Annotated in this window: 45 protein-coding genes (2 of these 45 running past the window's edge); 16 read left to right on the top strand and 29 right to left on the bottom strand. The window is 63.3% G+C overall.

Annotation, left to right across the window (positions count from 1 at the left end):
• The 3 genes from hpnD to IVB05_RS15825 all read right to left on the bottom strand — a co-directional run.
• Positions 1–611 carry the 5' portion of a presqualene diphosphate synthase HpnD gene (hpnD, locus tag IVB05_RS15835; protein WP_247785274.1) on the bottom strand. 229 nt of this gene lie to the left of the window's left edge, so 611 of the gene's 840 nt are visible here — the first part of the coding sequence; it begins with the start codon at positions 609–611; its stop codon lies beyond the left edge, outside the window.
• On the bottom strand, positions 608–1,486 hold the full coding sequence (gene hpnC / locus IVB05_RS15830) for a squalene synthase HpnC (protein WP_247785273.1): 879 nt from the start codon (positions 1,484–1,486) through the stop codon (positions 608–610). The genes hpnD and hpnC overlap by 4 nt, the downstream gene beginning before the upstream one ends.
• Positions 1,487–1,679: 193 nt before the next feature.
• On the bottom strand, positions 1,680–1,919 hold the full coding sequence (locus IVB05_RS15825) for a cysteine rich repeat-containing protein (protein ID WP_247785272.1): 240 nt from the start codon (positions 1,917–1,919) through the stop codon (positions 1,680–1,682).
• A 428-nt stretch (positions 1,920–2,347) separates the two neighbouring features.
• Here IVB05_RS15825 and IVB05_RS15820 point away from each other — a divergent pair, with 428 nt between their 5' ends.
• A complete protein-coding gene (locus tag IVB05_RS15820; protein WP_247785271.1) occupies positions 2,348–2,851 on the top strand; it encodes a hypothetical protein in 504 nt (167 codons plus the stop codon).
• Between the two features lie 74 nt (positions 2,852–2,925).
• Here IVB05_RS15820 and IVB05_RS15815 read toward each other — a convergent pair whose 3' ends face one another.
• The 7 genes from IVB05_RS15815 to IVB05_RS15785 all read right to left on the bottom strand — a co-directional run bounded on the left by IVB05_RS15815 (position 2,926) and on the right by IVB05_RS15785 (position 13,529).
• Positions 2,926–3,984: a hypothetical protein gene (locus IVB05_RS15815; RefSeq protein ID WP_247785270.1), complete on the bottom strand. Its 1,059-nt coding sequence runs from the start codon at positions 3,982–3,984 to the stop codon at positions 2,926–2,928.
• Between the two features lie 58 nt (positions 3,985–4,042).
• The gene (locus IVB05_RS15810) at positions 4,043–6,418 is read right to left on the bottom strand and encodes an MMPL family transporter (RefSeq protein WP_247785269.1); all 2,376 of its coding nucleotides are present in this window, start codon (positions 6,416–6,418) and stop codon (positions 4,043–4,045) included.
• A 360-nt stretch (positions 6,419–6,778) separates the two neighbouring features.
• The gene (locus IVB05_RS15805; protein ID WP_247785268.1) at positions 6,779–8,797 is read right to left on the bottom strand and encodes an acyltransferase family protein; all 2,019 of its coding nucleotides are present in this window, start codon (positions 8,795–8,797) and stop codon (positions 6,779–6,781) included.
• Positions 8,798–8,886: 89 nt separating this feature from the next.
• The gene (eutC, locus tag IVB05_RS15800; RefSeq protein ID WP_247785267.1) at positions 8,887–9,660 is read right to left on the bottom strand and encodes an ethanolamine ammonia-lyase subunit EutC; all 774 of its coding nucleotides are present in this window, start codon (positions 9,658–9,660) and stop codon (positions 8,887–8,889) included.
• 5 nt (positions 9,661–9,665) lie between these two features.
• On the bottom strand, positions 9,666–11,252 hold the full coding sequence (locus tag IVB05_RS15795; protein WP_247785266.1) for a B12-binding domain-containing radical SAM protein: 1,587 nt from the start codon (positions 11,250–11,252) through the stop codon (positions 9,666–9,668).
• 161 nt (positions 11,253–11,413) lie between these two features.
• The gene (locus IVB05_RS15790; RefSeq protein ID WP_247785265.1) at positions 11,414–12,796 is read right to left on the bottom strand and encodes an ethanolamine ammonia-lyase subunit EutB; all 1,383 of its coding nucleotides are present in this window, start codon (positions 12,794–12,796) and stop codon (positions 11,414–11,416) included.
• A gap of 109 nt (positions 12,797–12,905) precedes the next feature.
• Positions 12,906–13,529 carry a hypothetical protein gene (locus IVB05_RS15785; RefSeq protein ID WP_247785264.1) on the bottom strand — a complete coding sequence of 208 codons (624 nt, stop codon included), beginning with the start codon at positions 13,527–13,529 and terminating at the stop codon, positions 12,906–12,908.
• 500 nt (positions 13,530–14,029) lie between these two features.
• Here IVB05_RS15785 and IVB05_RS15780 point away from each other — a divergent pair, with 500 nt between their 5' ends.
• Together IVB05_RS15780 and IVB05_RS15775 are read left to right on the top strand one after the other, a co-directional pair.
• A complete protein-coding gene (locus tag IVB05_RS15780) occupies positions 14,030–15,736 on the top strand; it encodes a HAMP domain-containing methyl-accepting chemotaxis protein (protein WP_247785263.1) in 1,707 nt (568 codons plus the stop codon).
• Positions 15,737–16,032: 296 nt separating this feature from the next.
• Positions 16,033–16,503, top strand: coding sequence for a cupin domain-containing protein (locus tag IVB05_RS15775; RefSeq protein WP_247785262.1), 471 nt, complete (start codon positions 16,033–16,035; stop codon positions 16,501–16,503).
• A gap of 160 nt (positions 16,504–16,663) precedes the next feature.
• Here IVB05_RS15775 and IVB05_RS15770 read toward each other — a convergent pair whose 3' ends face one another.
• From IVB05_RS15770 to hpaR, 9 genes are all read right to left on the bottom strand, one after another.
• Complete coding sequence (locus IVB05_RS15770) at positions 16,664–17,542, bottom strand: transglutaminase family protein (RefSeq protein ID WP_247785261.1); 879 nt, start codon at positions 17,540–17,542, stop codon at positions 16,664–16,666.
• Positions 17,539–20,049: a circularly permuted type 2 ATP-grasp protein gene (locus tag IVB05_RS15765; protein ID WP_247785260.1), complete on the bottom strand. Its 2,511-nt coding sequence runs from the start codon at positions 20,047–20,049 to the stop codon at positions 17,539–17,541. The genes IVB05_RS15770 and IVB05_RS15765 overlap by 4 nt, the downstream gene beginning before the upstream one ends.
• Before the next feature lie 28 nt (positions 20,050–20,077).
• The gene (locus IVB05_RS15760; RefSeq protein WP_247785259.1) at positions 20,078–23,365 is read right to left on the bottom strand and encodes a transglutaminase family protein; all 3,288 of its coding nucleotides are present in this window, start codon (positions 23,363–23,365) and stop codon (positions 20,078–20,080) included.
• Between the two features lie 143 nt (positions 23,366–23,508).
• On the bottom strand, positions 23,509–24,846 hold the full coding sequence (locus IVB05_RS15755) for an IS701 family transposase (protein ID WP_247781157.1): 1,338 nt from the start codon (positions 24,844–24,846) through the stop codon (positions 23,509–23,511).
• Between the two features lie 97 nt (positions 24,847–24,943).
• A complete protein-coding gene (locus IVB05_RS15750) occupies positions 24,944–26,236 on the bottom strand; it encodes an IS4 family transposase (RefSeq protein ID WP_247782941.1) in 1,293 nt (430 codons plus the stop codon).
• Positions 26,237–26,557: 321 nt separating this feature from the next.
• Entirely contained in the window at positions 26,558–28,081 is a 1,524-nt protein-coding gene (locus IVB05_RS15745; RefSeq protein ID WP_247785258.1) for an altronate dehydratase family protein, read from the bottom strand.
• An 85-nt stretch (positions 28,082–28,166) separates the two neighbouring features.
• Positions 28,167–28,946: an aldolase/citrate lyase family protein gene (locus tag IVB05_RS15740; protein ID WP_247785257.1), complete on the bottom strand. Its 780-nt coding sequence runs from the start codon at positions 28,944–28,946 to the stop codon at positions 28,167–28,169.
• Between the two features lie 51 nt (positions 28,947–28,997).
• Positions 28,998–30,083: a malate/lactate/ureidoglycolate dehydrogenase gene (locus IVB05_RS15735; protein ID WP_247785256.1), complete on the bottom strand. Its 1,086-nt coding sequence runs from the start codon at positions 30,081–30,083 to the stop codon at positions 28,998–29,000.
• A 212-nt stretch (positions 30,084–30,295) separates the two neighbouring features.
• Entirely contained in the window at positions 30,296–30,832 is a 537-nt protein-coding gene (gene hpaR / locus IVB05_RS15730; RefSeq protein WP_247785255.1) for a homoprotocatechuate degradation operon regulator HpaR, read from the bottom strand.
• Positions 30,833–30,977: 145 nt separating this feature from the next.
• Between hpaR and hpaH the strand changes: the two genes are divergently transcribed.
• From hpaH to IVB05_RS15700, 6 genes are all read left to right on the top strand, one after another.
• On the top strand, positions 30,978–31,784 hold the full coding sequence (gene hpaH / locus IVB05_RS15725) for a 2-oxo-hept-4-ene-1,7-dioate hydratase (protein WP_247785254.1): 807 nt from the start codon (positions 30,978–30,980) through the stop codon (positions 31,782–31,784).
• Positions 31,785–31,813: 29 nt separating this feature from the next.
• On the top strand, positions 31,814–32,212 hold the full coding sequence (locus IVB05_RS15720; RefSeq protein ID WP_247785253.1) for a 5-carboxymethyl-2-hydroxymuconate Delta-isomerase: 399 nt from the start codon (positions 31,814–31,816) through the stop codon (positions 32,210–32,212).
• Entirely contained in the window at positions 32,205–33,740 is a 1,536-nt protein-coding gene (hpaE, locus tag IVB05_RS15715) for a 5-carboxymethyl-2-hydroxymuconate semialdehyde dehydrogenase (protein ID WP_247785252.1), read from the top strand. Before IVB05_RS15720 ends, hpaE begins: the two co-directional genes overlap by 8 nt.
• A 124-nt stretch (positions 33,741–33,864) precedes the next feature.
• A complete protein-coding gene (hpaD, locus tag IVB05_RS15710) occupies positions 33,865–34,848 on the top strand; it encodes a 3,4-dihydroxyphenylacetate 2,3-dioxygenase (protein ID WP_247785251.1) in 984 nt (327 codons plus the stop codon).
• Positions 34,849–34,859: 11 nt separating this feature from the next.
• Positions 34,860–35,729, top strand: coding sequence for a fumarylacetoacetate hydrolase family protein (locus tag IVB05_RS15705; protein ID WP_247785250.1), 870 nt, complete (start codon positions 34,860–34,862; stop codon positions 35,727–35,729).
• A gap of 29 nt (positions 35,730–35,758) precedes the next feature.
• Positions 35,759–37,387, top strand: a complete 1,629-nt coding sequence (locus IVB05_RS15700) for a thiamine pyrophosphate-dependent enzyme (protein ID WP_247785249.1) — start codon at positions 35,759–35,761, stop codon at positions 37,385–37,387.
• Here the strand turns inward: IVB05_RS15700 and IVB05_RS15695 are convergent.
• From IVB05_RS15695 to IVB05_RS15675, 5 genes are all read right to left on the bottom strand, one after another.
• On the bottom strand, positions 37,384–38,622 hold the full coding sequence (locus IVB05_RS15695; protein ID WP_247785248.1) for an MFS transporter: 1,239 nt from the start codon (positions 38,620–38,622) through the stop codon (positions 37,384–37,386). The two genes, IVB05_RS15700 and IVB05_RS15695, sit on opposite strands and share 4 nt — an antisense overlap.
• Positions 38,623–38,809: 187 nt before the next feature.
• Positions 38,810–39,463 carry a DNA oxidative demethylase AlkB gene (alkB, locus tag IVB05_RS15690; RefSeq protein ID WP_247785247.1) on the bottom strand — a complete coding sequence of 218 codons (654 nt, stop codon included), beginning with the start codon at positions 39,461–39,463 and terminating at the stop codon, positions 38,810–38,812.
• A gap of 12 nt (positions 39,464–39,475) precedes the next feature.
• On the bottom strand, positions 39,476–40,216 hold the full coding sequence (locus tag IVB05_RS15685) for a 2OG-Fe(II) oxygenase (protein ID WP_247785246.1): 741 nt from the start codon (positions 40,214–40,216) through the stop codon (positions 39,476–39,478).
• A gap of 184 nt (positions 40,217–40,400) precedes the next feature.
• On the bottom strand, positions 40,401–41,087 hold the full coding sequence (locus tag IVB05_RS15680) for a DUF2848 domain-containing protein (protein WP_247785245.1): 687 nt from the start codon (positions 41,085–41,087) through the stop codon (positions 40,401–40,403).
• Positions 41,080–42,429 (bottom strand): amidase, encoded by a 1,350-nt coding sequence (locus tag IVB05_RS15675; RefSeq protein WP_247785244.1) that lies wholly within the window; start codon positions 42,427–42,429, stop codon positions 41,080–41,082. The genes IVB05_RS15680 and IVB05_RS15675 overlap by 8 nt, the downstream gene beginning before the upstream one ends.
• 200 nt (positions 42,430–42,629) lie before the next feature.
• Here IVB05_RS15675 and IVB05_RS15670 point away from each other — a divergent pair, with 200 nt between their 5' ends.
• The 4 genes from IVB05_RS15670 (at position 42,630) to IVB05_RS15655 (ending at position 46,563) form a co-directional block, all read left to right on the top strand.
• Positions 42,630–43,043: a Zn-ribbon domain-containing OB-fold protein gene (locus tag IVB05_RS15670; protein WP_247786706.1), complete on the top strand. Its 414-nt coding sequence runs from the start codon at positions 42,630–42,632 to the stop codon at positions 43,041–43,043.
• Positions 43,044–43,048: 5 nt separating this feature from the next.
• The gene (locus tag IVB05_RS15665) at positions 43,049–44,188 is read left to right on the top strand and encodes a thiolase (RefSeq protein WP_247785243.1); all 1,140 of its coding nucleotides are present in this window, start codon (positions 43,049–43,051) and stop codon (positions 44,186–44,188) included.
• 100 nt (positions 44,189–44,288) lie between these two features.
• Positions 44,289–45,203: an SDR family oxidoreductase gene (locus tag IVB05_RS15660; protein WP_247785242.1), complete on the top strand. Its 915-nt coding sequence runs from the start codon at positions 44,289–44,291 to the stop codon at positions 45,201–45,203.
• A gap of 193 nt (positions 45,204–45,396) precedes the next feature.
• Entirely contained in the window at positions 45,397–46,563 is a 1,167-nt protein-coding gene (locus tag IVB05_RS15655; protein ID WP_247785241.1) for an SMP-30/gluconolactonase/LRE family protein, read from the top strand.
• A 187-nt stretch (positions 46,564–46,750) separates the two neighbouring features.
• On the opposite strand, the gene ppc is transcribed toward IVB05_RS15655, so the two are convergent.
• The 3 genes from ppc to IVB05_RS15640 all read right to left on the bottom strand — a co-directional run bounded on the left by ppc (position 46,751) and on the right by IVB05_RS15640 (position 52,279).
• A complete protein-coding gene (gene ppc / locus IVB05_RS15650) occupies positions 46,751–49,543 on the bottom strand; it encodes a phosphoenolpyruvate carboxylase (protein WP_247785240.1) in 2,793 nt (930 codons plus the stop codon).
• Between the two features lie 221 nt (positions 49,544–49,764).
• Positions 49,765–51,309, bottom strand: a complete 1,545-nt coding sequence (locus IVB05_RS15645; protein WP_247785239.1) for an acyl-CoA synthetase — start codon at positions 51,307–51,309, stop codon at positions 49,765–49,767.
• Positions 51,310–51,466: 157 nt separating this feature from the next.
• Positions 51,467–52,279 carry a crotonase/enoyl-CoA hydratase family protein gene (locus tag IVB05_RS15640; RefSeq protein WP_247785238.1) on the bottom strand — a complete coding sequence of 271 codons (813 nt, stop codon included), beginning with the start codon at positions 52,277–52,279 and terminating at the stop codon, positions 51,467–51,469.
• A gap of 103 nt (positions 52,280–52,382) precedes the next feature.
• Here IVB05_RS15640 and IVB05_RS15635 point away from each other — a divergent pair, with 103 nt between their 5' ends.
• Both IVB05_RS15635 and IVB05_RS15630 read left to right on the top strand, forming a co-directional pair.
• Positions 52,383–53,255 (top strand): SDR family oxidoreductase, encoded by an 873-nt coding sequence (locus IVB05_RS15635; RefSeq protein ID WP_247785237.1) that lies wholly within the window; start codon positions 52,383–52,385, stop codon positions 53,253–53,255.
• Positions 53,256–53,477: 222 nt separating this feature from the next.
• Positions 53,478–55,058: a fatty acid--CoA ligase gene (locus IVB05_RS15630; protein WP_247785236.1), complete on the top strand. Its 1,581-nt coding sequence runs from the start codon at positions 53,478–53,480 to the stop codon at positions 55,056–55,058.
• A gap of 114 nt (positions 55,059–55,172) precedes the next feature.
• Here the strand turns inward: IVB05_RS15630 and IVB05_RS15625 are convergent, their stop codons facing one another.
• A complete protein-coding gene (locus IVB05_RS15625; RefSeq protein WP_247785235.1) occupies positions 55,173–56,447 on the bottom strand; it encodes an acyl-CoA dehydrogenase family protein in 1,275 nt (424 codons plus the stop codon).
• A gap of 224 nt (positions 56,448–56,671) precedes the next feature.
• Here IVB05_RS15625 and IVB05_RS15620 point away from each other — a divergent pair, with 224 nt between their 5' ends.
• The gene (locus IVB05_RS15620; protein ID WP_247785234.1) at positions 56,672–57,451 is read left to right on the top strand and encodes an enoyl-CoA hydratase-related protein; all 780 of its coding nucleotides are present in this window, start codon (positions 56,672–56,674) and stop codon (positions 57,449–57,451) included.
• Between the two features lie 88 nt (positions 57,452–57,539).
• Here IVB05_RS15620 and IVB05_RS15615 read toward each other — a convergent pair whose 3' ends face one another.
• Positions 57,540–57,671: the end of a DUF6285 domain-containing protein gene (locus IVB05_RS15615; protein WP_247785233.1), read on the bottom strand. The gene runs 243 nt beyond the window's last position; only the last 132 of its 375 coding nucleotides appear in the window; its start codon lies off the right edge, out of view; its stop codon occupies positions 57,540–57,542.

Below are 57,671 nucleotides of genomic sequence, written 5' to 3'. Positions count from 1 at the left end.
GGAAGTGCGCGATCGGCAGTCACCTTCTGCGGATTGTCGCTGGTGATGCCGGCGAGCAGCAGGCCTTCGCGCGGCAGATAGAGGCGGCCGAGGCCGGCGTCTTCGTCGATGTCGCGCAGGATGTTGGTCAATTGCAGCGCGCGGCCGAGATGGTGGGCGAGCAGGATGCCATCTTCCTCGGGCATGCCGAACACCCTGACCGACAGGCGCCCGACGGCGCTGGCAACGCGATCGCAATAGAGATCGAGCGTGGCAAGATCCGGCGCACGAATGTCCTGTGGCACGTCCATCTCCATGCCGTCGACCACAGCGAGAAAATCCTCGCGCTTGAGGCCGAAGGTTTTCACCGAGGCGGCGTAATCTTGCAGGCGCGGCGGCGGATGACTGTGATATAGCGCATCGATGTCGTCGCGCCATTGCTGCAGCGCGGCCAGCCGCTCGGGTCGCGGCCCATGGGAATCGGCGATGTCGTCAACCTGCCGGCAGAAGCTGTAGATCTGGAACATTGCCTCGCGCTGTCTGCGCGGCAGGATGCGCATCGCGGCATAGAACGAGCTGCCGGACGCGGCGGTGCCGTAATCTGCGTTGGCCGCCGCCGTCTGCACCGTCATGCGCCTGCCGCCGGTTTTGTCTGGGGACGGCGTCCCGCGGCACGCCTGATCATTTCGTTGACCATGCCTCCGATGCTCTGCACGAGCAATTCGGGCTTGTTCAGGTGCACGCGCTCGCTGAGCGGATCGCGCACCTTCAGCATGCCGACGATCTTGTCGGCAAAGGCCTGGATCACGGCAACCTCGAGCCCGAGCCGGAAATCCTTCACCTCGGCGCTGAGCGACTTGCTTTCATTGAGCAGGGTTTCGGTCCGCACCGCGAGCGCCTGCAGGCATTGCAGCAGCGCCGGCGGCGACTTCGCCTCGCCCAGCATCTCGACGGTGGCGCCGCTGGCGGCCAGCGCATCGCGCGGCAGGTAGACGCGGTTGAGGTTTTTGTAGTCCTTGGCGCAATCCTGCAGGTGGTTGTTGATCTGCAGCCCCGCGCACAGCGCGTCCGATGCGGCCCAGGTCGAGGTGCTCTCGCCATGGACGTCGAGCATGAAGCGGCCGACCGGCAGGGCCGAATAGCGGCAATAATGAATGACGTCGTCCCAGTTCTCGTAGCGCAGCTTGGTGACGTCCATCCGGAACGCGACCAGCACGTCGAGCGCGTGGCGCGGCGCCATCGCGCGCTCGGCAAAAGCGCGGCGCAGGCTGACCGCCTCCGGTTGCGTGTCGCCCTTGCCCAGTAATTCCGCCTCGAGCAGGTCGAGATAGCGCAGCTTCTCGTCTGCGCTCAGCGTCGCGTGATCGGCGATGTCGTCGGCCGTCCTGACGAAATTATAGAAGCTCAGGATCAGCGCCCGGTGACGCGGATGAATGATCCACGACGCGACCGGAAAATTCTCGTCGCGGTGGGTCTTTCCGGATCGCAGGTCGCTCGCGCTGGTCATCAGGAACTGGCTACATTCACTCGGAATTGGCGGCGTTGCGCCGATGCTCGGCGCACGCGAGAAGATCGCGTGCCCCATATAGGGGAATACGCCGCCAAAACCAATGCTATATGGGCTGCTTAGCCCCGCCCGTGACGCGCCTCATATAGCCGAAAATGGCTTTTCCGCGAGGGTTAACGGGCGCGAACGCGGCCTATTGGCCGTTGCTCTTGAGGACCTGGTCGCAGGCGGCGCTGATCTTGGAACGATGCTCCTTGAGACACGCCAGGATGGTGAAATCGCCCTGGTCGATCACCGGACGGCAGAACTTCTGCACGTCGCGGGTGCAGGCCTTCTGTTCCTCCGCCGTTCCGCTGCGTTGCTGCTGCTGGGCGAAGGCTCCGGACGAGGCCGAGAGCGAGAACAGGGTGAGTGCGAGGAGAAATTTACGCATCGTATTCCTTCATTTCGGCAGCAAGAAATCCTGTTCCTCGATCTGCGCCGGAACGGATTTGTTGGGATGGCAGGCGCGCCGCGTAGCGCAGCAACGAACAGATGACAAGCATGGTAAATGCGGTCAAATTTACGGCGACATTTGCGGCGACCTGAGCACCTTAAATAACCGACTGATATTTAACGTGTATTTCTGCCACACTTTGCTGACAATTGGCTGTTGCAGACGATGCGGCGCAAAGCTAGATGCTGCGCTGGCGGAGCTGATGGGAATGTTGATTCCTTCGGCCGCTTGCGGCCATTTTCCCGGCGCCAGCGCCGGAAACAACGCTCCGTCATTTGAACCTAAGCTACTGCGGGAACACTAAATCTTCGATGCGGCGAGACGTATCTTGCAAGAGAAGCGTCTATTTTATGGGAAAAATCACGATGAAACTGTTTGGTTCCAGCTTGTTCGGTCAGGCTCTCGCAGCTGCTGGCGTCGGCGCCGCGCTCATGTTGTCGGTCACCGCAAGCCATGCCCAGGCGGGAGGCCCCTTTGCAGGCTTTGACGGAAACTGGGCCGGCTCGGGCACGGTCGCACTCTCCAACGGCACCACCGAGAACATCCGCTGCAAGGCCGACTACAAGGTCAACGCCAACGGGCTCGGCCTGAAGCAAAATCTGCACTGTGCCAGCGACAGCTACAAATTCGACCTGTCGAGCGACGTCACCAGCCAGGGCGAGCGCATCTCCGGCAACTGGAGCGAAAAGAGCCGGAATATCTTCGGCAATCTGCAGGGCACCGCAGGTGGCGGCCAGATCGACGTGTTCGTCGAGGCTTCCGGATTTGCAGCAAACCTGAATTTGAAGACCACCGGCAACAAGCAGTCCGTGCAGATCGACTCCAAGGGCGAGATCCGCGGCGTCAAGATCACGATGACAAAGACCTGATCCCTGCCCTTCGAAACAGCATGAAAGGCAGCGCCGCGGCGCTGCCTTTTCATTTTTGCGGCCAGCTAGCTGGATCAGCCGAATTTCCAGCCCCAATGCGTGTCGCCGCGGTCGCGACGTTCCGCCACTTCGACGCGCATGAAGCGATCATGCGCAAGCGCTGCCCCCACCCACAATTCGTTCCAGGCATCGAACACTTGAGGCGACAGCGCTTCACGTTCCGCCATCAGGCGCCACGACGTCTGGCGCACGGTCGCGGCTGAGCCTTCCAACCGCAATTCCGCGTCGTCGTCCTGCCCGCGGGCAAGCCGGGCAAAGGCCTTGGCGAAACCGGCCGCGCCCGCTTCCACGCCGCCCAACAGCCGAGCGACCTCGTCGAAGGTGTGCATCCCGACGAGCCGCGCCGCGGCGCCGGCGAGATAGCCGCCCTCTTCCGGGCCAAGCACCCTGATCGTCTCAGGCACGATCGAGGTGACGTACTCCATCGCATAATTACGCAGCACCTTCTGCAGCCGTTCCTCCGGCCATGTGTTTCCGGGCAGGCTCGGCGCGAGATCAGCGCGGAACGGCGGACAGCGCTCGCCGGGCGAAAACTGCAGCCGCTCCTCGGGCGCAAGTTCGTGATCCCACTCCTTGTAGTAACCTTCCAGCCCTGGCTGGCCATCGACGGTCTGTCCCGTGCAGACGAAGCCGAGCCTGGGATTGCCGAGCACGACGCCGTTATTGGCGTGCCATCCGCGCAGCATCGCCCGCGACACTTCCGAGGGGATGCCGCAGATCGCGGTGCCGGACCAGATCCAGCGCGGTGGCGGATAGCGCACCCAGGCCTTGGTGTCGCTCTCATGGACATACTCGACCTTCACGCCGCCGACCTGGTTCGACAGATAGTGATACTGGGCGCACGCGACCGCATGCGGAAGCTGGTCGAGGCCGAGCTTCTTCAATCCGGGAAGAAAGCGCGCCAGTTGCTGCCGCCGAAAGGTACGGAACACCACCTCGGCCGCACGCGGAGCGCCCGCCCGCGACGCCAGCATCAGGATCAACCCGGTGAGATAGGAATGATAGATGTGTTCGACGGCGCGGTAGGCGGCGGCATCGGCCGCAAGGCGAACAGCTGATCCTGCAGACGTCATTCCTCAGCCCCTCATCGGCAAGCCGTTGACCGGCAGCCCTTGTTCATTGGCAGGCCCGTTATTTCACAGGCTTGACGTGACTGACGCCGCGAATCTTTTCCGACAGGTTGATCAGGAACATCGAGGTCGGACGCAGGATGAAGAGGTCCGCGGCCAGGGCAGCGACCATCGAGAACGCACTGAGCCAGCCGAACAGCCGCAGCGACGGCAGGTCGGAGAACACCGTGACGACGAGGCCGCAGGCCAGCACCACCGTGGTCAGGATCAGCGCCGGACCGACCAGCACGGTGGCGCGCTCGACCGCCAGCTCCGGCGTGATGCCGGGCTTGCTCTCCAGCCGCAGCCGGTTGAGGAAGTGGATGGTGGCGCTCAAACCGAGGCCAAACGACACCGTCAGCGCGACCACGCTGGCGAATTGCAGCCCCTCGCCCATTATCCACAGCACCGTACCCGACGCCACCACCGGGAAAATGCCGGGCAGGATGCAGGAGAACATCACCACGACCGAACGGAACGCGAGACCGATGAAGATCGCGACTATGAGGAATTCAATCGTCAGGCCGTGGTTGAGTTTCTCGATCATGTTGGCGCTGTTGCGCGCCGCGATCGCCGAGAGGCCGGTGACCGCGATTTCGAAGCCGGGATGCTCGGCCCGCACCTTGTCGAGCGACTTGTCGAGCTTGTCGATCACGGGAAGTATCTCGCTTGAATCGAGATCGGGAACGCGGCCCGACACCACCACCGCGTCCTGATCGGCCGAGATGAAGCGGCGGACCAGATGCTCCGGGATAACGCTGACATATTCCTTCAGCGTCGCGACGTCGCTGCTGCCGGCTTTTTCGGCGAGCCAGCGGCGCAGGGTTTCGAGCGACCAGACGTTGCCGACGCCGGCCGATTTCTCGACCATCGAATGAACGTCGGCGATCGCCTTCAGCGTATCCGGCGCATAGAGCGAGGCGCCCTTGGGGAATTCGATCAGCACGTCGATCGGATTGGCGCCGGTGAGCTTGGCGTCGAGGCGGCTCGACGCCGCCACCGCCTGCCGCTTGTCCGGCACCTGGTCAGCGAGCCGGTAGCGCGGCTCCAGCGTGGCGTAGATGTAGCCGAGGCCGGCAACGAGCAGCAGCGCGAGCAGGCTGAACAACCCGGGGCGTCCGACCATGCGCACCGCGATCCAGTAACAGAAATTGCGCAGCGCCTGCACGCCGGCATCCGCGCTCTGGAACTTGACGGCGAAGATCTTCTCGTTGCGGACGAACAGCACGCCGAACACCGGCACCAGCGAGAGCACCGCAATCAGCGCGATGATGGTGGCGGCAAGTCCGGCCTCGCCGAACTTTCGGATCAATTCGGAATCGGAGAATTGCAGGGCGATAAACGAGATGCCGGCGGTGCCATGGGTCAGCACGCAGGCCGGGCCCACCACCAGCACCGCGTTGGTGAACGCGGTCAATTTGTCCTGGCCCGCGATCAGGCGGTCACGCGCGGCGAAGGTGAGCTGCATCGAGTCCGAGAAGCTGATCACCATGATGAGCGGCGTCATCACGTTCAGGAACATGTTGAGATTGAAACCGGCCCAGCCGAGGCCGCCGAGTGCGAGCAGGATCGCGATGATCGGCGGAAACGCCGCAACCACCATGAACGATATCTTGCGGAAGAAGATGATCGCGATGATGCAGCCGGCCAGAATACCGAGGATGTTGTAGGTCAGCCCGTCGCGCTTGACCGCGTTGCGGATCTCGAGCTGCATCACGGGAACGCCGGAGAGCTGGGCGTTGAGACCGCTGCCCGACAAATCGTCGGCCATGATCTTCCGCATTTCGCCGACCACCTTGCCGAGATCGTTTGAGGAAACGACGCTCGGTTCGAGCGACAGCACGATCAGCGCCAGCGTGCCGTCCTCCGACAACAGCTTGCCGCGAATGATCTCGTTGGACTTGACGGTCTCGGTGAACTTCTCGTAGGCGGCGCCTTGCGGCAGTTCGGGCGGGAACAGCGCGGCCGGCAGCTTGCCGGGCTCCGGCGCCTGGCGCGCCGAAAACAGCGACACCAGACCGCGCACGCCCTCGACCAATTGCAGGTCGGTGACCATGTCGCGGATCTTTTCGAGGTTCTCGCGCGCCAGCAGCGTCTTGCCCTCGACCACGACCAGCACGTCGAATTCGGTCGCCGGGAAGCGCTTGGTCACGGCCTCGTATTGCTTGTAGTCCTTCGAATCGGACCGGAACAACTGGCTCAAGGAGTCGTCGATCTTGATCCGGTAGATGCCAAAGATCGCAGCCACGACCAGCGCGGCGAGAATGATCATGGACAAGATCGGGGCCTTGACCGCGATCAGCCCCATGCGCTCGAGCCCGAAGGCGATACTCTTGCCCGGCGGCGGCTCCTCGATGGCTTCGACGTGGACGCGACTTTCGGAGTTCTTGTCGAGCATACCCTGTCCAGTTCTCACGTCGGCCTGTTTGTGCAGCTTGGTTTTATGCAGTTTGGTGGCGCTAATGCGGCTTTGCCAGCCCCATCCGATCGGCGCTAGCCATTGAAATCACGCGGTAAATTAATCGGCGCCGTTTTACAGGGCCGGACCCCATCCGGCAAGCGCACGCGGCGGGGCAAATCGACACGAAGGTGACGAAAATGCGCGTTAAGTCTCTGATTTGCCACACCTGCCGGCACGGCCTTGGGGCGTTCCGGCAGGTAACGCCAACTCCAGTCGCAACGGAGCGGCGCACCAGTTTCGGTCAATTTTTCGGGAAACGGCTCCCGCGAGGAGACCGCGCCAGAAGTGACGCAGCGCTCAGTCCTTTTTCTTATCCGCTTCCGTTCCGGCGCTGAGCGCCGCCCTGAACGCAGCGTCGAACAGGCCGCGGTACTGGCTCGCATTGACGTTGGAAATGTGCGCGGTGTCGCGGAAATTGGCCTGCCCGTTTCGGACCAGATAGCAATAGCCATGCTCGCAGACGACGGACAGCGGGTCCACCACAACGAGATGCGGATTATCCCGATACCGATCGAGAACGTGCGCGATCTCGTCCCGGAAGGCGCTCATCATAAGCCTAGGGCCGGCCTCGACCTTCCATTCATCGATGGCGCGGCCGGCGCGGATCTGGTTTTCGATCCACCGCTGCGGCAGATCGAAGCCGATGTTCAGTAGCGGCATGATCAGCACGACGGTCTTGCCCGCCGCAAGCAGCCTGTCCGCCAGGATAGAAATTTCGGCCGCATTGCCCCAGTTGCTGCCGAGCACGACGATGCTCGGCTCCGCCTGCGCCAGCACGAAATCAAGCGTGCTGCGATTGAACTGCCGGCATGGCGGCTGATCGCCTGCATTGCCTGCCGCATCGTCGACGAAGGCCCTGCACCCGCTTTGCGTCGCGATCAGTCCGTGGATTCCGGTGGCGAGCGCGGCCGACGAAATCGGTTCGAGATACTGGTTGGCAAAGGAATCTCCCCACAGGATCGCGGACGGCCTGCCCGCCGCTTGCGCGCTGCCGAAACTGCAATGGGCCTCGGTCGTCTGCTTGGTGGAGTTTGCGTTCCGGAAACACTCATCGCGTGGCGTGTTGGTTCTTCGCGCGAGTTCAGCCGGCAGCAAATATTCCGGCAGCCTGCCCGGAAAACCGTGGGTGAGGAAAGCCAGCGACACAAAGCCGGCGAACACGGCAAACGAGACGCTGGAGGCCGTCAGCAGCCGGCGCGGCGTCCAGAAATCGCGCTGCATTCGGACCGGTTGCTCGACATAGCGGTAGGAGAGCGCGCCAAGTGCGAGCGAGGCCAGCACCATCGCTATCTTTTGCACGCTGGCGACTTCATAACCACGAACCGCGAGCCAGCTCAGGGCGAACACCCAGATCGGCCAGTGCCAGAGGTAGATCGAGTAGGACCAGTCGCCGATACGCTGGACCGGAGATAATCCGAGCAGGCTGCCCTCGCCTGCCCCCTGTCGGGCCGCGACGACCATGGCTGCGCCCAGGATCGGCAGGATCGTGAGCATGCCGGGCCATCGCGCTTCGGGCAGAGGATAGACCGTGCAGCCCGCGACCAGCACCCAGCCGGCGAGCGCCATGATCGGTGATTCCAGCCATGACGCTTTCGCGCCTTCCGATCGGCGCCGGATCTCCGCGGCAGCGATCAATCCTCCCGCCAACGGCTCCCAGGCTCGCGCGCGCAAGGAGAAGAACGACGATCCCATCGCATCGTGCTGGCTCGCCCATAAACACCACGCCAGGGACGCGGCGGCGAAGAGCTGCAACGCGATCGTCACGGCGCTGAATGATGACTTGGTGCGGGACGCCAGCAGCCACACCATCCACGCCATCAACGGCATCCAGATGTAGAACTGCCACTCCAGCGAAAGCGACCAGGTGTGCAGCAGCGGCTTGGTCTGCGCGGCCATGGCGAAATAGCCGTTATCGCTATTGAAGGCGAAATTCGACACGAACGTCAGCGCCGACAACGCCTGCAGCAGGTGCTTGAGATATTCCCCCGGCAAGGTCACGAACCAGCCGATGACGACGGACGCTGCGACTGCGACCGCAAGCGCCGGATAAATCCGGCGCATCCGCATCATGCCGAAGCCCCACAACGAGAACCGGCCGAGCTTCAGGTCGTTCAGCACCTTCGTCGTCATGAGGTAGCCGGTGATCACCAGGAAGACGTCGACGCCGACAAATCCCCCGGCGAATCCGGGTATCTGGAAGTGGAAGCCGACGACGGCGATCACCGAAAGCGCCCGGAGCGCATTGATGTCCAGACGGAATCCGTCCGGGCTCGCGTGCTTGCCCGCCGCGCCTGGTGCCGCCCCCGTTTTCTCCATCGCCTGTCTCTGCCCGCTCCTCGGTCGCTTATATCAGGCGCGAGTTTGCTCGCAACGGCGAAGCGGCCGCCTGTTGTTGCGTTTTCGGTTCAATCGACCGGCCTGGCGGCAATGAGCGCGGTTCCGCTTTCGTCCTTCAGCGCCACGCCGGTGATCCCGCGCGCGATACCTTCACGCACCAGCCACACGATCTTGAAGACGGCCTCATCGTAGCTCAGCCCCGCACCGTGGATGTTGGACACACAATTGCGCTTCTCATCGGTGAGGCCGATCCGCGGGGCAAAGGTGAGATACGCGCCGAGGCTGTCGGGCGCCGACAGGCCGGGCCGCTCGCCGATCAGCATCACCACCATCCGCGCGCCGAGCACAGCCCCGATCTCGTCGCCCAGCGCCACCCGCGCGCCTGATGCGACCACGACATGGCCCAACGAGATTCCCGCCTCCGTCAGGCGCGGAACAAGATGGCGAACCAGTTCGACGGCGTGGACATTGACGGCCGCCGGCGACAGCCCGTCGCCGATCACGATCACAATCTCGCGCGCGCTGCCGCTGTGCTTTTCCAGCGCGCGCCGCGAATCCGCATCGAGCATGCGTCCGAGATCGGGACGGCGCAGATAGTCGCGCCGGCTCTGCGCCTGGCTGGAAACCTCGCCGACCTGCAGGCCGAGGCCGGCCAATCCGGCAACCAGATGCGGCGCATCGAAAGCTGTGTGAACGGCATCGCGCGCACGCGCGTGGTCGAGCGTGAAGGCAAGCAGCGCATCGGTCGGCATGCTCGCGCCGGAGCGGCCGAGCCCGACGCGCGCCGGCGTCAGTTCCCGCAAGGCTTCGAGCGGGCGGGACGGCGGCGCCGGCGTTTTCATGGGCTTTACTCGGCAGGGACCGAGGCCTCGCGCAGCCGGATCGAATAATTCGAGGCGTTCTGCTGGCCACTGGTAGCAGCCCGCGCAAATTCGATCAGGTGATGCGCAATCGTCGCCGAGCCAATCAAGCCCTCGATATCGCCGCAACGGAGCCGTCCCAGCGCGAACTTCCAGAACACTTTTCTGTAGTCGCCGAGCACGCCGATCTGCCAGAAGATATTGCGCAGCATGATCAGCGCGCGCCTGATGTTGGGCCAGGTCTTCATTTCAGGCGCGACCGGCACCTTGATCCGCTGTGCATAAGTGTAGTCGCATTGATACTGGTAGCGCGCGTACAGCTTCTCGGGCTGGTAGGCGATTTCCATGCATCGCTTCCAGGAACTGACGACCTGGTCGTAGGGCAGCAGGAATTCGACATTGGAATCGCGGCCGTCGTCGTCAACCAGGCGGCCCTCGCGTTCCAGCCGATCCCAGAGCGGCGTCTTCGGCAGCGCCTGCAGCAGGTTGATCGTCAGCAGGGGAATCCGCGATTCATCGACGAAATTGAGCAGTGCATCCGCGGTGCCGGGCTTATCGGTATCAAGCCCCATGATGATGCCGGAAACGACTTCCATGCCGTAGGAATTGATGGTGTGGATGCCTTCCTGGATCGGGACCATCATGTTGTGGTCCTTGTGCATCGCGTGCAGCGCGTCGGGATCGGGCGTCTCGATGCCGCAGAATACGGTGACGAACATTGCCTCGCGCATCAGCGAGAGGATTTCAGGCCGCTTGGCGATGTTGAGCGTCGCCTCGCAGGCGAGCCGCGTGATGTAGCCGGTTCGCTTCTGCCATTCGACAAGGTGCGGCAGCAGATCCAGCGCCGCTTTCCGATTGCCGATGAAATTGTCATCGACGAAATAGACCGTATCGGTCATGCCGCATTCGCGCAGCTTGTCCAGTTCGGCGACGATCTGCTGCGGCGTCTTCAGGCGCGGATTGCGGCCATAAAGGCCGGGGATGTCGCAGAATTCGCACTGATAGGGGCAACCGCTCGAATACTGGATGCTGCCGAGCAGATATTTTTTCACTTCCGCCAGCTCGTAGGCCGGAATCGGAAACTCGGTCATCGACAGACGATCCTTGGTCGTCAATACCACCTGCTGCGCGGGGCGCGACGGGTCGCGCTCCAGCCGCGCGATCAGCTCATTGGTGGCGTCGCCGAGTTCGCCGACATGGAGATAATCGAACGAGGGATAGTAATCCGGGCACGCGCTCACTGACGGCCCGCCGATCGCAACGGCGAGATCGAAGGCATGCGCGCGGCGGCAGATGTCGTTCATCTGCTGGCGCTGGATGTGCATGCCGCTGACGAACACCGCCTCCGCCCATTCGAAGTCCTCCTTGGTGGCGGGGCGAATGTTCTCGTCGATGAAGCGGACCGGCCAGTTCGCCGGGAGATAGGCCGCGATCAGCAACAGGCCCTGCGGCGGCATGAACGCCTGGACGCCGTCGGTCAGGGGATAGGCGTATTCGAATGTACCAAAAGAGGAGGTATAGCGCGGGAAGACGCACAGGATACGCCGTACCGTTCCGATGCCTTCAGCTCTCATCAAATTTCCTCAAGGCTCACATGGATTTAAGCACGACATTGAAAGTTGGGCCAGAAATTCTTCAACATTGTGACAGTCAACTCTAACTCGTTGTGGGTTCAATTGGTTGCACGAAAATCTGCAGGCCGCTGGGTATGGCCCAAAGGCCTCGTGGGGGCCGTTCAGGCGATCAGCCGCGCGGCAAATTCGGGCAGCAGCCCCGGGCTGCCCGCAAGCCGGAAATCGCCATCCGCGAGGCCTGAACGAACCAGCCAATCGTCAAATTCCGGCGCCCGCTTCAATCCGAAGAGGTCGCGGATATACAGCGCGTCGTGGAACGAGGTCGACTGGTAGTTCAGCATGACGTCGTCGGCGCCCGGCACACCCATGATGAAGGTGACGCCGGCGGCGGCCAATAGCGTCAGCAGATTGTCCATGTCGTCCTGGTCGGCTTCGGCATGGTTGGTGTAGCAGACGTCGACCCCGAGCGGCAGGCCGAGCAGCTTGCCGCAAAAGTGATCCTCGAGGCCGGCGCGGATGATTTCCTTGCCGTCATAGAGATATTCCGGACCGATAAAACCGACCACGCTGTTGACCAGAAGCGGATCGAACGCGCGCGCCACCGCATAGGCCCGCGCCTCGCAGGTCTGCTGATCGACATTGTGATGGGCGTTGGCCGACAGCGCCGAGCCCTGCCCGGTCTCGAAATACATCACATTGTCGCCCACCGTGCCGCGGCGGAGCGACAGCCCGGCCTCACGCGCCTCGCGCAACAGCGCGAGATCGACGCCAAAGCTGCGGTTGGCAGCCTCCGTTCCCGCGATCGACTGGAATACCAGATCGACCGGGGCGCCCTGCCCGATCAATCCGAGCGTCGTGGTCACGTGGGTGAGCACGCAGCCCTGCGTTGGTATCTGCAGCCGCGCGATGATGCCGTCGAGCAGCCGCAACAACTCGCCGATGACAGCCGGATCGTCGCTGGCGGGGTTGATGCCGATGCAGGCGTCGCCCGATCCAAGCAAGATGCCGTCGAGGATCGAGGCGGTAATGCCCTTGGCGTCGTCGAAGGGATGATTGGGCTGCAGCCGCACGCTCATCCGGCCCTTCAGGCCTATGGTGTTGCGAAACGCCGACATCACGGCGCACTTCTTCGCCACCAAAATCAGATCCTGGTTGCGCATCAGCTTGCAGACGCCGGCGGCCATTTCCGGCGTGACCCCGCGCGAGACCTTCGCCAGCGTTTCGCTGGTTGCGGCATCGGACAACAGCCAGTCGCGGAAGCCGCCGACGGTCAGCGCGGAAATGGGCGCAAAGGCCTGCGCCGCATGGCTATCGAGGATCAGCCGGGTGACCTCGTCGTCCTCGTAGGGGATCACCGCCTCGTTGAGGAATTGCTTGAGCGGCACGTTGGCGAGCGCCATCCGCGCCGCGATCATTTGTTCCGCGCTTTCGGCCGCGACGCCGGCAAGACGGTCGCCGGACCGCGGCGGCGTCGCCTTGGCGAGCAGCTCGCGCAAATCGGCGAAGACATAGGAGGTGGCACCGATGATCTGGCGATAGACCATGCTGACTTTCCTGCGCCCCTACCCGCGCTCCATTGCGGAGCTACCTTATGCCGGGCGGACAGCCAACGCCACAGCCGAGATCGTCGAGGTAGCCCCGACTTCAATTCGGCTAGTTCAGCGTAGCGTAATAGCGGGCGAAGAAACATATCTCATAGATGACCGCGCCGAATGCAAACAGCATATGGAATCTCAAATTGCGCGTCGTCGTGGCTACGCCGCATACCAGTATGAATGCGGCGTTCGCCAAGAGATACTCCAGTCCCAGCGATCGCAGGTGGTCTTCGCCCTTTATCAAACTGTCGACCACATCGAGCGCTTCAGTAAGGGCCGCAAATCCAAAGAACCAGCGGCGACGTGAGAGAAAGTAGTCCTGATAACCCGTATATTCTTCCAGATCCTGGGGGAAAAGCAGGACGCTCAGGAAGTAGTACATCGATGCGTACACGCAAACGAAGAAATAGAGGCCAAACGTCCAGTGCGGAATGAGGCTCAGCCGAAATTCCCACCACCAGAATGTGACCACGTTCACGAGCGCCCAAGCGACCCAACCCAAATGAACGGGCCAGATCCGGTAGCGACCGGGATGCGCAACCAATGCCGCGATGCCGCTGACCAGACGCGTGACGCTGAGCCCGAGGATGATGCCGATCAGCACTCGCACGTGAAGATAGAGATCGACGTTGGCCGGCAAGGCAGCACTTTGAACCATTAAGTCCCCGTTCTCGCGCATCATCGAACCAGCGCGGCGCCTTCGACAGGCGTCACGTGACGATTCGGGCGATGGCCCCAAGGATTGCGCGCCTGCCGCCCGGGCAAGACGAGTTCAATCAATTTCCGTCGCCGTGCTCGCTGTCTAGCTTGATTCGCGCGACAGATGTTTGCCGATGCGAACGTCCTTCAGAGGCACATTCCCGCATGCTTGCGTCAGGCGGACGCGTGGCCCTCGCGCGTCGGCTATCAGAACAGCCACCTCCAATTGCGCTGGTATACGAGAGCCCGCTGCAGTCGCGTAAGGCTGCCGAATTTTCCCAGTGACGTAGCCTGTCACAACCTTGCAATCGATTGAAAACGCTTGGTTATTTCCAATTAGTTGCAGTTCTATTAATTTCGCCCGTTAAGACATTCTCCACCAAAATTCAGCACACTTTGCCTATACCGACGGCATTCACTGGATCCGCTCAGGCTTGCCGATATGGCTGAATTGTAAATCCCGTACTCGTTTTTGGTGACGCCATGGCATCCCGGTTTTCGCTTGCAGCCAAGTTGTACTCAATCTTCGCGCTGTTCGCCCTGCTCGTCGCCGCCATCACGGCCTTGTCCGACTACAACACCCGCCAGAATGCCCAACTTACCGAAGCGGTCTCGACCGCCAGCCGCGCCGCGCTCAACGTCGAGCGCATCAATTCGCTGGTCTATGCCGTCGTGATGGAATCGCGCGGCGTCTACATGTCGACTGATCCGGCGGTGGTGAAAAAATACGGCGACGGCCTGCTCAAGTTCAACGAACGTATTCTTGACGTCGTCAAGAACTGGGAGGCGCTGGTCCAGGCTGACGACGCCCAGCAGTTTGCCACCTTCAAGAAGCGCATCCAGCAGTTCGTCGATTTCCGCAAGGAGCTCGTTCGCCGCGGTGTCGAGATCAATGCGGCGGCAGGCCGCGAATGGGGCGACAATGACGCCAACCGCGAAGTGCGGACGGCGCTGAACAAGGATCTGGAAGCCCTGTCCAAGGTCTATGCCGAGCGCAGCAAGAGACTGGCGCAACAGACCGACACCAACCACACGATGGCCTTTGTGCTGACCTGCCTCGGCGTCATGGCGCTGGTGGTGGTCGTCATCGGCGTGCTGATCATCGCCCGTTCCATCGCCCGCCCGCTTTCGGTCATCACCGCAACCATCAAGCAGGTCGCCGACGGCGCCGAGGGCGTCGAGGTGCCGCATACCGGCCGCGCCGACGAGATCGGCGCGCTCGCCCGTGCCATCAAGATCTTCCAGGAAGCGATGGAGGGCAACCGCAACCTCAATTCGCAGGTGCTGGACGATTCGAAAGCACGCGACGAGCGTACCCGTCACATCGAAGCCTCGGTCGACGCCTTCCGCGAAGCGATCAGTGGCGTGCTGCGCGCCGTCACCGACAATGCGACCTCGATGCGCGGCACCGCCCAGACCATCGCCAGCGTCTCGTCGGATGCCAGCGGACGCGCGGTGGCTGCCTCCGGCGCGACCGAGCAGGCTTCCAGCAACGTTTCCGCCGTCGCCAGCGCGGCCGAGGAGCTCTCAGCCTCGGTCGAGGAAATCGGCCGCCAGGTGCGCCAATCGGCCAGCGCCGTCGAGCAGGCCGGCCAGCGCACCGAGAGATCGGTCGCCGAAATCGAAGGGCTTGCAGCCGCCACCCAGCGCATCGACGGCGTGCTCACCCTGATTCAGGCGATCGCCGAGCAGACCAATCTGCTGGCGCTGAACGCGACGATCGAAGCCGCGCGTGCCGGCGACGCCGGCCGCGGCTTTGCGGTCGTCGCCCACGAGGTCAAGGCACTCGCCGAGCAGACCGCCAAGGCGACCGCCGAGATCGGCCAGAATGTCGGCCTGATCCAGACGTCGACCAAAACCTCCGTCGAAGCCGTTCGCGAGATCGGCAACGCGGTCCGCGAGATCAACGAGGTGACTTCCATCATCGCGAGCGCAATCGAGCAGCAGGATGCGGCAACCCGCGAGATATCGTCGAATGCGCAACTGGCGGCACAGGGCAATGGAACGCTGGTGCTCAATATCAGCTCGCTCAGCGACGCGATTGGCACGACGAACACGGCCGCAGCGTCCGTTCTCACCGCATCCAGCGAACTGACGGCTACCGCCGAGACGCTCTCCCGCGAAGTCGAGAAGTTCTTCCGCAATTTGCGCGCGGATTCGTCCGAGCAGGTGCGCAAGACCGGCACGTAAGCGAACAGCATCTCCGGTTCGCGCCAGAGTGTGACCGAAGGAGCCCACGAAATCGGGCCCCGCAAAGTTCGCCAAGGCTTCGGATTGACACTGAATCCGCCGACACGCCGATCATTGACCCTCGGCACGCCGCGGGACTTGTTCGGGAACCACGCAGTCCACTCAAAGCCGTGACCCGACTGCGACATTGGAGCACGCCGTGACGATTTGTGAGGGGGAGCGCGGCGCGAGTTTTGGGGGTAGAATTCGGTAGCACTTTCATAAGTTGGGTTTGGTCTCAGACATGGGAGGATCGCATGAAAATGCTTCAAGTTGCCATCGTCTCTGGCTTGATCGCCTTGGCCGGTCCCACGTCAGCCCAAGGCATGGATGATACGATGCTTGGGCCGCAGGATGTAAAATGGTCGAAGGCGCCGCCATCTGTTCCGCCGGGGGCTGAAGCGAGCGTACTCTACGGCGACCCCGGGAAAGACGGCTTGTTCGTGCTTCGGCTCAAGCTCCCCAAGGGCTATGCCGTTCCCCCGCACTCCCACCCCAAGCCTGAAATCGTGACCGTTATCTCTGGCACGTTTACGCTCGGCATGGGCAAGGTTGCGGATAAAAGCAGCGCCAAACCGCTGCCGGCTGGAAGCTTCTTCGCGTTCGCGCCCGGCATGGAGCACTATGCCTTCACGGATGAAGAAACCGTCGTTCAGATCAACAGCACTGGGCCGTGGGGTATCAATTACGTAAATCCCAAAGACGACCCCCGACAGAAAGCGCAGTGACTAAAACTCCCGTCGGCAGGGACGCCAACCAACGTCCCTGCTGATTTGTTTGAGGCGGTCATGCACTCTCATGCGAAACGCCATCGCTTGAGCGGCGCGCATGCGACGGAGCGCCAGCCACCTCGTGAGGAGGACCCGGCAAGACCGGGCAGCATCCGCCTCACCCCACCGGGATCACGTCCACGGCCACGCCAAGCTTCTGCTTGCGTGATCCGACGATGATGCCGTCGACCGGCGAGACATCGGAGAAGTCGCGCCCGATTGCCAGGATGATGTGATCGTTCTCGATCATGATGTCGTTGGTCGGATCGAACCCGACCCAGCCGAGCTCTGCGCCGCACCACACTGACACCCAGGCATGGGTGGCGTCGGCGCCCTGCAGGCGCGGCTTCCCGGGCGGCGGAATGGTGCGCAAATATCCGCTGACATAGGCCGCGGGCAGACCCAGCCCGCGCAAACCCGCAATCATCACATGGGCAAAATCCTGGCACACGCCGTGGCGCTTCTCGAACACCTCGCGGAGCGGCGTTGAGATCACCGTGGCCTTCGGGTCGTACCTGAAATCGTTGCGGATGCGGCGCATCAAATCGGCGGCGCCTGAAAGAATGCCACCGCCCGGCGGGAAACTCGCCGCGGCATAGGCGGTGAGCGGCGCCAGCACCGGCACCAGCGAACTCGCAAAGACGTAGCCGACCGGCGAAGCGGGGCCGAGACTAGAGGCCTCGAACGCCACGTCGCGGATATCATCCCATGACGGGCTCGGCGCGGCGCGGTCGAGCGCCTTACGCGACACCGAAACGCGCGAGCGGGAATCGATCCGCAAATTGCGATGCGCGGTTTCGATTAGGATGCTCTCGGTATGGGTGCCGAAAAAATCGCGACGCACGGCGCGTTCGGTCGGCCGCGGCCGGATCTCGACCGAATGGGAAATCAATTGCTGCCCGTCGCCGCTGCGCGGCTCCAGCCGCAGCGAGCACCGCGCAAAACTCACCGGGCTTTCGTAAGCGTAGGTCGTGACGTGACGGATGTCGTAGATCACGCGAGGCCCGTCAGCTTCTCCGGCCGGCTCGCATTGGGCCCGTGCGGGAAGTAATGCAGGCCGATGGCGTCGGCGAGATTGAGCAGATCCTGCTCCAGCGCGAACAGGGTTTTGACGTCCAGCGTCGCGGCCTCGGCCGTCGTCAGCGTCGCCTGCAAGGCCACCGTCAGCCGCTGCGGCCGCTCGATCAGGCCGTGCTCCTTCAGGCTCGGGAGTGCGGCGATGTGATCATTCAGCGTCGCCACCTGAAACGCAACCGAGCGCGGATTATAGGGATCGAGCACCGCGAGATCGCGCACCGGCGCCAGCGCCGGGCCGACCAGATAGCGCGAGCGGTAGGTGATCTGGCAATCGACCAGCGTCAGCAGCACATCGAGATCTTCCTCGCCCGCTTCGTCATAGGCGAACTGCCGCGCGAACCGCGCGGTGTTGATGGCGCGCTCGACACGGCGGCCCATGTCGAGGAAGCGCCAGCCGGCGGCGCGGTTCATGTTTTCCTGCGCCAAACCTGCAAGGCTTGCCAGTTCCTGCAACGTCAGTTCGGCGGCGCTGACGACGCTGTCGTCGTCGTCGACCTGCAAGGCGAGACGCTCCACCATCTCGGTGATGATCTGCCAGGCGTCGGGCGAAAGCCGCTCGCGCAACGAACTTGCCGTGCGCTGCGCCGATTTTGCCAATGACAAAGCCGAGCCGAATTTGTCTGGGCTCTGCAGCGCCTCGGCGACGACCCTCGCGGGATTGGTCCGCGTCGCCTGCGAGGTCGCGCCCCAGGTCACCAGAAGCCGCTGGATGCGCTCGACCGAAGGCAGCGCGGTCGACGATCCCTTGACGGGGTCGCGCATCGGCGTGCCGAGCGCGCGGATCAGCCGCAGCGTTGCCTCGGCGCGCTCGAGATAGCGGCCGAGCCAGAACAGATTGTCCGCAGCGCGGCTCGGCACCACGCCGGCGATGCGCCGGATGCGCACGGCTTCGGCGGCCGGCAGCAGCGTCGAAGCCGAGACCGCCTTGTCGGAGACAATCCAGACATCGGCCGACCGCGCGCCGTCGCCCATCGAGACGGCGCGGGCATCGGGTTGTTCGGCAATTCTGCAGAAGCCACCGGGGAGTATGGTCCAGCCCTGGGGAGTTGCGGCAGCAAACACCCGCAGCACGAACGGGCGCGGCGTGATCCGGCCCTGCTCCCACACCGGCGTCGTCGACAGCCGCACCAGCTCCTGGCCGACATAGTCGATGCCGCGATCGGTGATCGCCTGCCGGAGCCGGTCGCGATCGGCCGGCGACAGCTCGCCGGCGAGCACGGGCCCATGGCGGGAAAAGCCAGGAACGGCCCGGCCATAGGCGCCCTCGATCGCAAAGTCTTCCAGCCGCGACAACACTTCCTCGCGCGCGGATTTCTGCCCGCACCACCATGTCGCGATGTGCGGCATGATCAAATTCTCGCTGAGCAAGCGCCGGCACAGGCTGGGCAGGAAGCCGAGCAGCGCCCGCGCTTCCAGCACGCCGGAACCCGGCATGTTGGCGACGACGACGCCGTCCTTGCGCAGCACGTCGATCAGGCCGGGCACGCCGAGATGCGACGACGCATCGAGCTCCAGCGGATCGAGAAAATTGGAATCGACCCGGCGCAGCAGCACGTCGAGCCGCTTCAAGCCTGCGACGGTGCGGATGTGGATGCGGTCGCCGCTGACGGCGAGATCGTCGCCCTCGACCAGAAGAAAGCCGAGATAGCGCGCCAGTGTCGCGTGTTCGAAAAAGGTTTCGCTGAAGGCGCCCGGCGTGAGCAGGCCGATCCGCGGCTCGTCGCGATCGGCGCTGGCGCGGAGCGAGTCACGGAATGCCTCGAAGAACGGCGCCACGCGCTCGACATTCATCGACTTGTAGAGATTGGAAAAAGCGCGCGACAGCACCAGCCGATTTTCCAATGCATAGCCGGCGCCTGACGGCGCCTGGGTGCGGTCGTTCAGCACCCACCAGCGCCCGTCGGGACCACGACCGACGTCGGCCGCATAAAAATGCAAATAGCGGCCGCCCGGCGGTTTGACCCCGCAAACCGCCCGCAGATATTCGTTGCTGCCGGCGATGGCGGCGGCAGGCACGGCGCCATCGGCGATCAGCCGACCCTCGCCATAGAGATCGCGCAGCACCATTTCGAGCAATTGCGCGCGTTGCGCGATGCCGGTGCTCAATTGCTGCCAATCGGCCTCGTCGATGATGAGCGGCAAATGGCTCAGCGGCCACAGCCGGTCGGCGGTCTCGCCGGGGGCGCGGTAGGTGACGCCGGCTTCGCGCAGATGCCGGTCGGCGGAGGCAAAGCGCCGCTCGATATCAACAGGCGAAAGCGCGGCAAAGGCATCGAAAAACCGGCTCCAGGCAGCGCGGGGCGCGCCGTCCGGTCCGATATATTCGTCGGGGATGCCGGGCAGCCGCGCATAGTCCCGCGTCCATTGCGCCATCCGGCGCTGGCCCGGACGGGCTTTGCTCTCCTGATTGTTACCCTGGCCGGCCATTCCGATTCCCCGAGAGCGTCGCTCCCGATTAGATCAGGAGCGGCGTCCTCAAGTCGAGCGTCAAAGGGAATTCAATTGTGCGTTCCTCGGGCGGCGGGTCGATCCTGCCCGGGGTGTGGCCGTGATCCTGAAACCGGGCCAGCCGCCTTGCTTCCGCCTCATAGGAATTGACCGGCTTGGTATCGTAGCTGCGGCCGCCGGGATGGGCGACATGGTACACGCAGCCGCCGAGCGAGCGGCCGTTCCAGGTATCAATCAGGTCAAATGTCAGGGGGGCGTGGACCGGGATGGTCGGATGCAGCCCCGACGCCGGCTGCCAGGCCTTGAAGCGGACCGCGGCGACGGCCTCACTGGCGCGGCCGGTCGCCGTCATCGGCATCCGCCTGCCGTTGCAGGTCACGACATGACGGCCTTCGACGAAGCCCGTCGCCTTGACCTGCAGGCGCTCGACGGAAGAGTCGACATAGCGCACGGTGCCGCCGGCCGAACCCTCCTCGCCGAGCACGTGCCAGGGCTCCAGCGCCTGACGCAATTCCAGCGCGACGCCGCCATGGTGGACACGGCCGAACACCGGAAAACGAAACTCGAGCTGGGCCGAGTACCATTCCGGCGAGAATTCGTAGCCGGATTGCCGGAGCTCTTCGAGCACGCCCAGAAAATCCTCCCAGAGGAAATGCGGCAGCATGAAGCGATCGTGCAGCGCCGTGCCCCAGCGGACGAACTTGCCCTGCTGCGGCTCGCGCCAGAGCTTTGCGATCAGCGCGCGGATCAGGAGTTGCTGCGCCAGCGACATCCTGGGATCAGGCGGCATTTCGAGCGCGCGGAATTCGACCAGCCCGAGGCGGCCGGTCGGCCCATCCGGCGAATAGAGCTTGTCGATGCAGATTTCGGCGCGATGGGTATTGCCGGTGATATCGACAAGGATATGCCGGAACAGTCGGTCGACCAGCCACAGCGGGGCCTCGATATCCGGCGGCGGCACGTGGGCGAGCGCGACTTCCAGTTCATAAAGCCCGTCGTGCCGCGCCTCGTCGATGCGCGGCGCCTGGCTGGTCGGGCCGATGAACATGCCGGAGAACAAGTAGGACAGCGAGGGATGACGCTGCCAGTACAGGACGAGGCTCTTGAGCAAATCGGGGCGGCGCAGGAACGGCGAATCCTGCGGCGTAGAGCCACCGACCACGACATGATTGCCGCCACCGGTGCCGGTGTGGCGGCCATCGACGAGAAAGCGGTTGGCACCGAGCCGGACTTTGGCGGCGTCCTCATACAGGCCGAAGGTGATATCGACCGCCTCGCGCCAGCTTTGCGCCGGCTGGACGTTGATTTCGATGACGCCGGGATCGGGCGTCACCTTGATGACCTCGACGCGCGGATCGTAGGGCGGCCCGTAGCCCTCGACATGAACCTGGATCTGCATTTCCTCGGCGGTCGCTTCCACCGCCGCGATCAGTTCGAGATAGTCTTCAAGCTTTTCCACTGGCGGCATGAACGCGCACAACACGCCATCGCGGATTTCGACCGACGTCGCCGTGCGCACCGGCTTGGGCTTGGGTTTCGGCTTCAGCGCCACTTTTGAAGGCACGCCTTCTGCCGCAACGTCCTTGTCCTCGACGGCCAATTCGAGACGCGGCTCCATCGGATCCTGCTCGACGAGATAAGGGTATTCTTCCGGCGGGACATGCGGCAACGATGCCATCGGCAACCGCAGACCGAGCGGGGAATCGCCTGGGATCAGGAACAGATGGCCGCGCCGAAGTTGCCAGCACTCGCTCATCCAGCCCTGCACCGATCCTTGGGCGTCCTCGCCCGCGTGCTGGATCGGCAGCACGAACCCCTTGGGTCTATTGAGCCCCTCATCGAACACCCGCGCCATGCGCGAGCGCTCTTCCGCGTCGGCCAGCCTGGAGTCGCTGGGATCGACATTGACCGGCAGCGCGGCTTCCTTCTGCAACCAGTGCGCAGGATCTTCATACGCCGGCATGACATAGCCGGCATCCAGCCCGAGCCGCTTCGCGGTGCCTTCCATGAATTGTTGAGCGTCTTCGATTATCGCCTTGCGCGGGCTCTCGATCTTCGCGATCAGGTCGGCATTCTTCCAGATCGGCACGCCGTCCTTGCGCCAATACAGCCCAAACGCCCAGCGCGGCAGGCTTTCGCCCGGATACCATTTGCCCTGCCCGTAATGCAGCAGCCCACCCGGCGCAAAGCGGGCGTGCAGCTTGCGGATCAGTTCATCGGCCAGCGCCTGCTTGGTCGGGCCGATGGCGGCGATGTTCCATTCCGGCGATTCCAGATCGTCGATGGAGACGAAGGTCGGCTCGCCGCCCATGGTGAGGCGCACATCACCCGCCCGGAGATCGGCATCGACCTGTTCGCCGAGACTATCGAGACGCGCCCAGGATTCGTCGGAGAACGGCCGCGTGATCCGCGGCGCCTCGCGAATGCGCCTGACGCTCATCTCAAAACCGAATTCGACATTGGCGAAGCCGGCGCTGCCCGAGATCGGCGCCGCTGAGCGATAATGCGGCGTGGCGGCGACGGGGATGTGCCCCTCGCCGGTCAACATGCCTGAGGTGACGTCGAAGCCGATCCAGCCCGCGCCCGGAAGATAGACTTCGGCCCAGGCGTGCAGGTCGGTAAAATCGCTCTCGACCTCGCGCGGGCCCTCGACCGGATCGATGTCGGGCCGCAACTGCATGAGATAGCCGGAGACGAAGCGCGCCGCGAGGCCGAGGTGACGGAAGATATGGATCAACAGCCACGCCGAGTCGCGGCACGAGCCGGAGCCGGAAGCCAGCGTCTCCTCCGGCGTCTGAATGCCCGGCTCCATCCGGATGACGTAGCTGATCTTTTTCTGCAGTTGCGCGTTGAGTTCGACCAGGAAATTGACGGTGCTGTCGGCCTCGCGCGGAATCTCCTTCAAGTACGCCGCAAACAGCGGCCCCTGCTCTGACGTGGCGAGATACGGCGCGAGCTCGGTCTTCAGATCCTTGGTGTACTGAAACGGAAAAGAAGTGGCGTAACTCTCGACAAAGAAGTCGAAGGGATTGACGACCGTCATCTGCGCGGTGAAGTCGACTTCGATCTTCAGCTCAGACGCCTTCTCCGGAAACACGAAGCGCGCCAGCCAGTTGCCTTGCGGGTCCTGCTGCCAGTTCACGAAATGATTTGTTGGCGTAACTTTAAGCGAATAGCTCAGGATCGGCGTGCGCGTATGCGGCGCCGGGCGCAGGCGAACGGTTTGCGGGCCGAGATCGATCGGTCGGTCGTATTTGTAGTGCGTGACGTGATGTAGTGCGACGTAGATCGACACGGACCGGAGACTCCAGCGGCTTTTTTAAGCAGAACACTGGTTCCGGGTGGGATCAAGCATTAACAACGGGCAACGGTTGCCTATGGGAAGTGCGGAAGGCTGTCGTCCCTGCGAACGCACTAGCACTACTTTGGCAGATTTATTCACGCCGCTGCTTTTCGCCGATTTGTCTTCTGCAGTACGGGCATCGCTGAGGTCGTGGTTGAACGATGAGATCGACGATGGCCTGGCGTACGGCCGGCAGGCTCGGCTGAGGCGGTGGACCATTGATTCTTTTTTTTCCGCCCCGCTTGTGCGAGACGCCGATGCTGGAGGAATGCGTAAGCGATCATGGTCATGAGCGCGTGACGATGGAGGCCTTGCCAGGATCTTCCCTCGAAGTGATCAAGCCCGAGTTCCTCTTTCAACTGCTGATGGGCCTGTTCGCAAATCCATCGGGCTTTGATCGTGGCAGCTAACGTGCGCAGATTCGTCTTGGCCGGCAGATTGGCGAGATAATATTTCTTCTCTCCCGACGTCCTGTGTTCGCCGATGAGCCAGGCTTCGTCCCCCGGAAGATGCTGCTGGCCCATGTCCTTGATCCGCTGAGGTGGCCCATCGGCGGTTCGCACGCGAACAGCGGCGAAGCGAGCTTCCAGCCGGCCCTTGGTACCGTTTCGCCAACTCACATTTTGCCACTTGGCATTGGCCAGCATATCTTCGGCCGCCCTCGATAGGATATCCGGAATGTGCCGCTTGCGGGGACGGCCCCGACCGGCAACCGGCCAGATCAGTTTAACCTCGACCGGATACACCTTCAGGTGACGAGGGATACCGACGGCCCAGGCCAGGCCGCGTGTCGTGAGCCCCTGACGGAACGGCGCGCTGAGGCCGTAACCGGCATCCGCCAGCACACAGCCGAAGCGCATACCGGCTGCCATCACGCGATCGATCTCCGCCAAGGCGATCTCTGGCTTGGTCCGCGCTGCGCGGTGCTCGACTGGAACGCCCGCACGCTTCAAACGCACCGGGTTGCTCGTCCAACTCTCTGGAATGAAGAGACGTAATGCCACCATTACCGGCACTTCACCCCGCGCAAGCGTCAGCGACACCAATGTTTGGCAATTGGCCGTCTTGCCGAGAGACGAGGCATATTGCGGAGCGACACCAACCGAACGATCGCCCTTCTTCGGCATCGCTGTGTCGTCGATGACCAGCACCGCATCTTTGCCGCCGACGAGGCGATCGGCCTGAACGAGCAATTCTGACTCCAATGGCGCCGCATCCCAGACGCCATCAGCGATGAAATGGTGCAACTGATCATAGTCGTTCGGTGCCAGCCGCGCCGCCATCGGCTGGACGCTCTTGCGATCACCCGGTCCAATCAGTCCCGAAACATACAGCGGACACATCCGCCGCCGTGCCTTGTGACCTAAACGATCCAGGAATGGCTTGAGCCAGCGTCCAAGCTCGTCTTCCCACTTCGACCTCGTGTCCACCATGGTCGGCCCTCCAAAAGCCGACCACCCATGAATCATTGAAAATCTGATTCGGGAATCCAATTGCGCCGATCAATCGCAAAAATCTGCCAAAGTAGTGCTAGGGCATGCACACATTTCTGAGGCTCCATCCGACCGCGACGGCGTGGAAGTACTCGAGACCGTGTTTCATGGTGATTGGACCGGGCGGCTTGGACGAGGGATAGCCGTCCCAGCCGCCGAGACGGCCGATGATCCAGGCAGCCCAGGCAAGGCTGTCGGGCGGATACGGATTGTTGAGCCGTTTGCTTTTGGCTTCGATATCTTGATTGAGGGCAGTGAGCGCCGCGACCTCGTTCGCTTTGAAGGCGAGATGGATCGGCTGTTGGCCGCGGCCATCGCGCGCCTGCAAGAGTTGGATGGTAATGACCGCGGCTTTGGCCGCGATGGCGACCAGCTTGAGGAGCCGATCGGCGGTGGAGAGCTGGCTGTCTTCGAGCTTGAAGCCTTGGGTCTTGAGGACGCGGAAGAACTGCTCGATCAGCCAGCGCTGCTTGTACCAATCGACGATACGCCAGGCCTGTTCTGCATTCGTCACCGAATGGGTGGTGAGAAGCCGCCAGTGCAGCGGCTCGGTACCGGCTTGAGGATCAACCTCACGCACATCGACCAGGGTCAGCGGCAGGCTTTCTGGCAGATGGCGCAGGAACTTGCTTTGTGGCCGGGCCAGGTTCACCGCGCCGAAGCGCAGTTCGAGAGGCACGACCCGCTCGGCCCGCTGTGCCCGCGCAGGCAGCACGATGGTGCGCTGGTCCACGGCCGCCATGGCCTCACTGCTCGCGTACAGGCCGCTATCGTCCGCCAGCTTGCGATCATGCATGCTGCGGGCGATCACGTGGAAGTGCTGCTCGGCGGCGCTGGCATAAAGCGCGAAGATGTCGCTCTCGCGGTCACCGAGCGCGGTCACCATGGCGGCCCCAGCCAGCAGCGGCTTGGCCGCCAGCGCCGTGGCGATCCAGCGCTGCGATTCCTTGTCCGACAGCTCGCGCCGGTCGTGCGAGACGGTACGGCGGCCCTTGCGCGTCCATATCTGACCGCTCAACAGACCGAGGCAGGTGCCGTTGTCGGCGTCTACCGCCAGCATCGGGTGCAGCAGCAACCCGTGGACATTGCCCTTGGCGGTCTCTCCGAGCCCGCGTCGGCGCTCTGCCGTGGTGGTGAAGTTGATCTCACTGGTGTCCTGGATCGCCAGCACGTGGCGGCCCTCTGCCGCGGCAACCGTGCCCTCGCTCCAGCTTTCGATGATGCGCTCTGTCGTCACCTTGGCATTGCCGAGAAGCCGGTTGAACCGAACCTCCCGGGCGCGGTTGCCTTTCGAAAGCCGGCGCAGGCAGACATCTTTGCCCGCGACCATGCATTCGACAAGCGCCGCCCCCCTTTATCGAGGCGACGATCCCCGAACCGACCCAGTGACCAATCGATCTGTGACAGCATCCCGACACCCCTGCCAAAGCTGAAGTGCCGCAATACAAATCACACAGATTCCTGATTCTGGAATCCCCCGACCCGAGTCAATCCGTCGCACCAGAAGTGTGCATGCCCTAGTGCGAACGCAGGGACCCATACCGCGTGATCTATCGGGAAGGCAGTTTGATCGACACTTTCCCGCAATAACGAAGGCCGGTGGCTATGGGCCCCTGCGTTCGCAGGGGCGACGCGAGAGTGTTGCGAGAGCTTACATCGTCGCCCCAAGCACCCACGGCGCAAACTCCGCGCCGCCGAAATCAAAGCTCTCGCTCTTGGTCGGCTGGCCGGATGCCGTTTTCAGCATCAGCTCGAAAATGCGCTGGCCGCATTGCTGCACGGTTTCCTCGCCGTCGAGGATGGTGCCGCAATTGACGTCCATGTCGTCTTCCATGCGCTTGTACATCGGCGTGTTGGTCGCGAGCTTGATCGACGGCGCGGGCTTGCAGCCGAACACGCTGCCGCGCCCCGTGGTGAAGCAGACCATGTTGGCGCCGCCGGCCACCTGCCCCGTGGCCGCGACCGGGTCGTAGCCGGGCGTGTCCATGAAGACAAAACCCTTCTTGGTGATGGGCTCGGCGTAGTTGAGCACGTCGACCAGATTGGTGCTGCCGGCCTTGGCCATCGCGCCCAATGATTTCTCGAGGATGGTGGTGAGGCCGCCGGCCTTGTTGCCGGGACTCGGGTTGGCGTTCATCTCCGCGCCCTCGCGCCTGGTGTACTCTTCCCACCAGCGCATCAGTCCGACCAGCTTTTCGCCTACTTCGCGGCTGACCGCGCGCCGGGTCAGCAGATGTTCGGCGCCGTAGGTTTCAGGCGTCTCCGAGAGGATCACCGTGCCGCCGTGGGCAACCAGGAGATCGCTCGCCGCGCCCAGCGCCGGATTGGCTGACACGCCCGAGTAACCATCGGAGCCGCCGCATTGGAGCGCCACCGTCAGTTCGCTGGCCGGCACCGGTTCCCGCTTTACTTTATTGGCGTCCGTCAGCGCCTCCTTCACGAAGGCGATGCCGGCTTCCACCGTCTTGCGGGTGCCGCCGACTTCCTGGATGTCCATCGCGCGCAAGCGGCCGGCCAGCTTCTGCTCCTGCATCAGGCCGCCGATCTGGTTGACCTCGCAGCCCAGACCCAGCACCACGACGGCGGAGAAATTCACATGCCGCGCATAGCCGCCGAGCGTCCGTCGCAGCAGCGCCAACGGCTCGTCCTGCGTCATGCCGCAGCCGGTCTTGTGGGTCAGCGCCACCACGCCGTCGACATTCGGGAAGTCCGCCAGCGGGTTATCGCCGGTAAATGGATTCTTCTTGAACATGTCGGCGACGATGCCGGCGACATGGGCGCTGCAGTTCACCGAGGTGAGGATGCCGATATAGTTGCGCGTCGCCACGCGGCCGTCGGCGCGGCGGATGCCCTCGAAGGTCGCGGGCAGATCGAAATTCGGCACCGGCTTGACGTCGACGCCAAAGGCATAGTCCTTGGCGAAATCGCCCATGCCGCAGTTTTGGGTATGCACATGCTGGCCCGGCGCAATCGGGGCGGTGGCAAAACCGATGATCTGGCCGTAGCGGCGTACCGGCTCACCGACGGCAATCGGCCTGATCGCGACCTTGTGGCCCGCCGGGATCCGCTCGACCGTGGTGACGCCGTCGGCCACCACCATGCCGGGCGGCAGACTCGCGCGCGCGATCAGCACGCCGTCGTCAGGGTGCAGGCGGATCACGGGTGCCGGGGTCATGTGGGTACCTCCTCAGGGCTGGCGAGTAGCGAGTGGCGAATTGAGCGATCCCCTACTCGCCACTCCCTATTTGCGTCTTTGCTACTTACGCCTTACCGGCGGAATCTTTCCGGGTCTGGTTCACCTGCATCTTGGCGTAGGTCATCATCAACCCGCTCTCGTTCGAGAGCGTCACGAGCTTGAAGCCCATGTTGATGGCGCGCACCGCGCCCTCGGCGCCCGAGCAGTGAATACCGGGATGGAGGCCGCGCTTGCCGCATTCCTTGACGATCTTCTCGTAGATCTTGAGGATTTCCGGCTCGTCGCGGTCGAGCTTCGGCACCAGGCCGTAGGAGAAGCCGAGGTCGGACGGGCCGATATAGACGCCGTCGATGCCCTCGACGTCGAGGATCGATTCCATGTTCTCGACCGCGGTCCTGGTCTCCATCATCGGCAGCAGCACGATCTCGTCGTTCGCCGTCTGCTGGTAGCTGCCGGCCGAACCGTACATGCCGGAGCGGATCGGGCCGTTCGAGCGCGTGCCCTTCGGCGGATATTTGGCGTACTGGACCAGGTTCTTGGCTTCCTGCGCGGTATTGATCATCGGGCAGATCACGCCATAGGCGCCGCCGTCGAGCACCTTGCCGATAATGCCGGGCTCGTTCCAGGGCACGCGGACCATGGGGGTCACCGGGTGGCCGTTCATCGCCTGAAAGCATTGCACCATCGAAAGGTAATCCTGCACGCCGTGCTGCATGTCGACGGTGACGCTGTCGAAGCCGCATTGCGCGATCACTTCGGCGGAGAAGCCGGACGGAATCGCGAGCCACGCGTTCACCACGGCCTTGCCGGAGGCCCATACTTTCTTGACGTTGTTGGTTGCCATTGATCGCTTTCCCTTTGTGATCGTTAGGATAGTTGGAGTTCGCGGAGTTGATTAGCTGGTGGCGCGCTGGATGCTGGCCTCGCTGACACCGACCTCGCGGGCGGTGTTGATGATCGCAGCCCAGGTATCGTCCGGCAGCGGCACGCCGTTTTTGGTGCGTTCGGCGCGCATCTTGCGTTCGGGGTCTCCGGGAACCAGCACGGACTCGACGCCGGCGATCGGCTTGGTTTCCCGGATGAAGTCGGTGTAGCGCGAGATTTCCTCGTCGAAATAATTGCTGGTGTCGATCACCTTGGGATCGACATAGAAGGCGAGCATCCCGTTGGCGAATTGCCGGCCGCCTGACGTCGCGCCGGTGCCGGTGAGCGCGCCGCCGAGCAGCTCGCAGATGAAGGCCAGCCCCGATCCCTTGTGCTCACCGAAGGCACGGATCGCACCGGTGCCCTTGGTGTGGTCACGAGGTCCATCCGGGGTGTAGGGACCATAGAGCACGGACGGCTCCTCGCTCAGCGTGCCGTCGGCATCGACCAGCGCACCGGTCGGCAGCTTCTTGCCGCCGCGGCTGGCAACCAGCACCTTGCCTTCGGCCACGATCGAGGTGGCGAAATCGAGCACGATCGGATCCTGCCCCTGGCGCGGAATGCCGACGCAATAGGGCGCGGTCGAGAGCCGTTTCTGAACCCCGCCATAAGGCGCCACCAGCAGCGAGCCCGCCGCATTGACGAAGTGAACCGACACCAGCCCTTCGGCAGCGGCCATTTCCGCCCAGTCGCCGACCCGGCCGATATGCCCGGCATTGCGCAGCGCAACTGCTGACAGCCCCGCCTTCTTGCACTTCTCGATGCCGGTCCGCACGGCGAACGGCGTCACGGTCTGGCCATAGCCGAACTTGCCATCGACCACGGCGAGCGACGGCGTATCGACGACAATCTCGGGGGTCTGGTTTGGAACGACGTTACCCGTCTTCTTCCATCGGATGTAGACCGGAACCCGGATCACGCCGTGGCTGTCATGTCCGGTGAGATTGGCGGTGGTGAGGTAGGTCGCGATGCGCCTGGCTTCCTCGGGCGAGGATTCCGAATGAGAAAAAACCTCGGCGACAAAATCGATGAGATTGTTGACTTGTATGGTGACCATATCCGGATTTCAGCCCTGTCCTTGTATGGGGAAGCCTTGCGTTTTCAGCGGCGAACCCAAAGACTCCCGCACCGGTTTTCATGACCGGCTTGGTCGGCACTTTGAGCGAAAAATCCCGCTTGTGTCTACCGCCACAGTCGCATTAGCCAAATGATCGCAATCATTTGCCGGGCCGCTATGCATCGGGCCCGTAGCATCATGCAAATTTGTGATTACTCATCGGCCTCGGTGTCTGGTTCGTCAGCCACTTCCATCTCCGCAAGGTTTCGTTCCAGCTCGCCCAGCATGTCCTGCAATTCGGCAAGCTTGCGGGCGCCATAGCGGCTGGTGATTTCGGCGTAGATCGCCTCCGAGGTCGGCGCCACGGCCTCGATCAATTTCAACCCCTTGGACGAGATCGACACCTCGCCGCGGCGCAGATCGGCCTTGGCGGTCCGCCGCTCGATCAGATCGCGTGCTTCGAGGTCGCGCAGGATTCGCGACAGGCTCGGACCCAGCAAAAACGCGACGCGCGCCAGCTCGGTCACCTCGATGGTATCAACCGCTGTCAGCGCGCGCAGGATCCGCCACTGCTGCTCGGTCAGCCCGTGATTGCGCAAGGACGGACGGAACTGGCGCATCACCGCTTCACGGGCGCGCAATAGCGACATCGGCAACGAACGCGAGAACTCGCGCATCGGCGCGCGGCGGGTCTCCGTCGTTCCCGCCGGGTCCGAACGCGATCCGTTCGGCGATTTCTTGCCTGCCATCTTCAGCGGTCCACTATTCCGGAATCGTCGATTCCGGAAAGGATAAAGTTTTGCGGCGCAACAAGCATCAAATCAGTTTGCGCAATATAACTTAACATGTTAAACAAATTTCAGCACGCGCTTTTTGTAGAGCAGCCGGACGCCCATGGCCCTTTCCAGAGACGACATCCGCAGCGCCGCCGAAAGGCTCGATCGCGCCGAAAAGACCCGGAAACAGATCCGGCAGCTTTCGCTCGAACATCCCGGCATAAGCATCGAAGACGCCTACGCTATTCAAAAGGCCTGGGTCGATATGAAAGTCGCCGGGGGGCGTGTCGTGAAGGGCCACAAGATCGGCCTGACCTCGAAGGCGATGCAGAGCGCGCTCAATATCGACGAGCCTGACTCCGGCATCCTGCTCGACGACATGTTCTTTGCCGATGGCGGGCTGGTGCCGTCAGACCGCTTCATCGCCACCCGCGTCGAGGCCGAGCTCGCCTTCGTGATGAAGTCGCGGCTGGAGGGCCCGGACTGCACGATGTTCGACGTGCTCAACGCCACCGATTTTGTGGTGCCGGCGCTGGAGATTCTCGATACGCGGGTTGAACGCGTCGATCCGCAAACCAAATCCACCCGCAAGATCTTCGACACCATCGCCGACAACGCCGCGAATGCCGGCATCGTACTCGGCGGCCGCCCGATCCGGCCGATGGACGCCGACCTGCGCTGGATCGGTGCACTCTGCTTCCGTAACGGCCAGCTCGAGGAAACCGGGCTTGCGGCCGGCGTTCTCAACCATCCCGCTACATCCGTGGCCTGGCTTGCCAACAAGATCGCGCCGAACGGGCTGGCGCTGGAAGCGGGGCAAGTGGTGCTGGCGGGCTCGTTCATCCGCCCGATCGAGACCCGCAAGGGCGACACGATCCAGGCGGACTACGGTCCCTACGGTTCCGTGAGCTGTTACTTCGCCTGACGCGTTAAGAGAGCTGGAGTCATCGCAACATGCCGCACTTCACGATTGAATATTCAGGCAATCTCGATCGCCACGTCGACATGGGCGCGGTCGTGGAGCAGGTTCGCAAGGCCGCCGTCGAGACCGGCATCTTCCCGCTCGGAGGTATTCGCGTCCGCGCCGTCAGATGCGAGCACTATGCCATCGCCGACGGCCGCCAGGATTACAGCTTTCTCGACATGGTGCTTCGCCTCGGCGAGGGCCGCGACCTCGCCACCCGCAAGAAGGCCGGCGAACATATTTTCAAGGCCTTGTCGGCCCACCTTGACCCGGTGTTCGCGAACCAAAAGTTCGCGCTGTCGTTCGACATGCAGATCAACGACAAGGAAACAAGCTGGAAACGCAACAACATCCACGAAGCACTGAAAGTGGAGACTATCCATGGATAAGGCGACACCCAAGGACCTGTTTCAGGCCAACCGCGACCGCGCAGCGCCCCTGCTCGCCAAGTTAAAGAGCGAAGGCATCGGGCACATGATCGACGGCAAGACCGTGCCGTCGATCTCCGGCCAGACCTTTGAGACGAAGTCCCCGGTGGATGGCGCGGTGCTGGCGTCGGCGGCCCGCGGTAACGCCGAAGACATCGACCGTGCCGCAACCGCAGCCGCAACCGCCTTCAAATCCTGGCGCGAGATGTCCGCGGCGGCGCGGAAGAAATTACTGCATCGCGTGGCCGATGCGATCGAGGACCATGCTGACGACATCGCGGTGCTGGAATGCATTGACACCGGCCAGGCGCATCGCTTCATGGCCAAGGCCGCGATCCGGGCGGCCGAGAACTTCCGTTTCTTCGCTGACAAATGCGCCGAGGCCCGCGACGGCCTCAACACGCCGAGCGAGGAGCACTGGAACATCTCGACCCGGGTGCCGATCGGCCCGGTCGGCGTGATCACGCCGTGGAACACCCCGTTCATGCTGTCGACCTGGAAGATCGCCCCTGCCCTGGCCGCCGGCTGCACCGTCGTGCACAAGCCGGCCGAGTGGTCGCCGGTGACCGCCGACCTCCTGTCAAAGCTTGCGAAACAGGCCGGCCTCCCCGACGGCGTGCTCAACACCGTCCACGGCATGGGCGAGGAAGCCGGCAAGGCGCTGACCGAGCATCCCGCGATCAAGGCAATCGGCTTTGTCGGCGAGAGCTCGACCGGCTCGGCCATTATGGCCCAGGGCGCCCCCACCCTGAAGCGCGTCCATTTCGAGCTCGGCGGCAAGAACCCGGTGATCGTGTTTGATGACGCCGACCTCGACCGGGCGCTGGATGCGGTCGTCTTCATGATCTACTCGCTGAACGGCGAGCGCTGTACCTCGTCGAGCCGGCTGCTGGTTCAGCAAGGCATCGCCGGAAAATTCATCGAAAAGCTGACCGCCCGGGTCAAGGCGCTGAAGGTCGGGCACCCCCTCGATCCCGCCACCGAAATCGGGCCGCTGATCCATGAGCGGCATCTCGCAAAGGTCTGCAGCTATTTCGATGTCGCCAAAAAGGACGGCGCCACTATTGCGGTCGGCGGAAAGCCGTATGACGGTCCGGGCGGTGGACATTACGTGCAGCCGACGCTGGTCACCGGCGCAAATTCGAAAATGCGGGTGGCGCAGGAGGAAGTGTTCGGACCGTTCCTCACCGTGATCCCCTTCAAGGACGAGAAGGACGCGATCGAGATCGCCAACGGCGTGCAATACGGCCTCACCGGCTATGTCTGGACCGGCGACATGGGCCGGGCGCTGCGGGTGGCGGATGCGCTGGAGGCCGGCATGATCTGGCTCAACTCCGAAAACGTCCGCCATCTGCCGACGCCGTTTGGCGGCATGAAGGCCTCAGGTATCGGTCGCGATGGCGGCGATTACTCGTTCGACTTCTACATGGAGACCAAGCACGTCTCGCTCGCGCGCGGGACGCACAAGATTCAGAAGCTGGGAATCTAACAACAGTGGTCATTCCGGGGCGACGCGCAGCGTCGAGCCCGGAATCCATCGCCACCGGGAAAATGGATTCCGGGCTCAGCCCTGCGGGCTGCCCCGGAATGACGAGCCAGATTGAGGAAACCGCATGCCCGTTCCGACACACATCTTCGACCCGCCGTTCAACATCATCCGCTGCAGCCATGCCGTGCTCGATGTCGTCGACCTCAACAAGAGCCGCGCGTTCTACGAGAACACCGTCGGCCTCCATGTCGAGGACAGCGACGCCATGGCGGTGTACCTGCGCGGCAGCGAGGAGCATCAGCATCACTCGCTGGTGCTGCGGAAGGCCCCGGTCGCGGCCTGCAACCGCCTTGGCTTCAAGGTCGGCAATGACGGCGATCTCGACAAGGCCGCCAGCTTCTTTTCCGAGAACAGCATCACCTACGCCTTCGTCGAGCAGCCGTTCCAGGGCCGCACGCTGCAATTCACCGATCCCGCTGGCTTCCAGCTCGAACTTTACGCGACGATGGACAAGCGCCCGCATCTGCTGCGGCGCTACGACCTCTACAAGGGCTGCCATCCGCAGCGGCTCGACCATTTCAACGTCTTCGCGCCTGAAGTGCAAAACACCGTCGACTTCTACGCCCGGCTCGGCTTCCGCCTGACCGAATATGGCGAGGAAGACGGGCCGAACGGGCGCATCGCGGCGGCCTGGATGCACCGCAAGGGCAATGTCCATGACTTCGCCATCACCAACGGCCGCGGCCCTCGCCTGCATCACATGGCCTATTGGACGCCGACAGCGATGAACATCCTGCATCTGTGCGACGTGATGGCATCCAGCGGTTACCTGAAGAACATCGAGCGCGGCCCCGGCCGCCACGGCATCTCGAACGCGTTCTTTCTGTATGTCCGCGATCCCGACGGCCACCGGCTCGAACTCTACACCAGCGATTACTTCACCGGCGATCACGACCACGAGCCGCTGCGCTGGTCACTGAAGGACCCGCGCCGGCAGACGCTGTGGGGCGCGCCCGCGCCGCGCTCCTGGTTCGAGGAAGGTACGCCCTTCGCCGGCCAGGCCGTGCGCGAGCCGGCCTTCGTCGCCGATGTCACGATTGCGGATTGATCGGATAGAGAATGGCCCCTCCCCGCCTCGCCACTTACACCGTCAACGGCGCGCAGAAATACGGCGTCGTGACCGATGCCGGCATCGTCGATCTCTCTGCGCGTTTCGGAAAGGAGTATCCCACACTGCGCGAAGCCATCGCTGATGGCGCGCTGATGAAACTTGCCGAAGATGCCGCGAAGCGCACGCCGGACCATGCGCTCGATGCGATCACATGGCAGCCGCCGATCCCCTCGCCGGAAAAGATCATCTGTATCGGCGTGAACTATCCGGACCGCAACGCCGAGTACAAGGATGGCCAGGACGCGCCGAAATATCCGAGCATGTTCATGCGGACGCCGCGTTCGTTTGTTGGCCACAACACGCCGCTGGTGCGCCCGCGCGCCTCCGCGCAGCTCGATTACGAGGGGGAGCTGGTGCTGGTCATCGGCAAGGCCGGACGGCATATCAAGGAGCGCGACGCGCTTGACCATATCGCCGCGGTCACGCTCTGCAACGAAGGCACCATCCGCGACTGGGTGCGCCACGCCAAGTTCAATGTCACCCAGGGCAAGAATTTCGATTCCACCGGCAGCCTCGGCCCGTGGATCGTGCCCTACACAGACGAAAGCCAGATCGCCGACATCCGCCTCACCACGCGGGTCAATGGCGAGACGCGGCAGGACGACCGCACCGGGCGGTTGATCTTCGGCTTCCGTTACCTCATCAACTATCTCTCGACCTTCACCACGCTGGTACCCGGTGACGTCATCGTGACGGGAACGCCGACGGGGGCCGGCGCGCGGTTCGACCCGCCGCGCTATCTCAAGCCCGGCGACGTCATCGAGGTTGAAGCCGATGGCGTCGGCGTGCTGAAGAACGGCGTGGCCGACGAAGCCTGATCAATCCTGAGAAGCGAGTGGACCGAACGATGAAATCAACCTCCGGCGGCGAAGCGATCGTCAATGGCCTCGTCGCGCATGGCGTCGATACGGTGTTCGGCCTGCCCGGCGCGCAAACCTACGGCCTGTTCGATGCCTTCCATCAGGCGCAATTGAAGGTGATCGGCGCGCGGCACGAGCAGGCTTGCGGCTACATGGCCTTTGGTTATGCGCGGTCCTCGGGGCGCCCCGGCGTATTCAGCGTGGTGCCCGGCCCCGGCGTGCTCAATGCGGGCGCGGCCCTGCTCACTGCATTCGGCTGCAACGAACCGGTGCTGTGCCTGACCGGTCAGGTCCCGACGGCGTTTCTCGGCAAGGGCCGCGGCCATCTGCACGAGATGCCCGACCAGATCGCGACGCTGCGCACGTTTGTAAAATGGGCCGACCGCATCGAATATCCCGACGTCGCGCCCGCGATGGTCTCGCGCGCGTTTCAGGAAATGATGTCGGGACGCCGCGGTCCGGTATCGCTGGAAATGCCGTGGGACGTATTCACGCAGCGCGCGGAGGTCGGCCCTTCAAAGGTGTTCGACACCCTGCCCGCCCCGCAGCCCGACCCTGACCGTATCAAGGCCGCCGCTGACCTCATCAAGGCCAGCAAGCGGCCGATGATCTTCGTCGGCAGCGGCGCGATCCATGCGCGCGAGGAAATCCTCGAACTGGCTGAAATGATCGATGCGCCCGTGGTGGCGTTCCGCAGCGGGCGCGGCATCGTCTCCAACGCCCACGAACTCGGGCTGACCATGGCGGCGGCGTACAGGCTGTGGCCGACCACCGATCTGATGATCGGGATCGGCACGCGGCTGGAGCTGCCGACGATGTCGCGCTGGCCCTACCAACCCGACGGCCTGAAATCGGTTCGTATCGATATCGATCCCGTCGAGATGCGGCGGTTCACGCCGGACGCAGCCGTGATCGCGGATGCCAGGGCCGGCACCGCCGATCTGGCGGCGGCGGTGAAGAAGGCCGGCTACAGCAAGAGCAGCGGCCGGCGTGGCGAGATCCGTGAGGCGACCGCGGCGGCGCATCAGGAGATCCAGAAGGTGCAGCCGCAAATGGCGTATCTGAACATCCTGCGCGACGTGCTGCCGGCCAATGCGATCGTCACCGACGAGCTGTCGCAGGTCGGCTTCGCTTCCTGGTACGGCTTTCCGATCTACGAGCCGCGCACCTTCATCACCTCGGGCTATCAGGGCACGCTCGGCTCTGGCTTCCCGACCGCGCTCGGCGCCAAGGTCGCCAATCCGGACCGGCCAGTGGTCGCGATCACAGGCGACGGCGGCTTCATGTTCGGCGTGCAGGAACTGTCGACCGCCGTGCAATTCAAGATCGGCGTGGTGACGCTGGTGTTCAACAATAACGCCTACGGCAACGTGCGCCGCGACCAGCGTGAACGCTTCGATGGCCGCGTGGTGGCGTCCGACCTCGTCAATCCGGATTTCGTCAAGCTCGCAGAATCCTTCGGCGTTGGCGCGGCACGCGTGACGTCACCCGATCACTTCCGCCCCGCGCTGGAAAAGGCGCTGACCGACGGCGGGCCTTACGTTATCTCGGTGGAGGTGCCGACTGATTCGGAAGTCTCGCCGTGGGCGTTCATTCACCCGGCGAAGAACGTCTAGACCCGCCGGGCTTGCATACTCCGCTGCATCCGCGACGCCGCGATCACCAGTAGCCCCGCGCCGGCGACCGACCAGCACGCCACCGGCGCCCAGTGCAGCAGCGGCGCGTATTCCGGCAGCTTTTGCAGCCCGCCGGCGACCGCCGCCATCCGCGCAAAGGTCGCGAGCGCCAGCGCGGAGAAGACGAGCCCCACCACCTTGCCCTCGGCGCCGGTCTCCCCGATCGCCAGCGCCGCCGAAACCGCGGCCATCAGCATGCAGCCCCACGCCGCGCCCGCAACGAATTGCGCTGCGATCAGCATATTGAGGTTACCGGCGTACTCCGCGCCGAGAACGGCCAGTGCGCCGAACAATGCGGCCGCTCCCATCACGATCAGCCCGCCGCGGTGCTTGACCACCACGCTGGCCGGAAACATCGCGATGTTGAAGCCGATCCAGAACACCGGCATCAGCCATGGCAGCTCATCCGGCTTGGCGAAGCGCAGGAAGAACGGCGTGCTGTTGATGGAAAAATGCAGTTGATAGCCCAGCGAGAGAATGACCATCGAGGCGATGAAGAACATCGGCACCTGACCGAGCGATTTGGCGGGCACCGCCGGTGGTTTCGCGGCAAGAGGCGCCTGCGCCAGATCACGTTCGACCTTCGACAGAGCGAGCGTCGTGATCAGCAGCACGGCGCCTGAGATCACAAAAGGCAGCCGCGGGTCGTGATTGCGCAGCACCACGCCCAGATAGGGCGATACCGCGCCCGCCAGACCGTAGCCGAGCATCGCCAGCGCCGACAGAAACGGGATCGCCGGCCGCGCGCCGTATTTGCCGAGTAACGTCAGCGGCGGCGCGCGCAGCGCCGATGACGTCACGACCCAGATCAGGATCAGTCCGATGAACCAGACCTGCGCGCCCGGACCCGTGCCGGCCACAAACGGCAGCGCGACAAAGGCCGCGCAGGAGATCGCGGTCAGGACGCCGACGAAGACGCCGAGCTTGCCGACGAACGGCGCGATCCTGTCGGCGGCAATCCCCATTGCGGTGTCGGTGATGGTGAAGATCGCCTGATCCAGCATCAGGATGAGGATCACGGCTGATGGCGCGATCCCGACCTCTGCGCACAGCTTTGGCAGGTAGATGACGTAAGTGGTCCAGCCCAGCGTGAACACGAACTGCAGCACGGCGAGATAGACGCCGGTGCTGTTGGCGGTGGAATTGGTCTCGGACGTTACCTCTGATGTGGTCATGTCAGCCCCCCGGCGGAGGGAGCATAGACCAAGGTAACCCGCGATGGAACGCCTCTTGCCTTCTCCCCTTGTGGGAGAAGGTGGCTCGCATCGTCAGATGCGAGACGGATGAGGGGTCTGCCTCCACGGAGAGAACCCCTCATCCGGCGCTACGCGCCACCTTCTCCCACAAGGGGAGAAGGAAAGATCATCGCGCTTTTCGAAAAGTCAGGTTGATGCGATGGCGGCCCATGACAGCATGTTCGCCATCGGCTAGCGGCGCCACGCCGTGAAAGAACAGCCGCGACGAGCCGCCCCAGACCACGACGTCGCCGTGCTCCAGCCGGTAGCGGCGCGGCTTGTCGGCGCGCTTCAGGCCGCCGAACAGGAAGATCGCAGGCAACCCGAGCGATACCGAGACGATCGGCGCGGCAAAATCCTGCTCGTCCTTGTCCTGATGCAGCGACATGCGAGCGCCGGGCTCGTAGCGGTTGACGAGGCAGGCATCCGGCGCAAAGCCGTCGAAGCCGCCCGCGGCGGCCGCCTGCTCCGCCAGTTGACAAAACACGGCAGGCATCGCCGGCCAAGGCTGCCCGGAATTGGGATCGGTACCGTCGTAGCGATACCCGCTGTGATCGGTGACCCAGCCTGCGGTGCCGCAATTGGTCATCGCCACCGACATCTGGTGACCGCCGGGCGTGAACATGCGCCGGAACGGCGCTTGCGCGATGATCTCGCGGAGCGCTGCGACGACTTCGCCCTCAAACGGCCGTGCAAATCCGCGCAGCAAGACAGCGCCCTCCGTCATCGCTTCACGCGACGGGCGCGCATCCGGAACGGCCTCGAACAAATCCGCAGTCAACTCAGTCCGCACTCATTTGGCATCGTGGAAGATCACACCAACGGTATGGCGGTGGCCGGAGCGGATCCGGCTGACGCCATGGCGCAGATTAACGCGGTAGGGCCCGCGCGTCCCCTGCACCGGCCGATGATGCACAGCAAAGGCCACCGCATCGCCCTGCCTGAGCGGAACCACCTCGGGCCGCGACTGCATCCGCGGCCGCTGCTCCGTCAGCACGAACTCGCCACCTTCGAAATCTCGCCCCGGTTCCGACAGCAGGATCGCGACCTGCAGCGGAAACACGTGCTCGCCATAGAGGTCCTGATGCAGGCAATTGTAGTCGCCCTCGCCATATTGCAGCAGCAGCGGCGTCGGCCGCGTCTGCCCGGCGTCGTGGCAGCGCTTCAGAAACACTTCGTGCCGGTCGGGATAACGGATGTCGATCCCCATGGTCTCGTTCCAGCGATTGGCCGTTCCGCAAAGCCGCGCATAGAGCGCGGGCCGCAACTGCGCGATCAGGTCGGGCAGCGGATAGGCAAAATATTTGTATTCGCCGCGGCCAAAGCCGTGGCGCCCCATCACGATCCGGCTACGAAAATTCTTGTCATCGGGATAGAGCGCGGCCAGTGCAGCGCATTCATCAGGCGACAGCAATTCCTTCAGGACGGCGCAGCCCTGCGCGTCGAGGTCGGTGGTCGCCTGCGCCCAGTCGATGGCAGCGACGCGGGAGGCGATGTCGGGGGAACGGTCGATATTTCTTGCGGTTGCTTTCATGCTGGCAGTCTCGCAAACCACCCGGACTTTCGCCACCCGATTTCCGGCAGGCCCTCACCACGTCGTCCCTGCGAACGCAGGGACCCATACCGCGTTGTCCTATCGATAAAGCGAGACGGCTAACGTCTTCAAAAACAATTGGTGCCGCGGTGTATGGGTCCCTGCGTTCGCAGGGACGACAGGATCAACCCAGCACCGGCATCGTGATCACGTCATAGCCGTGACTGATCTTCCGCTTCAGCACGGGATCCTCCAGTTCGAACTCGAAGCGATCAGCCGGGCGGATGCCGCCCTTGGCGGCAAACGTGCCGCCGAACATGGCGCAGCCGTCGGGCAGGCCCTTTCCGCCGAAGCCGCGGTCGATCAGATCCTTCACCGGCAGCATGGCGTCCAGCGTGCCCTCCTGATACAGCACGCGCGCGCCGTCGATGACGGCCCAGGATCGCAGGATCATCTTGTCCCAGTGAGCGATGACGTCCTCGAGCTCCCATAGTACCGAAGCCACCGGCTTGTCGCACATCTGTTTGGAGACCGTGACGCTGTAGGCTTCCACCTTGCGGTCGGTATGGTCGGAGCCGCAGCCGACGAAGATCCGGCCTTGCCAGCCGATCAGCACGAACTCGACCTCGCCGCTGGAGTCCCCGCCCGAAACCTCGATGCGGTCGGCCTGCGTAATCCGCCGCGCCGAGCAGCGGTAATAGATCGGCGTCGAAGCTGGCCGCGCGATGCCGATCGCTTCGAGTTCGGCGATGTGCTTGTCGCGCGCCACCGGATCGCGGCCGGTCCAGCCGGCGATGACGGCCTGATCGATCGCAAGCGTCAGCGGCGTCAACATACCCTTGTCGTCGACATTGAAGGTCAAATCAAACACGGATGATGTTCTCCATTCCGGCGGCGAGTTCGAAGATGCGGCGATCCGATCCGCCCGCGGCGGCCAGCATCAGCCCGACCGGCACCTCGCCTTCGCGATGTGCCGGCAGCGAGATCGCGCAGCCGTCGAGCATGTTGATCAGCGTGCAGTTGCGCAAAGCGCGCAGATTCTGCGTGGCGAAGGCCTGGTCATCGGCAAGATCGGCTATCCTGGGTGGCGCATTTGCCGTCGTCGGCAGCACCAGCGCGTCATAGGGCGCGATGCGCTGTTCCGTTCGCGCAATGAACGAACGGCGCGCCTTGAGGATGTCGATATAGTCCGCCGCGCTGATGCCTTCGCCGCGCAGGATGCGGACGCGCACGCGGGGGTCGTAGACGTCGCCTTTGCTGGTGAGCAGGTAGCGGTGCCAGGCGTAGCTCTCAGCGGCGGCAAAACCTCCCTTGCTGTTCATGACGCCGATATCGTGAAATTCCGGCACCTCGATCCGCTCGATCGACGCGCCCTGCCGCGACAGCGTCTCAAGCGCACGTTCGAAAGTCTTTGCGACCTCTTCGTCGAGGTCGTCCAGCGCGATCGTGGTCGGCACCGCCAGCCGCATGCCCTTGACCGGGCGCGGCTGCAACGGCTGCACGGCTTCATCCGCAAGCATGGCGTCAAGCACTGCGCAGCAATTGACACTGCGCGCCAGCGGCCCAAAGCTGTCGAGCGAGAAAGACAGCGGCACGCCGCCGTCGAGCGGCACGCGGCGTTGCGTCGGCTTGAAGCCAACGATGCCATTATAAGCCGCCGGAATCCGGCAGGAGCCGCCGGTATCGGTGCCGAGCGCGCCATGGGCCATGCGATCGGCGATCGAGACCGCAGCGCCCGAGGACGAGCCGCCGGGCACGTGGCCGACGCTGCGACTCCAGATGCTTTTCGGCGTGCCGTAATGCGGATTGATGCCGATGCCGGAATAGGCGAATTCGGTCATGTTGGTGCGGCCAATGACGATGAAGCCCGCCCGGCGCAGCCGCGCCACCACAGGCGCATCGGCCTCAGCCGGCGCTGAATCCTCCAGCGCGCGGGAGCCGGCGCGGGTCACCTGCCCCTTGATGTCGTAGAGGTCCTTGATCGACACGGGAATGCCGGCATAGGGCGACAGTGCGGCGTTGGCTTTCCGCAGATGATCCATCGCATCCGCAGCGGCGAGCGCCGCATCCTTGTCGACGTGTATGAAGGTCCGCGCACCCTCGCCTGCCGGATCGGCAATCCTTGCGAGACATGCCTCGACCAGTTTGCGCGCGGTGGTGCGCCCAGTGTCGAGGTCGGCGGCCAGGCTGGCGAGTGTCGGATGGTTCGGCATGGTGTTCTTGATTACTTCCTGTGCGATTTACCGTGGCGCGGACTATCTCCGATGACGGGCTGGCATACAAGCGCTCTCACGCGCAGGGAATGCGGCCATGCGACAGCACCGCTGCTGGGACCGTTGACGGAGATCGGTCAATGTCGCATCAAGACCGCAACATGCGGGCCGACGCCCGCGCCCCAAGGAGAATAGCCGATATGGCGGAGCCCGCGCGCGCCAAACCAAAACCCACGCCTGAAACGCAGCATTTCTGGGATGGAACGCGGGCCGGCGAGTTGCGCCTGCAGCGTTGCGATGCCTGCGCCAATGTCTATTTCCCGCCGCGCCCGTTCTGCCCCTCCTGCGCCTCGCGCAAGGTCTCGATCTTCAAGGCGAGCGGCAAGGGCACGCTCTACAGCTACGTCATCAACCACCGTCCGGCAGCGCCCGGCTTCACCCCGCCTTATGCGATCGCGGTCGTCGAACTCGACGAAGGTCCGCGCATGATGAGCAACATCATCGATTGCCCGCAGACGCCCGAGGCGCTCGAACTCGACATGAAGCTCGAAGTCGCGTTCGAAAAACTCGACGACAAGATCACTCTTCCCCTGTTCCGTCCGGCGAAGGGTTAAGCACCATGCGCAAAAATGCCGTCGCCGTCGTCGGCGCAGCCGAAACCACCGAGCTCGGCGTCATCCCCAACATGTCGCAGATCCAGTTGCACGCCGATGCGGCGCTCAACGCCATCGCCGATGCCGGGCTGAAACTGTCCGATATCGACGGCATTGCCACCGCGGTCGAAACCCCGCAGCAGATCGCCCATTACCTCGGCATCACGCCGACCTGGGTCGACGGCACGTCTGTCGGCGGCTGCTCGTTCATGCTGCATGTCCGCCATGCGGCGGCCGCGATCGAGGCCGGGCTCTGCAAGACCGTGCTGATCACGCATGCAGAAAGCGGCAAGTCGATGATCGGCAAACTGCCCCGCTCGACGCCGCCTGACAGTTTGAACGGCCAGTTCGAGTCGCCGTTCGGCGTCTACGGCCCGCCCAGCATGTTCCCGATCCCCGTGCTGCGCTACATGAAGACCTACGGCATCACCCACGAGCAGATCGCCATGGTCGCGGTGGCGCAGCGGGAATGGGCCGCGAAGAATCCACGCGCGACCATGAAGGCGCCGATCACGGTCGAGGACGTCCTGAATTCGAAGATGATCGCCTATCCATTTCGCATCCTGCAATGCTGCCTCGTCACCGACGGCGGCGGCGCGCTGATCCTTACCTCCGCCGACCGCGCCAAGGACTTTCCGAACAAACCGGTGTATATCCTTGGCACCGGCGAAAGCGTAGAAACGCCGATGGTCAGCCAGATGGAGACGTTCAACTCTTCGCGCGCCTTCAAGGTCGCAGGCCCGACCGCCTTCCGCGAAGCCGGCATCGCCCACAAGGACGTCGATCATCTGATGATCTACGACGCCTTTGCGCATCTGCCGCTTTTTGGTCTGGGCGATCTCGGCTTCATGCCGCACGAGGAGACCGGCAAGTTCATCGCCGACGGCAATACCCGCTCCGGCGGCAAGCTGCCGCTCAACACCAATGGCGGCGGATTGAGCTATATGCATTCCGGCATGTACGGCATGTACGCGCTGCAGGAGAGCGTGCGGCAGATGCGCGGCATCGCGCCGGCACAGGTCAAGGACGCGAAAGTCTCGGTCTGTCACGGTGTCGGCGGCATGTTCGCGGCATCGGGCACGATTATCTTTACGAACGAGAAGTAATCACCTTCGTCATTCCGGGATGGTCCGAAGGACCAGACCCGGAATCTCGAGATTCCAGCTCCGCGCGCCCCGGAATGACGGAGGACAACAGGAGAGTCCAATGGCAAAATCACTGCAAGACAAGGTCATCATCGTCACCGGCGCAGGCCGCGGCATCGGACGCGAGATTGCGCTGCTCTGCGCTGCGGAGGGAGCAAAAGTCGTCGTCAACGATCCCGGCGTTGCCGCCGACGGCGCCGGATCGAGCGCGGCACCCGCCGAGGAAGTGGTCGAGGAGATCAAAAAGCGCGGCGGGACTGCGGTCGCCAATTTCGAGTCGGTGGCGGAAGCGATCCCCGCGAGCAAGATCGTGAAGACCGCGACCGATCATTTCGGCCGGCTCGACGGCGTGGTCAACAATGCCGGCATTTTGCGCGACATGATCTTCCACAAGATGAGCGTGGAAGCGTTCGAGGCCGTCATCAAGGTGCACCTGATGGGCTCGTTCTACGTCTCTCACGCCGCGGCGCGGATTTACCGCGAACAGGAGAGCGGCTCCTTCGTGCACTTCACCTCGACCTCGGGCCTGATCGGCAATTTCGGCCAAGCCAACTACGCCGCCGCCAAGCTCGGCATCGTAGGCCTGTCGAAGTCGATCGCGCTCGACATGGGCCGCTTCAACGTGCGCTCGAACTGCGTCTCGCCATTCGCCTGGACCCGCATGATCGGCACCATCCCGACCGAGACCGAGGCGGAGAAGGCACGCGTGGCGAAAATCCAGCAGATGGGGCCGGAGAAGATCGCGCCGGTCTGCGCCTATCTGCTCAGCGACGCCGCCAAGGACGTCACCGGACAGATCTTCGGGGTACGGATGAACGAGATCTTCCTGTTCAGCCAGAATCGTCCGCTGCGCTCCGTGCAGCGGAGTGAAGGCTGGACGCCGCAAACCATCGCCGAGCATGGCATGCCCGCGCTCAAGGGATCGTTCTACAAGCTCGATCGCTCCGCGGACATTTTCCCCTGGGATCCGATCTGAGGAATACGTAGCCCGGGTGGAGCGCAGCGAAACCCGGGAATTTGGGAACGTCGGCCCCGGATTGCGCTTCGCTCCATCCGGGCTACGGCCATGCCGCACGCCGTCACCCCAATTATTCCACCACAGCCCGCCCGCTTTATGCCGGATTGCGGGCCGATGTTGTCCTTCCAACAAAAAAACTTGGGAGGAAATCATGACAACCTCGCTGACCTTTCCCGATCCCCAACAACAGCGCGGCGGTTTCGACCGTCGCAAGATATTGACCGGCGCAGCAGCATTCGCCGCCTCCGCGGTAACGATGAAGACGGCTTCTGCGGCTTCCGTCGCGCCGCTCGGCCAGACCGGCGCGCCAACAACGGCATCGCCGCCCCTGCCGCTCGGCCCGCTTCCCGGCGCCCGCTATCCGGACTCTCGCCTGGAGTCGATGAAGAAGCCGAAGGTTTCGTTCGGGCCGACAGGCTTTCCGGCCTTCGCCGGCACCATGGCGGTCGAGCGCGTCGCCACCGGATTCCGCTGGGCCGAAGGTCCGGTCTACTTTCCGGCTGGGCGATATGTTCTGTTTAGCGACATTCCCAATAACCGCATCATGCGCTTCTCGGAGGATGACGGTCATCTCAGCGTTTACCGTCAGCCGTCGATGAACTCGAACGGCAATACCATTGATCGGGAAGGACGCCTGATCACCTGCGAGCATAGCGGCCGACGGGTCACCCGGACCGAACTCGACGGCTCGATCACGATCATCGCCGACAAATACAATGGCAAGAAGCTGAACTCGCCGAACGACGCGGTCGTCGCGGCCGACGGTTCGATCTGGTTCTGCGACCCAGCCTACGGTATCGGCGGCTTTTACGAGGGCATCAAGGCCGACGCCGAGCAGGAAAAGAAAAACGTCTACCGGGTGGATCCGAAATCCGGCGACATCAAGATGGTGGTCGATGACTTCGTGCAGCCGAACGGCCTTTGCTTCTCGCCTGACGAGAAGAAGCTCTATATCTGCGATACCGGCTTCACCGACGGGCCGGACAACCCGTCGCATATCCGCGTGTTCGACGTGGATCTCGCGGCCGGAAGGCTTTCGAACAGCAAGGTCTTTGCGGACATGCCCAAGCCCAGCATTACCGACGGGCTGCGCTGCGACACCGCCGGGCGTCTTTGGTGCTCCGTAGGTTGGGGCGATCCGAATGAGGACGGCGTGCGCTGCTACACGCCTGACGGCGATCTCCTCGGCAAGATCCACATCCCGGAAACTGTCGCCAATTTGTGCTTCGGCGGTCAGCAGCGAAACAGACTTTATATCTGCGGCTCGTCATCGCTGTATGCGGTTTATACGAGTGCGCAGGGCGCGATGAAGCCGTGAGAAGCTCTGAGGGCGCGAATAATTTTTGAACCTGCGACCTCACCACGAGTCGTCCCCGCGCACGCGGGGACCCATAACCACAGGGTCCTGTTGTTGGAGGATGGTCTCTCCCATCCTGCCTTACTGATAGATCACGCGGTATGGGTCCCGGCGTTCGCCGGGACGACGGTGGAGCGAGTGGCGTCCCTCACCCGCTATTCCGCAACCCTGCCGAAATCCCGTTGATCGTGAGCTGAATCCCGCGCAGCACCTGCTCGTCCGGGTTCTGCGCGCGGTGCTCCTTCAGCAATTCCACCTGCACGTGGTTGAGCGGGTCGAGATAGGGGAAGCGGTTGCGGATCGATCGTTCCAGCAGCGGGTTGCCCTGCAGCAGCCGTTCGTGCCCCATGATGTCGAGCAGCGTCTCGATCGACGAATGCCATTCGCGCCGGATGCGCCCAAAAATGCTTTCGCGCAATTTCACGTCGGGCACCAGTTCGGCGTAACGCGAGGCGATCGCGATCGAGCTTTTCGCCAGCACCATGTCCATGTTCGACAACAGCGTGCGGAAGAACGGCCATTCGCGATAGAGTTCCTGCAGGAGTGGCATGCCCTGCTCCGGATGTTCCGCAATCCAGGTCTCGACTGCGGAGCCGAACCCGTACCAACCCGGCAGCATCAGCCGGCACTGCGCCCAGCTGAACACCCAGGGAATCGCGCGGAGGTCCTCGATCTCGCGGGTCTTCTTGCGCGACGCCGGGCGGCTGCCGATGTTGAGCGTCGAGATTTCGGTGATGACGGTCGAGCCCCAGAAATAATCGGCAAAGCCGTCGGTCTCGTAGACCAGCCCGCGATACGCCTTGAATGCCAAGGCGGACAATTGCTCCATCGCGGTCAGATATTCCTTGCGCGGCGCGCTCTGCCGCGGATGCAGCAGGCTTGCCTCCAGCGTGGCAGCGGCCAGGATTTCCAGATTGCTGCGGCCGACCTCGGGGTTGGAATATTTGCTCGAGATGATTTCGCCCTGCTCGGTGATGCGGATCTGGCCGTTCACGGCGCCGCCGGGCTGCGCGATGATGGCGTCATAGCTCGGGCCGCCGCCGCGGCCGACCGATCCGCCACGGCCGTGAAATAACCGCAAGCGCACATGGTGGCGTTCGAACACCTCGACAAGCTCGATTTCGGCCTTGTAGAGCTCCCAGCCCGAGGTGACGAAGCCGCCATCCTTGTTGCTGTCGGAATAGCCGAGCATCACTTCCTGGATGCCGCCGCGGCTGTCCACCAGCCGGCGATAATCGTGCAGCGACAGCATCTGGTCCATGATGCCGGATGACGCCTGCAAATCCTCGATGGTCTCGAACAGCGGCACGATATTGATGGCGCTGCGACCGGAGGGATTGACGAGGCCGACCTCCTTCAGCAACAGCGCCACCTCCAGCATGTCGGACATCCCCTTGCACATGGAGATGATGCATTGGTGGATCACGTCGGCGCCGAACTTGGCGTGCGCCTCGGCTGCGGCGTGAAACACCGCGAGTTCGCCCAGCGTCTCCTCGCTGTATTTGACAAAGGACGACGCCAGCGGCCGCGGGTTGCGCAATTCGCCCGCCAACAGCGCAACGCGGGCCTCTTCGCCGAGCGCGAGGTAGGACGTGCCGGGAGTCGCGGCGTCGAGCAACTCCGCCACCGTGCGTTCATGCACCGCGGAATTCTGCCGGATGTCGAGCCGGGCGAGATGGAAGCCGAAACAATCCACGGCCCGGCGCAACGACCGCAGCCGTCCGCGCGCGATGACGCCGGAATTGTTCGCAATCAATGAACGCTCGAGCACGTCGAGATCGGCCTTGAATTCCTTCACGCTTGCATAGGGCGCGGCCTCGCCGACCGGCCGGCGCGTGGTTTCAACCTCCAGCCGCACCGCGGTCGCAGTCAGCCGGGCATAGATGCCGGACACCGCCAGCCGATACGGTTCGCCGCTCCGATGCGGCGATTTGTCGGGCGAGCGCCCGGCCAGCGCGCGCAATTCGTCGGAGACGTCGGCAAGATGCGCCGCCAGCGACAGTTCCGAGCCGAGGACGTGCAACTCCTCCAGATAGAAGTTCATCACCCGGCTCGACTGCAGCCGCAAGGTACCGCGCATGACGTCGGCGGTGACGAACGGATTGCCGTCGCGGTCGCCGCCGATCCAGCTTCCCATGGTCAGGAACGACGCCAGCTCGCCGGGCGTGCCGCCCTCCTCCTGGTTCAGCCGGTCTTCCAGTGCGCAGTGCAGCCGCGGCACCTCGTGCAGGAAGGTGTAGTCGTAGAATGACAGGCCGTTGGCGACTTCGTCGAGCACGGTCAGCTTGGTCCTGCGCAGCAGATTGGTCTGCCACAGCGTCAGCACGGCACGGCGCAACTGCTCGGCGCTGGCCTCAACCTCTTCCGGCGTGAGCTGCACCCGCTCGCGACGGTCGAGCAATCCGGCGATTTCCATCTCGCGGTCGATCGTGCTCTTGCGGCGAACTTCGGTGGGGTGCGCGGTCAGCACCGGACTGACCTGGGCCTCCCCAAAGAAGCGGCGCAGGTCGGCGGCGCTGAAGCCGGCCGTCTTTGCGTGGGCCAGGGTCTGCGTCAGCGTGCTCGGCCGCGGCCCGCCGGCGCCACGCCCGCGCATTTGACGGATGTTGTTCTGATCTTCGGCGATGTTGGCGAGATGAGAGAAATAGCTGAAGGCGCGGACGATGCGCACGGTATCGCTGGTCGACATGCTGTCGAGGATCGTCTCCAGCTCCCGCCGCGCCAGCTTGTCCTCGTCGCGATGGAACCGGATCGAGGTCTGCCGGATGCGTTCGACAAGGTCGAACACCTCGGCGCCTTCCTGGTCCCGCACGGTGTCGCCGAGAATCCGCCCGAGCAGGCGGATATCGGTCCGCAGCCGGGCATCCTCCTCCAGCGCCAGCGTTTCCTCGGTACGGTTGAACCGGACCTCGATCTCGGGAGGCATGGTCTGGGAAGACATTGGCTGGCCACCTCAGAAATTGCCCGGCAATTCCGAGTGTGCAATTTTTTTGCCGCAGTGCAAGATAAAGATTGGCGGCTTGCCTGGCGTCGTCCCTGCGAACGTTCGCAGGGACCCATACTCCATGTCGTCTCTTTAGGGCACGCTGGGCGAGACCTTTCGCGAGCGCCGCAGCCTGTGGTTATGGATCCCTGCGTTCGTTCGCAGGGACGACGAGATACCTAAATCCTCCGCCCCGCCCGCTCCCAATAGGGATCGCGCAGGCGGCGCTTGAAGATCTTGCCGGAATCTTCCCGCGGCAGGTTGGCCTGGATTTCGATGTGTTTCGGCACCTTGTAGTCAGCCAGCGATATCTTGAGCTGGGCGCGGACGGAGGCGATGTCGAGCGTCACGCCCGGCTGCGGCTCCACCACGGCCATCAGCGCCTCGCCGAACTCCGCGTCGGGAATACCGAACACTGCGCAGTCATGCACGCCAGGGATTGCATGCAACGCGGCTTCGATCTCGGCCGGATAGATGTTGACGCCGCCCGAAATCACCATGTCGCGCTTGCGGTCGCAGATGAAGACGTAGCCGTCGGCGTCGATGTAGCCGACATCGCCCGAGGTGATGAAGCCGTCGCGATCGATCTCGGCGCGCTTTTCCGGCTTGTTGTGATAGGTGAAATCAGGGTTGCCTGATATGCGCGAATAGATTTCGCCGATCTCGCCCTGTGGCAGTTCCTTGCCGTCGTCGCCGATGAAGCGTAATTCCGCGCCGGGCGAAATCTTGCCGACGGTGCCGGGCTTTTTCAGCGCATCTTCGGAAGTGGCAAAGGTGACGGCACCCGATTCGGTCGAACCGTAGAACTCGTAAATGATCGGCCCCCACCATTCGATCATCGCGCGCTTGACGTCGGCCGGACAGGGCGCAGCGGCATGGATGATGTGGCGTAGCGAGGACATGTCGTATTTCTTGCGGACCTCCACCGGCAGCTTCATCAGGCGGATGAACATGGTCGGCACCATGAAGATGGTGTCGATCTTCTCGGTCTCGACCACGCGCAAAAATTCTTCCGCATCGAAGCGCGGCATGATCGCCAGCGCGCCGCCGAGGCGGCCGGCGCGCAGGCCGAACGAGTTCGGCGCGGAATGATACAACGGCCCCGGAAGCAGCGCGCGGGCGCCCGGCTTGAGGCCGTAGATCAGGCTGCGCATACGTTCGGCGTTGGCGCTCTGTTCCGGTGTCGGGGCAAAGCGGCGCACGCCCTTGGGATGGCCTGTCGTGCCCGAAGTGTAGATCATGTTCTGCGGCTGCGGCACCGCCGGCCCGTCATAGCGCGGGTGCTGCTTCAGCCAGGATTCGAAATTGATCGCAAAGTCGGGCGTGGTGAGGTGATCGGGGTTGATCTTGTAGTTGGCGAGGATTTCCGGTGGCGTCGGCACGCTGAGCGCAGTGACGCCTTGCGGGATCGCCTCGCGCAACTGGTGCAGCATGTCGGCATGCGCAATCAGCACCGAAGTGCCGGAATCCTTCAGCACATAATTGATCTCTTCCGGCTTGAAGTGCCAGTTGACCGGCACGCCATAGGCACCGAGCCGCATCGCGGCATAGGCCGCCTCGATGAAGGCGATATCATTGCGCATCAGCGTGGCGACGCTGTCACCCTGCTTGACGCCGAGTTTTTGCAAGCCGCTGGCAATGCGGTCGGCGCGATCGGCAATCTCGTCGTGGCCGCGCCTGCGCGGGCCGCTGATGATGCCGAGGAAGGGAGAGGAGTCGGTCATTGCCTTGTTCTTCTTTATTGAAAGACGCTCTTACTATCGTCATCACCGGGCAGAAGTGCGTCTTCGCGCTAGATGCCCCGGTGATCCGCGTCTTACTTCTGTTGTCGGACAAGAAGACGTGGCTGGCCGGGACAAGCCCGGCCATGACGGAACGTGGTTAAGCTTCCGCAAACCGCGGCGCGCGTTTTTCCATGTTGGCACGCACCGCCTCGGTCTGGTTGGGGCTGCCCAGCAACTTCTGCTGCTCGATGGATTCGGCAAGCAGCGCCGGACCGGGATCGACGGACAAATTGTTCAACATGCGCTTGGCGGCGCGGATCGCATCCGGGCTCTTGCCGGCGATTTCACGCGCGACCTCGAGGGCCGCTGCAAGCGGATCGTCGCAGATCCGCGTCGCGAGGCCATAGCTCATGGCTTCCTGCGCCGAGAAGATGCGGCCGGTATAGGTGAGGTCGCGCAGGATATCGTCACGGACGAGGCTCGCGAGAATGGGCGTGCCGGCCATGTCGGGCACCAGGCCCCATTTGATCTCCATGATTGACATCCGCGCGTCCGGCGTGAGGAAGCGCATGTCGGCACCGAGCGCGAGCTGGAACCCGCCACCGAACGCCACGCCCTGGATCGCGGCGATGACAGGCACCGGAAGCTGCCGCCAGCCCCAGACCGCCTGTTGCGGAAAGTTCGCAAGCCCATGCGTGCGTGCAGACAGGTCCCGTTTCTCGCCACCGGCGATCCCGTTACCGCCGTTTTCCTTCATCGCGGCGAAGCGTCCCATATCAAGACCGGCGCAAAACGCCCGCCCCTCCCCGGACAATACTACCGCTCGAACGCCTTTTTCATGGGCAAGCCGCTCGGTTGCGGCCACCAGCGCCTCAAACATCGCGGCATCGAGCGCGTTCATCTTGTCGGCCCGCACCAGCCGGACATCGGCAATGCCGTCCGAAATCGAGATCGAAACGCGTTGCTCCATGAAAAATCTCCTCGCTGATATCTTCAGTTGCGGCTTTACAGAACGGTGTTGTCCGGTTTTAGTCAATCGACCAATTAACAGACAATCCCCGTGGGTGGAAACGATGTTCAACGATCAGCTTCTCGCCGGGCGGCGCATTCTCGTGACCGGAGGCGGCACCGGCCTCGGCAAGTCCATGGCCGCACGATTTCTCCAACTGGGAGCCGAGGTCCACATCTGCGGTCGCCGCAAAATCGTGTGCGATGAGACCGCGACCGAATTGATGGACCTTCATGGCGGGCGTGTGATCAGCCACGGCGTCGACATCCGCAATGCGATGGCCGTCGACGAAATGATCGAAGCGATCTGGACCGAAGGTCCCCTCACCGATCTCATCAACAACGCTGCCGGAAATTTCATCTCGCGGTCGGAAGAGCTCTCGCCGCGCGGCTTCGATGCCGTCGCCAACATCGTGATGCATGGCACTTTCTATGTGACGCATGCGGTCGGACGGCGCTGGATCGCCGCCAAGCTGCCCGGCAATGTGGTGTCGATCACCGTGACCTGGGTGCGCAACGGCTCGCCCTATGTGGTGCCGTCGGCGATGAGCAAATCGGCGATCCACGCCATGACGATGTCGCTGGCGGTCGAATGGGGCAAACACGGCATCCGCCTCAACACGATTGCACCCGGTGAAATCCCGACCGAGGGCATGAGCAAGCGCATCAAGCCCGGCGACGAGGCCGGCGCGCGCACCCGGGCGCAGAACCCGATGGGCCGGGTCGGCACCATGGAGGAGTTGCAGAACCTCGCGGTGTTCCTGATCTCCGGTGGCTGCGACTGGATCAACGGCGAAACCATCGCCATGGACGGCGCGCAGGCGCTCGCGATGGGCGGCAATTTCTATCAGCTGCGCGACTGGAGCGACGACGACTGGAACGCGGCGCGCGACTCGATCAAGGCGCAAAACGAAAAGGACCGCGCGGCAAGGGGGTGATCTCCGCTGTCGTTCCTGCGAACGCAGGGGGCGATAGCCACCACCGTCGCCCGTTTTTGCGAAGACAACTAGCTCTGTCGTCTCACCGATAGGCCGCAGCGTATGGGTCCCCGCGTCCGCGGGGACGACATGTTGAAGCATCCCGGCCTCCACCCCGTATTGTCTTTGTTGCCGGATGACGCCAAACTCCGCGCAACGAAAACAAGACGCTACGGGAGAGACATGTCCGTTTCGCAGCAACTGACGAACCTTGCCGACATGGTGCGCGACCGCGCCAGGACACTTGGGAACGCGCCGGCCTATGAGTTCGAGGGACGCCAGACCAGCTTCGCCGAATTCGACATCAACACCAACCGCGTTGCGAATGCGCTGATTGCGCTCGGCGTCAAGCCGGGTGAGCGGATCGCCTATATCGGCAAGAACAGCGACTTCTATTTCGAATTGTTGATGGGCGCGATGAAGGCCAATGTGGTGATGGCACCGGTCAACTGGCGCCTCGCGGGCCCAGAGGTTGCGTTCATCGTCACCGACTGCAAGGCGCCAGTGCTGTTCGTAGGCCCTGAATTCATCACCCAGGTTCGCAACATCAGGGCGCAACTGCCTGACGTGCGCCACGTGATCACCACCGAGGGCGGCGCACCGGAATGGCAGGATTTTGCTGCTTGGCGCGACGCCGCAAGCGGCGACGACCCAAAGGTGCCGATCAGTCCGAAGGACATCGCGATCCAGCTCTATACGTCGGGCACCACGGGCAAGCCCAAGGGCGCGATGCTGTCGCATGCCAACTTCCTCAATCTGGTGAACGCCGGCGACGAGGCCGAGAAGCCCGAGTGGAACAAATGGACCAGCGACGACGTATCGCTGGTGGCGATGCCGATCTTCCATATCGGCGGCTCCGGCTGGGGCGTGATGGGCCTCTATCACGGCGCCAAGGGCGTGATCGCGCGCGAGTTCGATCCGACCCGGATTTTGGATTTCTTCGAACAGTCCGGAATTACAAAACTGTTCATGGTGCCGGCCGCGATGCAGTTTGTGGTGCGACAGCCGCGGGCGCGGCAGGTGGATTTCTCCCGCCTGAAATATATGCTCTACGGCGCCTCGCCGATTCCTGCTGCGCTCTTGAAGGAGTGCATCGAGGTTTTCAAATGCGGCTTCGTGCAGCTGTACGGCATGACCGAGACGACGGGCACCATCGTAGCCCTTCCGCCCGAGGACCACGTCGAGGGGCTGGAGCGGATGCGCTCCGCCGGCAAGGCGCTGCCCGGCATCGAGCTTGCGATCCTCGACCCTGATGGCAAGCGATTGCCGCCACGCCAGGTCGGCGAAATTGCCACCCGCTCCGGCTCCAACATGGCCGGCTACTGGAACCTGCCCGAGGCAACCGCCAGGACGCTCGGCAGCGACGGTTGGCTGCGCACCGGCGATGCCGGCTACATGGACGAGGACGGCTACCTCTATATCCACGACCGCATCAAGGACATGATCATCTCCGGCGGCGAAAACATTTACCCGGCCGAAGTCGAAAGCGCGATCTGCGATCACCCTGATGTGGCCGAAGCCGCCGTGATCGGCATCCCCGACGACAAGTGGGGCGAAGCGGTCAAGGCGATCGTTGTGATGAAGCCCGGCAAGCAGGCGACCGCCACCGACATCATCAATTTCACCCGTGAGCGCATCGCGGGATTCAAGGCGCCGAAGTCGGTCGACTTTCTGCAGGCGCTGCCGCGCAATCCGTCGGGAAAGATTCTGCGGCGGAATTTGCGTGATCCGTATTGGGCGGGCAAGGACCGGCAGGTGAATTGATCTCGCTTCGTAGGGTGGGCAAAGCGAAGCGTGCCCACCAGCCGCTGTTGTGATCGGGATAGATGGTGGGCACGGCGCAAGTGCGCCTTTTCCCACCCTACGATTCCGAAATCGCTAATGCTTCCCCGCCCCCATATACCCGAACAGGAATCCCGCGACCTTGCGCTTCTGGATTTCCTCGCTCCCCTCGGTGATGCGGTAGCGGCGGTGGTGACGGTAGATGTGTTCGAACGGCTTGTGGCGCGAATAGCCCATGCCGCCGTGCACCTGCATGGCGCGGTCGGCGGCCTCGCAGCACAGGCGGTTGGCCCAAAAATTACACATCGACACCCGGTCGGATAGCGTGTGCTCGACCTGCGCTTGCGTGAGCTGGTCCATCTCCCATGCGGTCTTGCGGATCAACAGCCTGAGCATCTCGGCCTGCGTCGCCAGTTCCACCAGCGGCCACTGGATCGCCTGGTTCTCGGCCAGCGCCTTGCCGAACGGTTTTCGCTCGCGCGCATATTTGACGCTCTCGTTAATGCAGTAGACGGCCGCGCCCAGCGAACTCGCCGCCTGGCGAATCCGGTTCTCGTGCACAAAACATTGCGCCAGCGACAGGCCGCGGCCGATTTCGCCGAACAGCGCATCCTCAGGGACAAACACATCCGTGAAGCTGACGCGCGGATGGTCCGTCGGCATGTTGAAGGTCCACATATACTCCTCGACTTTCACGCCTTCGCTCTTGGCCGGCACCAGCAAACAGGTGATGCCACGCGCATCGCCGTCATTACCTGAGGTGCGGGCGAACAGCGCGCAATGGGTGGCGACATGCATGCCCGTCGTCCACATCTTCTGGCCGTTGATGATCCAGCCCTTGACGTTGTCGCGGGTCGCCTGCACCGCCCTGGTTTCCATATGGGTCGCATCCGAGCCGTGCTCGGGCTCGGTGAGGCCGAACGTGATACGATATTTTCCCGTGATCGAGCCGTCGATCATCGCCTTCTGATCGTCGGTGCCGTAGCGGTCGAGCATGGTAACGATGGGCAAATTGCCGACGATCGAATGTTCGTTCTGCAAATCATTGTGCAGGCCGAGGCCCTTTGACGCAAAGTGCTCGCGGATCACGGCCATCCAGAGGTTGGAACCATCCTTGCCGCCGTAGCGCTTCGGGATCGCGAAGCGCAAATGGCCGGCGGCGTCGGCACGATTCTTGGCCTTGCGGAGCAGCGCTTCCCATTCGTGACGCGGCAGGCCGCCGTTTTCGAAATCGGTGCGCGCCCATTCGCGGCGGTGATCGAAGAAGCGGATGTTGTCGTCGGCTTCCTCCAGCGGCTTGATCTCGCGCGCGATGAAGCGGTCGAGCTCGTCGAGATAGGCCGTGAGGTCGGCAGGCAGGTTGAAATCCAAGGCGGTCTCTCCCGGAAATGTCGTTTGTTTTGATTTGCGTTCAGGCGCTACGCGAGCGCTCCTGCTCGGACCGATTTAGGTTGGAAGACCCGGTCCAAGTCAAGCAACGGAATCGAGCTTGGCACGCGCAGGCGCCTTGCGTAATTGGATGGTATCGAACGCCGCGCCGGCGCTATGATCGTGGCCAATATTCTTCGCCGCAGAAAATCGAAACGGGAGCAAACATGGACCTGAAATTCTCCAAGGTAACGCGCAAGGGACCGATCACGATCATCACGCTGTCGCGGCCCGAAGTGTACAACGCGTTGCATATCGACGCGCATTTCGAACTCAACAAGGTGTTCGACGATTTCTCCGCCGACCCTGCGCAATGGGTCGCGATCGTCACCGGCGCCGGCGACAAGGCGTTCTGCGCCGGCAATGATCTGAAATGGCAGGCCGCAGGCGGCAAGCGCGGCTGGGACAAGGGCGGCTTCGCCGGCCTCACCTCGCGGTTCGACTGCGACAAGCCGATCATCGCCGCTGTCAACGGCGTGGCGATGGGCGGCGGTTTCGAGATCGCGCTGGCCTGCGACCTCATCATCGCCGCGGAGAATGCGACCTTCGCGCTGCCCGAGCCCCGCGTCGGCCTCGCAGCCCTCGCCGGCGGCGTGCACCGGCTGCCGCGGCAGATCGGGCTGAAGCGCGCCATGGGCATGATCCTCACCGCGCGCCACGTCTCGGCCAAGGAGGGTCTTGAACTGGGTTTTGTGAATGAGGTGGTTCCCGCCGGCGAAGCGCTGGCGGCGGCCGAGCGATGGGCGGAGACGATCTGCAAGAATTCGCCGATGTCGATCCGCGCGTCGAAGCAGGCGATCCAGCGCGGGCTCGACGGATCGCTGGAACAGGCGATCGCCGAGCAGCGGGAGTACCCGGCGGTGAAGGCGATGGCGGCCTCGCAGGATTACATCGAGGGACCAAAGGCGTTTGCGGAGAAGCGCCCGCCGAAATGGTTGGGGAAATAAGGATCCCTTGTAGGATGGGTAGAGCGAAGCGAAACCCATCGCCGACGGCGTCGATGCTCTTGATGGGTTTCGCTGCGCTCTACCCATCCTACGATCCCCCCAGCTCCCTTTTGTACGACGCATAATTCGGCTGGTCGACGGCGAGCTTGTCCATCGTGGTCTGCCAGAGATGCTCGGCCAATCCCGGCGTCTGCAGATCGACCTCGCCTTCTGCAATCTT

Source organism: Bradyrhizobium sp. 170 (assembly GCF_023101085.1).
GTDB lineage: Bacteria > Pseudomonadota > Alphaproteobacteria > Rhizobiales > Xanthobacteraceae > Bradyrhizobium.
The sequence above is the reverse complement of the archived record's forward strand: the minus strand, read 5'-3'. Positions and strand labels throughout refer to the sequence as shown.

Bases quoted from the DNA above. Each gene is read 5' to 3' on its own strand.
- IVB05_RS15735 (WP_247785256.1), bottom strand. From the start codon at position 30,083: ATGGTCACCATACAAGTCAACAATCTCATCGATTTTGTCGCCGAGGTT.
- hpaH (WP_247785254.1), top strand. From the start codon at position 30,978: ATGGCCCTTTCCAGAGACGACATCCGCAGCGCCGCCGAAAGGCTCGAT.
- IVB05_RS15775 (WP_247785262.1), top strand. From the start codon at position 16,033: ATGAAAATGCTTCAAGTTGCCATCGTCTCTGGCTTGATCGCCTTGGCC.
- IVB05_RS15825 (WP_247785272.1), bottom strand. From the start codon at position 1,919: ATGCGTAAATTTCTCCTCGCACTCACCCTGTTCTCGCTCTCGGCCTCG.
- IVB05_RS15765 (WP_247785260.1), bottom strand. From the start codon at position 20,049: ATGGCCGGCCAGGGTAACAATCAGGAGAGCAAAGCCCGTCCGGGCCAG.
- IVB05_RS15630 (WP_247785236.1), top strand. From the start codon at position 53,478: ATGTCCGTTTCGCAGCAACTGACGAACCTTGCCGACATGGTGCGCGAC.
- ppc (WP_247785240.1), bottom strand. From the start codon at position 49,543: ATGTCTTCCCAGACCATGCCTCCCGAGATCGAGGTCCGGTTCAACCGT.
- IVB05_RS15645 (WP_247785239.1), bottom strand. From the start codon at position 51,309: ATGACCGACTCCTCTCCCTTCCTCGGCATCATCAGCGGCCCGCGCAGG.
- IVB05_RS15790 (WP_247785265.1), bottom strand. From the start codon at position 12,796: ATGGTCTATCGCCAGATCATCGGTGCCACCTCCTATGTCTTCGCCGAT.
- IVB05_RS15675 (WP_247785244.1), bottom strand. From the start codon at position 42,429: ATGCCGAACCATCCGACACTCGCCAGCCTGGCCGCCGACCTCGACACT.
- IVB05_RS15720 (WP_247785253.1), top strand. From the start codon at position 31,814: ATGCCGCACTTCACGATTGAATATTCAGGCAATCTCGATCGCCACGTC.
- IVB05_RS15750 (WP_247782941.1), bottom strand. From the start codon at position 26,236: ATGGTCGCGGGCAAAGATGTCTGCCTGCGCCGGCTTTCGAAAGGCAAC.
- IVB05_RS15820 (WP_247785271.1), top strand. From the start codon at position 2,348: ATGAAACTGTTTGGTTCCAGCTTGTTCGGTCAGGCTCTCGCAGCTGCT.
- IVB05_RS15685 (WP_247785246.1), bottom strand. From the start codon at position 40,216: ATGAAAGCAACCGCAAGAAATATCGACCGTTCCCCCGACATCGCCTCC.
- IVB05_RS15780 (WP_247785263.1), top strand. From the start codon at position 14,030: ATGGCATCCCGGTTTTCGCTTGCAGCCAAGTTGTACTCAATCTTCGCG.
- IVB05_RS15655 (WP_247785241.1), top strand. From the start codon at position 45,397: ATGACAACCTCGCTGACCTTTCCCGATCCCCAACAACAGCGCGGCGGT.
- IVB05_RS15670 (WP_247786706.1), top strand. From the start codon at position 42,630: ATGGCGGAGCCCGCGCGCGCCAAACCAAAACCCACGCCTGAAACGCAG.
- IVB05_RS15785 (WP_247785264.1), bottom strand. From the start codon at position 13,529: ATGATGCGCGAGAACGGGGACTTAATGGTTCAAAGTGCTGCCTTGCCG.
- hpaR (WP_247785255.1), bottom strand. From the start codon at position 30,832: ATGGCAGGCAAGAAATCGCCGAACGGATCGCGTTCGGACCCGGCGGGA.
- hpaE (WP_247785252.1), top strand. From the start codon at position 32,205: ATGGATAAGGCGACACCCAAGGACCTGTTTCAGGCCAACCGCGACCGC.
- IVB05_RS15810 (WP_247785269.1), bottom strand. From the start codon at position 6,418: ATGCTCGACAAGAACTCCGAAAGTCGCGTCCACGTCGAAGCCATCGAG.
- IVB05_RS15815 (WP_247785270.1), bottom strand. From the start codon at position 3,984: ATGACGTCTGCAGGATCAGCTGTTCGCCTTGCGGCCGATGCCGCCGCC.
- IVB05_RS15745 (WP_247785258.1), bottom strand. From the start codon at position 28,081: ATGACCCCGGCACCCGTGATCCGCCTGCACCCTGACGACGGCGTGCTG.
- IVB05_RS15705 (WP_247785250.1), top strand. From the start codon at position 34,860: ATGGCCCCTCCCCGCCTCGCCACTTACACCGTCAACGGCGCGCAGAAA.
- IVB05_RS15795 (WP_247785266.1), bottom strand. From the start codon at position 11,252: ATGAGAGCTGAAGGCATCGGAACGGTACGGCGTATCCTGTGCGTCTTC.
- IVB05_RS15620 (WP_247785234.1), top strand. From the start codon at position 56,672: ATGGACCTGAAATTCTCCAAGGTAACGCGCAAGGGACCGATCACGATC.
- eutC (WP_247785267.1), bottom strand. From the start codon at position 9,660: ATGAAAACGCCGGCGCCGCCGTCCCGCCCGCTCGAAGCCTTGCGGGAA.
- IVB05_RS15755 (WP_247781157.1), bottom strand. From the start codon at position 24,846: ATGGTGGACACGAGGTCGAAGTGGGAAGACGAGCTTGGACGCTGGCTC.
- IVB05_RS15740 (WP_247785257.1), bottom strand. From the start codon at position 28,946: ATGGCAACCAACAACGTCAAGAAAGTATGGGCCTCCGGCAAGGCCGTG.
- IVB05_RS15700 (WP_247785249.1), top strand. From the start codon at position 35,759: ATGAAATCAACCTCCGGCGGCGAAGCGATCGTCAATGGCCTCGTCGCG.
- IVB05_RS15640 (WP_247785238.1), bottom strand. From the start codon at position 52,279: ATGGAGCAACGCGTTTCGATCTCGATTTCGGACGGCATTGCCGATGTC.
- IVB05_RS15805 (WP_247785268.1), bottom strand. From the start codon at position 8,797: ATGGAGAAAACGGGGGCGGCACCAGGCGCGGCGGGCAAGCACGCGAGC.
- IVB05_RS15665 (WP_247785243.1), top strand. From the start codon at position 43,049: ATGCGCAAAAATGCCGTCGCCGTCGTCGGCGCAGCCGAAACCACCGAG.
- IVB05_RS15660 (WP_247785242.1), top strand. From the start codon at position 44,289: ATGGCAAAATCACTGCAAGACAAGGTCATCATCGTCACCGGCGCAGGC.
- hpaD (WP_247785251.1), top strand. From the start codon at position 33,865: ATGCCCGTTCCGACACACATCTTCGACCCGCCGTTCAACATCATCCGC.
- IVB05_RS15695 (WP_247785248.1), bottom strand. From the start codon at position 38,622: ATGACCACATCAGAGGTAACGTCCGAGACCAATTCCACCGCCAACAGC.
- IVB05_RS15635 (WP_247785237.1), top strand. From the start codon at position 52,383: ATGTTCAACGATCAGCTTCTCGCCGGGCGGCGCATTCTCGTGACCGGA.
- hpnC (WP_247785273.1), bottom strand. From the start codon at position 1,486: ATGACCAGCGCGAGCGACCTGCGATCCGGAAAGACCCACCGCGACGAG.